Here is a 57,527-nt window from a genome sequence, read left to right as displayed (position 1 = left end):
CCGGTTCCAGATCATCAGGAGGATCAGCGTGATGAGGCCGATCATGAGGCCGATCAGCGCGACCGTCCCCAGTCCCCCGGGGAAGCGCGCGACCAGAACTCCCACCGCAAAGAGGGCGAGGAGGGTGAACAGGTCGAAGATCCTCTCGACGACGATGCTGGCCAGCGCCGCGCTGCGGCTGATCCCCGCCCGCGTCCCCACGACGTGCGCGCGGACGAGCTCGCCCAGCCGCGCAGGGAGGATGTTGTTCGCCAGAAAGCCGATCATCGTCGCGGAGTAGAGAGTCCCCTGCGGGATCGGCCCGACGGCGTGGAGGAGGAACCTCCACCGCAACGCGCGGATCCAGAAGGCCAGGAGCGTCAGCAGAGCGCATGGGATCATGTAGATGTACTGGGCATGCTTGAGGCTCTCGATCATTCGATCGAGCTTCGCCCCGCGCGCCGCCAGGTGGAGGAAGAGGGCGCTCAGGACGATCCCCAGGATCACGACCCAGCGGCGTTTCACGAGACCTCCATCCTCACGCCCAGCTCCGAGAGGAGAAGAGGCGCGATCTCGAGGATCGAGGTGGGGAACCGGTCCGGCGGCGGGTCGGCGAGAAGCGTCGTGTGGGAGTGGGGATCATCGGGATCGTATCCGTGCATCCCGAGCAGCGGGGAGGATCCCATGTGGCTCGGCAGGATCACGGCGCCCGGATCGCAGAGCCAGACCATTTCACCGTAAGAGCGATCCGGAAAATCGATCCCGTGCTCTCTCATCTCCTCATCGGAGAGGAAGCGCCCTCCTTCGCATGCGGAGAGGCGCTCCGCAAGAACCCTCCGCGCGGCGTCCGACTCGAACCAGAAGCGCGCCATCGTGCTGTCGAGGAAAGCCATCGTCCCGCGCCGCTCGCGAACGGGCGCCAGTTCCAGCAGGGACATCAGATCGACATGCCTTCGCACGGGGGCCATCCCATGGTCCCCGAAGACGCGCAGCCGGGTCCTGCGTCCCGCGACGCGCGCCGCGTCCACGATGGCCGTGATCTTCCCCTCGCAGGCCTCGAGCCATCTCCTCGCGGCGGCGGAAGCAGGACCGTGCGTGTGCATCGTCCCGTCCAGGCTGCCCGTGTAGAGAAAGAGGAAGTCCTCCTTCCCGGCCGCCGCGGCTTCCCGCATCTCATCGAAGGCCCGCTCTTCCGGGACCGTCCAGTCCCAGACTCTGTGCCGGATTTCCGCCTGGGCCAGATGATCGAAGAGGCTTCGGGCCCCATCGAACCCGCCCGGCAGGTAGTAGTTCCTCCGCGCGCAGAGATCGAACTCCGGGAGCATCCGCAGGGGAATCTCATAGAGAGAGAAGTAGCCGGTGACGCCGTCGCGACGGAGTCTGCGGGCGAGCCACCTGCGGGCGCGCCACTGCCCGCGCGGAAGCCGGCCCACGAGCCTCAGCAAGCGAGAGTACTTGCTGAAGACCGATTTGCCGGACGCGCGCCTGTACATGCTCCAGTGTCCATGCCGATTCGGCGGCAGGCCCGTGAAGAGACTCGGCAGCGCGCCCGAGGAGTAGCCGAGGATCGTCCTGACAACGGGGCGCTCCCCGCGGACCATCCCGTCCAGGAACCCTCCCTTGCCGACGATCTCGTGCCCCAGGGCGTCGATCAGGAAGACGAGGGACAGGTCCCTTCGCTCCGCGCCGCTCATCCATCGACCCCCTCTCTGTCCATGGCCCGCCCGATCCCTGAGATGAAGGTAGCCGATGCCAGGCGGGTCGTCGCGCGGGTTCCGAGGAGCCGGCCCATGACGGCGGCGGCATCCTCATCGCGCCCAAGGAGGAAGTGGAGGGTCGCTTCCCACAAGAGCACGCGCGGCGTCCGGCGCAGCGCGCCCGGCCGCAGGCCGAGAAGCGCCCGGGGGTGCAGCGCGAGCCATCTCTTCCAGGCGCGCCCCCAGGCGCGGCCCCTCGCGGGCGAACCGTTCAAGAAGCGCCCGGCCGAGTCGGACCCCGCAGCCTCCTGCATCGTCTTGCGCAGGGTCTCGACGAGATCCAGGCGGAGGGCCTCGGAGCCGGCGAGCTCATCGAGGCTCCCTCCCCCCGGGACGCCGGACCATGAGGGAAGAAGGCGCCAGCGCGTCCAGGCCTCGATCCGAGAGCGGAGACCGGCATCAAGATCGATCCCTCCGAGCGCGCGCGTCCTCGTGTCGTAGCCGCCGCCGGAGTAGATGCCGCGCGCGAGCAGGATCACGGCCGCGGCGTCGGCGTGAAGCTTGGCCGCGGCGTAGACGCCGGAGAGACGTCCCTTCTCGGGCCTTGAATCGGACAACCACTCGATCGCTCGATTGCAGAGCAGCCGCCTGCCCTCCCACGCGGGGATCTGTCGCGGGAGCGGCATCTCGAGCGCGGCGAACAGGCCCGGATCGCCTGAGAGGACGTAGCCGCAGCGCGCCGCCTCGACCAGGCCCAGAGTCGGAGACTGCTTGCCCCTGTCCTCGCGGCAGAAGTACCCGACGCGCGGCTGCGGCCCTTCGGCGCTCGAGCGGACGAGCCGTGCCGCGATCCTCTCGCGGAGATCCCTGGGAATCCTTCGCTCGGTGAGCAGCCCGACATCCAGATCGGAGAGAAAGCGCCTCGCGCCGGTCGGATCGACGATCCCGCAGAGCTCTCCGTGGACCCCGCTTCCCGCGAGGAAAACAAGCAGGGGATCGTGTCCCCGCGCTTCTTCCAGGAGGACCTGGGTGATGACCGGCAGCGCCTCGGCCGCCCGCTCGGCGACCCAGTCCTGGCGGCTCAAGACGGACGGCGCGGGGAATCCGATGCGAATCCGATCTGGCGCGGGCGTGGCCACCGGTTCCGGGATGGGTGGTCGGCCCCTAGAGCCGCCGGTAGATGAACTCTGGAATCGGGTAGCGCCTCTGGTTCAGGACGATGCCCAGGACGGGGCAGCGGGCCCCGCGCATGAGGAGCAGCGCCCTCTGCACGATCTCCCTCCGGGTACGGTTCGCGCGGACGACGAGCAGAACCCCGTCGGTCAGCCCCGCAAGGGCGGGCGAGTCCGGATGCTCGAGGATCGACGGGCAATCGACCAGGACGACCCGGTAGACCCTGCTCATGTCATCCAGGAAGTCGTTCATCGCCTCGATCGGGATCGTCGCCCTCTCCCTGCCCTGTCCCGCCGTCGAGAGGCCATCGCCCCCTGAGGGAAGGAAGTGGAGGTCCGGCTCGTCCGTCGAGAGCACGGCCTTGGAGAGCTCGACCGATCCAGCGAGGACATCGAGCAGCCCGGGGCGCCCCTCCGCCGCATGGATGGCGCCGGTCAGGGTGAGGGCCGCGCGATCGAGGTCGGCATCGATCAGGAGGACCTTCCCCTGTCCCTCAGTGCTCATGCTCCGGGCAAGCTGCAGGCAAACGGTCGATGCCCCCTCGCCCGCCACGGCCGCCGCCACGGCCAGAACGCGGCGGCGCGTCCTGGGGAGTTCGACATCGACCCGATCCCTGAGCCGCTGCAGCTCGCGGGAGATCCTGAAATTGAGGGGGGCGGCGGGCTCGACCTCTGCGCGGTCGACAGGATCGAGCGGGATCGCGCCCTCCGCGGGGGCGGCCTCCCTTCGTCTCTCTCTCCGCTTCAGCGCGTCGAAGATGTTGCTCATCGCGCCCCTAGGTCCCGATGCTTTCGATCGCCGCGGCGTGCGGGGCGAGATAGCCGTCTTCCAGACCGCGCACCGCCTCCTGGACATGCTCCCGTTCGATCCGATCGGCCCCGGATGCGTAGCCGACCATGAGGGAGCGATCGCACGCCTGATTGACCAGGCGGGGAATCCCCTTGGAGAAGCGGGCCACCTGCTCCAGCGCCTCCGGGCTGAAGAGGCCGCTGACACGCCCTCCGCCGGCGACGTTCAGACGGTGCTCGACGTACTCGGCGACGCTGTCGGGCGGAAGCGAGGATACGTCGCAGATGCCGGGAATCCGCTGCCTCAACTGGCGCAGGGAGTGAAGGCTCAGGGTCGCCTTCAGCTCCGGCTGCCCCACGAGGAGGATCTGGAACATCTTCTGCGTGCTCGTCTCCAGGTTCGAGAGGAGCCGGAACTCCTCGAGGCTCCTCGTCGACAGCGTCTGCGCCTCGTCCACGATCAAGAGGGCCGTGCCGTCCCTGCGGCCGAGGTTGAGGAGAAACTCCTGCAGCGCCAGGAGCAGCTCGACCTTGGTCCGCGCCCTGGGCTGGATCCCGAAGTCGAGCAGCGCCAGGTAGAGCAGGTGCTTGAAGCTCAGGCGCGCGTTCATGACGACCGCGGTCTCGACCCCCGGCGGGAGACGATCGATCAGGGTGCGGACCATCAGGGTCTTGCCGACGCCGACCTCTCCGGTCAGGACCAGGATCCCCTTGCGCTCCGCGATCCCGCGCGTGAGGTAGGCCAGCGCGTCTCGGTGCGATCGCGTCAGGAACAGGAAACGTGGATCGGGCGTGATCTGGAAGGGCGGCTCCCGGAATCCAAAGTGCGCTTCGTACATGGCGTGCCTCTAGCGGATCCTCGAGATCGACCCGAGGACCGGAAGGCCGAGGTGGTGCTCCGTCTCGGCCGGGTCCTTCAAGGAGTGATCGAGTCCGTCGATGATGAAGGCGAAGGCGAGCCCGATCAGGAGCCCGAAGAGGGGGATCAGCGTGAAGCGGACATAGTCGCGGGTCCGCTCCTTGGCCCCCTCGCTGGCCGATTGCAGAAGGATGACCTTCCACTCCGGTCTCCCCGTATTCTCGGCCTTCGCGGTGACCTGCCTCTCGACCATCGTCGAGTAGTCTTTCCGCAGGGCCTCGATGATCCGGTCGTACTGCGAGAGGCGCGCCTCCTTGTCGGGCAGGCCGTAGGTCTGCTCATCGAGCGCCCGAAGGGTGGCGACCAGGGAGTTGACGCGCGCCTGCGCCACGTCGATCCTGGCCTCCAGGAGGCGGGCGTAGTTGCTCATCTCGTGATCGAACTCCAGCTCGAGCTCCGTCACGACTTCCTTCGCCGCCTTGACCTCCGGATGCTCGTCGGTGAAGCTGCCGCGCTTCTCCAGGTACTCGGCCCGCCGCGTCGTCAGCTCCCGGCGCAGGTTGAGCAGCAGCTGGTCGTCGCTGTACTCGGCGTCTCCGATGCCGGAGATCTCTATGTCCGAGCCGGCCCGCCGGTCCTGAATCAAGGCGCGGATCGCCTCGAGTCGCGCGTTGAAGTCCGAGAGGCGCACCCTCGCTTGGGAGAGCTGGAAGGAGATGTCCTCCTTCTGGCGCAGCAGGCTCTCCCGCTCCCCCGAGATGTTGACGATCCCCTCTTCCGTCATGAAATCGGCGCGTCGCTGCTCCCACTCCGCGAGGCGGTCGCGGAGGCTCTCAAGCTCCTCCTGGAAGAAACCGTCGACGACAGGCAGGGACTTCTCCTCGGCGCGCCAGTCGATGTAGGCGCGCGTGAGGGCGCGAAGGGCCTCCCGCGCCTCGACCGGATCGACACCCCTGTAGCTGACGATCAGGACGCTCGATTTCCCCGTCGTCGTCGTGGAGACACGGGTCGCCTCGAACCGCACCGGCAGGCCGCGGGAGTCGACCGCCCCGGTCTGCTTGAGGATCTTCTGCGTCCGCTCGCCCAGGGCGGCGCTGCCGATCACTTCGATCTCGGAGTTGAGCTCCTCCTCCCACGAGAGGACCCTGTAGCGCGACGAGTAGACGCTCTCCGGCTCGCCGCGGCTGATGAGAAGACGCGCGGTCGAGAGGTAGGTCGACGGGGTCCTGGCGTTGACCCAGACGATCCCGGCCAGAGCCGCGAAGAGGATCGTCAGCAAGATCCCCTTGCGACGGAAGATGATCGCCGCGACGTCGCGCAGTGTCGTCTCCCTCTCCCGCCGGAGTCCCTCGCTCATGCCTCCTCCCCTACCTCGCGACGAACCTGATGTTCGTGTCGTCCGCGTGGAAGGAGTTCCATCCTTCCAGATACAGCGTGAAGGGCGGAGTCAGTCGCGCGAAGTACTGGTTGACGAGCACATCGAGGCTCGCGATGAAGGTCTTCGGCACGTAGACGATGTCGAAGGGGCGGAGCTTGATGTCCTGCGCGAGATCCTTCCCGTCGAGGATCGAGCGCGCGTCCAGGCGGAAGGCGGCCGCGTCTGCTGCCCCCGTCCGGCGCAGGACCACGACGCTGCTCCGCTTGGCCTGATCGTTGAATCCCCCCGCCTGGGCGATCGCCGCCATCGCCGTCATCTCGCGATGGAAGGCGTGATCGCCGGGGATCGTGACCTCTCCCATCACGAAGATCCGCCTCTCCCCGTAGTTGGTCACGCTGACGGTCGCCTGGGGGAAACGGACGAGGGTCGCGATCGCCTCGTTGACCTTCTCGGTCGCCTCCCCGACCGACAGGCCGAGGACGTAGAGGGAGCCGACCCCGGGAACCGTCATCGTTCCGTCCGGAAGGACCCTGGCCGGGCCGGAGAGCTCCGGGTGCCCGATCACGACAGTGGTCAGCTCGTCGTGGACGAGGATCTTGTAGGCATCGATCTCCGGCTCGATCGCGGAGGTCTCGGGCGCGGGGGAAGTATACGGAACAGGCGCCGGGGGCCTCGATCCGCCGCAGCCCGCAAGCAGAGGTGCCGCGGCCGCGACCGCGAGGACCATCGCGAGGAGATGTCGCAACTCCATCCCTTCCTTGGGAACTGACGCTCGAACGCGCACGTTCTCCTATCTTTGGGATCGCCGCCGGTCCCCCCACGCGCGCCGGCCGCTTCCATGCTGGAGCACTAGGCACCATAACACCCGCCGCTCCAAGCGTCAACGACGTCAGAGGCGTCGATCACCCTTGTCGCGGGTTCTATCGGCCGTTACAGTCTTGCCCTTCAAGGGTTTGTCTCTCGCCGGCCGGCGCGAACCGCTCGCGCGACCCGCGCCGGTCAGACAGGCATGGAAAAGCAGGGGCAAGAGTATTTCGTGATGTCCGACGAGATAATACCCGCGACCCACGCCCAGGGTCGGCCGCCGGACGACGTTCTCCATCGCCCGGTACTGCTTCATGAAATCGAAGGTCGCAGTGGTCATTCCCCTGGCCGAGCCGCCCAGGTTCCGAGCGACCGAGAAGGCCTTGAGAAAGACTTCCGGCAGCAGGACCGCCGAGCCGAGATTGAGCACCGTCCCGCCTGGGATCCTGAAGAGCTGCGCCGCCAGGATGCGGAAGTCCCTCGCCGAGGACTCGCCCGCCGCCGCGCCGTCGAAGGATGGATGCTGGTGCACGACATCGGTCCCGATGGCGACATGGACGGTCGCCGGCGCGCCCGCGGCGTAGGCCGCCGCCAGGACGCTCCGCCGCCTCGTGCCGCGATCGGCCGAGAGAAGCGCTCGCCCGAGCGCCTCGCCCATCCCTTCCCCCCGTTCGCATGCCTGCCGGGCGGCCGCGTTCACGAAGTCGGCGGTCTCCCGGACCATCCCGAATCGGCCTCGATGCAGCCCCTCGGCCACATCCTCCGAGGTCCGGCCCCAGAGGCCGAGCTCGGCGTCGTGGATCGCTCCCGCGCCATGGGTGGCCACGCCGGTCAGGATGCCGCGCTCGATCAGGCGGATCAGCCCCGGCCCCAGCCCGGTCTTCAGCACGTGCGCCCCGCACAGAGCGATGACGGGGCGCCCCTTCTCGCGGGAGGCGAGCATCGCGCGAGCGACTGCCTTGAGGTCGGCCGCGCCGAGGATCTCGGGCAGGGAGTCCCAGAAGGACCGGAAGCTCGACGATCCTGCGGGCGGACGGTAGAAGGCCGGCGCCGCGACAAGGCTCCGCCGCTCCTTCATCGAGTGAGAGCGCACGCGTCGCAGATCGAGCTCCGGATAGCGGCTCATCGGGGCCTCTCGTAGCTCGTGAGGACGACACTGATCGATCCGACGACCGGCACCTTGCTCTTCATGAGGATCGGCATCTTCCTCTCGTCGTCGGTCAGCCAGATCGTCAGCTTCCCCTCGTGCTTGAAGAGCCCCGGGGTGCGGAGCATCGGCTCGAGCTTGAGGCAATCGAACTCCCCGACGGGAGAGTCGATCCTCTCCCGGCCCATGACGAGCACCTTCAGGGGGTAGTTCTTCCGATCGGCGTGGCTCTCCAGCCAGATCTCCTGGCCGACTTCGAGGTCGAGCGTGCGAACGTAGTAGAAGCCGGAGAGGACATCGTGCGCGCCGCGGACCAGCTCGAACACCCGGCCATCCTGGTAGCGGGCGAATCCGTTCTCCTGGTCCATCTCCACATCCTGTGTGGCGCGGTAGCTCCCCTCGCGCAGCGACTTCCGAAACCGCCGGCTGAAGAGGCGCTCCCTGTCCATCCAGGTCTCGACCACGTCCCGCACCTTGTAGATCGTGTCGAAGACGCTGTTGCTGCGCGCCCGGGAGACGACGTGGTAGCAGGGATGGCCGAAGGCGCTCGTCGTGTCCGCGACCTCCATGGTCGCCTCTCCCGCCCTGATCATCCCGTAGCGAACCGAGAAGGTGAGCTTCTCGCCGATCCGGATCGCCTCGTGCCCGGCGGCTGCCTCCCGGGCGGACCGACGCGGGTCCCTCTGCGCGAGGTCTCTCAAGCCTGGCGAGCGCGGCTGGTCGCCGAGGAGGATGAGGAGGCTGTCGGTCGAGAGCTTCTCGCGAGGATCTCCCGCCGCGCCGGCATCCCCCGCGCCGGGGGCGGCGGCCAGGAGGATCATCCCCACGGACAGGGCCAGATGCGGGATCACGGGCTCTTCCGAGTCCCGCGCCCGATGCCGGTGTGCCCGAAACCGCCCGCCCCGCGATCGGTCTCATCCACCTGCCCGATCCATGCCAGACGAACGGGCGCCGTCTTCATGAAGACCAGCTGCGCGATGCGATCTCCGTGTTTGATCTCGAATCTCTCCGGGCCCCAGTTCATCAGGATCACGCAGATCTCCCCCCTGTAGTCGGAGTCGACCGTCCCGGGCGCGTTCAACAGGCCGATCCCGCAGCGGGCCGCCAGGCCGCTGCGCGCCCTCACCTGCGCCTCATATCCCATCGGCAGCCCGAGGGCAATCCCTGTTGGTACAACGGCCCAGCGTCCTGGTTCGAGACTCAGGGGGGATTCGAGGCAGGCGGAGAGATCCCACCCCGAGGCGCCGGCCGACATCCGCACCGGCAGCAGGGCCAGGGGGCGCAGGCGCTGCACGCCGATCGAGACGCCCTTCCCGGCGGCGCCCCGACCGCGACTCCCGCGGCCGTCAGAAGTCCCAGTCGCCTTCACCCGGGTAGTCCTTGCCCGCAGGCCCCAAGGTGATCAGACCGAACCGCCGCGGCCTGAGATATCGATCGAGCGCCGCCTCCACCTCGTCCCGATCGATCGCCTGCACGCGCTCGATCACGCTCTCGAGAGAGGACTGGCGCCCGTAGCAGATCTCATTGATGGCGATCCGGTTCATCCTCTCGTAGGTGGACTCGTAGCTCAGGAGGTGGGACATCAGGAGCTGGGCCTTGGCGCTCTCGAGCTCCCAGCGGCGGATCCCTCCCCTCTTGAGCTTGGCGATCTCCCGGCAGGCGAGCGCCAGAACGGTTCGCGCCTTCTCCGGCGCGACTCCCAGGTAGATGCCGAAGAGTCCTGTGTCGCGCAGGACATCCATGAAGGAATAGACGGTGTAGGCGAGCCCTTCGTCCTCCCTGATCTTCTGAAACAGGCGCGAGCTGACGCCCGCCCCCAGGATCATGTTGACGACCGCCAGCGCGTGCCGGTCCTCGTCGTGGTAGGAGGGGCCCCGCCCCGCGAGGCAGAGGGAGACCTGGCTCACGTCCTTCTCGTGGCGCACCGCGCGCGAACGAAAGCGAGTCAGGGGAAAGCGGCCGTTGGGGGCGGCGCCGGGGGGGAAGGCGAGATGCCTGCTCGCGAGCTCCATCACCCTGTCGAACGAGACGTGGCCCGAGGCGGCGACGACGACGTTCGGGGCCGTGTAGCGCTCCTGGTGGTAGCGACGCAGAGTCCGGCTTCCGAAGCGGGAGATCGTCTGGCGGCTACCCAGGATGGGCCGTCCCAGAGGGTGATTCGGCCAGATCTCCGCCGAGATGAGATCGTGGACCTGCTCCTCCGGGTTGTTGTCGTAGCTCTCGATCTCTTCGGCGATCACGCCTTGCTCGCGATCCACCAGATCCCTGCTGAAGAGGGGATTCAGGAGCAGATCGCCCATCGTCTCCATGGCGATGTCGAGGTGTTCGTCGAACACGCGGGCGTAGTAGCAGGTCTGCTCGCGCGACGTGAAGGCGTCGAGCTGGCCGCCCACCGCCTCCATCTTCTTGGCGATCTGGAGCGCGCTCCGGCTGCGCGTTCCCTTGAAGACCATGTGCTCGATGAAGTGGGAGATCCCGGACAGATCGGCCGGCTCGTCGCGCGACCCCGTCCGGATCCACACCCCGAGGGTGAGGCTGTGGACCTGGGGCACTTCCTCGACGAGGATCGTGAGCCCGCCGGGTAGAATCGCCTTGCGGACCGTCTCGTTTGGGCGTATTCGATCCAGCTTGCGTATGAACCGCACGCGGCTTCTCCGGTGGACCGCTGTCCCGCTTGTCCCGCGCGGGACTATGCCTTCCCGGCCACGGCGGGGAGGGCCGCCCTGCGCGAGAGGCGGATCTTCCCTTCCTCGTCGACTCCGATCACCTTCACGAGAACGAGATCGCCTTCCTTGACGACGTCCTCGACGCGCGCGACCCGGTGGTTCTCGAGCTCGGATATGTGGATCAAGCCGTCGCGGCCCGGGAGGATCTCCACGAAGGCGCCGAAGTTGACGATCCTCTTCACCTTTCCCCTGTAGATCCGGCCGATCTCCGGATCCTCGGTGAGACTGCGGATGATGTCGACCGCGCGTTGCGCCTCGGCCGCGTCGATGCAAGCGATCTTGATCTGGCCGGTGTCCTCGATATCGATCGTCGCGCCCGTGTCTTCGGTGATCTTCTTGATCATCTTCCCGCCCGGCCCGATCACGTCGCGGATCTTGTCGGGATCGATCTGGATGACCAGGATGCGCGGCGCGTACTGCGAGATCTCCTCCCGCGACTTGGGCAGCGTCTGGTTCATGATCTCGAGTATGTGGAGCCGTCCCTTGCGGGCTTGCTCGAGCGCTTGCTCCAGCACCGCCAGCGTGAGCCCCCCGACCTTGTTGTCCATCTGGATCGCCGTGATGCCGTCCGCCGTGCCGGTGACCTTGAAGTCCATGTCGCCCAGGTGATCCTCGATGCCGAGGATATCGGAGAGGACGACCGCCCTGGACCCGTCGGAGACGAGACCCATCGCGATTCCGGCCACCGGACCCTTGACCGGGACGCCTGCGTCCATCAAGGCGAGGCTTCCGCCGCAGACAGATGCCATCGAGGAGGACCCGTTCGATTCGAGGATGTCGGAGACGACGCGGATCGTGTAGGGGAACGACTCGTTGGAAGGAACGATCGCCGTCAGACCGCGTTCGGCCAGCGCCCCGTGCCCGACCTCGCGCCTGCCGGGCCCGCGGTTCGGCCGGACCTCCCCCACGCTGAAGGGCGGGAAGTTGTAGTGCAGGATGAAGGTCTTCCAGGACTGCCCCATCAGCTCCTCGATCTTCTGCTCGTCGGTGGAGGTCCCCAGGGTCGTGACCACGAGGGCCTGCGTCTGGCCCCGGGTGAAGAGCGCCGAGCCGTGCGTGCGGGGCAGCACTCCCACCTCGCAACGGATCGGGCGGATCTCGTCGGGCCTCCTACCGTCGGCGCGCTTTCCCTCATCGAGGATCATGCTGCGCAGATGATCGCGCTCGATCGACTCCAGGAAGCCGCGGATCCGCTTCTCCGCTCCCGGATAGTCGGGGGCGAAGCGCTCGATGGCTCCGGCCTTCAGCTCCGCCATCGCTTCCTCCCGCTGCTCCTTGCCGGGAATCGAAACGACCTCGCGCACCCGCGCGCCGTAGGCCTCGGCCAGCGCCTCCCGAAGGGGGGCCGGGATCTCCGGCCTGACATACGGCCTCTTGGGCCGGCCGACGGCCTCGATCATCTTCTTCTGCAGCTCGATGATCGAGCGGATCCCCTCGTGGGCGAACGCGAAGAGCTCGACCAGCTCGGCCTCGGAGATCTCCGACGCCCGACCCTCGACCATGAGGAGGCTCTCCTCGCTCCCCGCCACGACGACGTCGAGAGCGCTCTCGTCGATCTGGCTCGACAGGGGGTTGAGCACGAGCTCCCCGTTGACCTTCGCCACGCGCACGGCCGCCACCGGTCCCGCCCAGGGGATGTTCGAGATGGCCAGGGCGCAGGAGGTGGCGTTCAGGGCCAGGACGTCGGCGTCGTTCTCCTGGTCCGAGGAAAGGACATCGGCCTGCACCTGGACCTCGAAGCGAAACCCCTTGTCGAAGAGGGGCCGGATGCTCCTGTCGATCAGGCGCGAAGAGAGGATCTCCTTCTCCGTCGGCCGTCCTTCCCGCTTGAAGAACCCGCCCGGGATCCTCCCCGCGGCATATTGCTTCTCTCTGTAGTCGACGACCAGCGGGAAGAAGTCCTTCTCAAGGATTTCCTCGCGGGAAGAAACGACCGCGCTCAGGACGACCGTGTCCCCGTACTGGAGCCAGACGGCGCCGGAGGCCTGCCGGGCCACCCGGCCGGTCTCGAACGACATCTTGCGCCCGCCTATCTCAACGGCGAAGTGCTGCACCATCATCTTCTCCTCTTCTTCCAGGGGCTTTCCGGACAGGCCAGGGCGGGGCCGGAACGAGCGACGCACCTCTCGAAGGGGGGCGCGCCTCGTTCCTAGCGGCGCAGGCCGAGTTCCTTGACGAGACTCTTGTAGCTGTCCTGCTTGTTGTCCCGAAGGTAGTCGAGGAGCTTGCGACGGCGCCCGACCATCTTGAGAAGACCGCGGCGAGAATGGTGATCCGTCGTGTGGCGCTTGAAATGCTCCGTGAGCTGACGGATCCGCTCCGTTAGGAGGGCGATCTGGACCTCCGGCGAGCCGGAGTCGAGATCGTGAAGCTTGTAGCGGCCGATGATTTCCTGCTTCTGTTCCTTCTTGAGCGACATCAAGATCCTCCGCTGACGCCGGTCCCTCCGGCGATGCTCCGGGTTTCGGAGCGCGACTTATCCTTCAAGGACCAACTCGACAACACTAGCAATCCGGCGGCCTGCCGACAAGGCCCGTTTGTTCTTCTTCCCAGCCCATCGACATCCTGCGGGCCTCCGCCAAATCCGACCCAACCTGATCGCGTAACTCATTCAATGATCTGAAACTACGCTCTTCTCTCAGCTTTCCACGCATCCGGAAGAGGAGCTTCCTGCCAAGAAGATCCCCATCGAAATCGAGGACGTGGACCTCCGGGACGACAAGGGAGCCGTCAGTCAGCGTAGGTCTTCGGCCCAGGTTCAGCACCGCGGGACGGCCCTTGCCATCCCACTCCGCTTCCCCAACGTAGACGCCCAGCGCCGGCAGGCTCTGCGCTGCGGGGAGGAGAAGGTTGGCAGTAGGAACGAGGACGCGCCGCCCCTGTCCACGCCCCCGGACGACCACTCCCTCCAGGTCGGGCCATCGGCCGAGGAGCCTTCGCGCGGACTCCAGATCGCCCTGCCGCAGAAGGCGCCTGATGCGTGTCGAGCTGACCGGTTCTCCATCCGAGCGGATCGCGTCGACTCGATGCGCTCGGTAGCCGAAGCGGCCCGACATCTCTTGCAGCATCCGCCAATCGCCGCGCCGCCCGCGTCCGAAGCGGAAGTCGTAGCCGATCCAGATTCCCTTGAGCCCCGCTCCCGCCCCGAGCACCGCCGTGAGAAAAGTCTCTGCTTCCATCTCGGCGAAGGAGCGCGAGAAGTGCAGCACGCAGAGACGATCGATCCCCGACTCCGCGAGCAGACGGAGCTTCCGGGGCAGGGGCGTCAGCTCGTCCGGAGGGGTCTCGGGAGCGAAGACGGTCACTGGGCGGGGCTGGAACGTGTAGAGGACCGTAGGGAGCGCGGCGGAGCGCGCGGAGGCGAGCAGCGACCTGAGAATCGCCTGATGTCCCAGATGCAGGCCGTCGAAGACGCCGATGGTCGCGAAGTACTCGCCGGGCCAGAGTCGATCGCTAGAGGACACGGGCTAGCTTCAGCTCCCACGAGTCCCGCCACGATCGATCGGCGAGCCCGGGCACGGCCGAGACCGACGCGATGGCGATGAGATCCCCCTCCGTCCCGATGAGGCAGACCCGCTCCCCGGCAGGCAACTCCGTCGCCTCCACACCCCGCCAGGGCGGCTGGCCTCCCTGGCGGACCTTCCGCACCCATTCGGGGCGCAGCCTCAGCGAAGGCATATGGGCGAGAGCGCGCGCCAGCGGAATCGCCGCCGCGAGCGCGCGGGCGCGCTGATCCTCCATGGAGCCGGTCAGGGCCACGGCATCGTTCTCCGTGAAGGTCCCGATGGCCGTGCGCCTAAGCTCCTCGACGCAGGCCCCGGGCCCGAGGCGTTCTCCGAAGTCCCGCGCGAGGGCCCGGACATAGGTGCCGCGGCCGCAGCGGATCCGGAACTCGACGAGATCGCCCGCGATCGAGAGGACATCGAAGGAGTGAACCTCCACCCTCCGCGGCTTGCGCTCCACCTCGATCCCCCGGCGCGCGAGGTCATAGAGCCGGGTCCCACGCTGCTTGATCGCCGACACCATCGGAGGGACCTGCTCCAGGACTCCCGTCAACTCCCCCGCCGCCTCGCGGGCACGCTCGATGCCGATCTCTCCCACGCCCCGCTCCTCGAGGATCGCGCCGGTTCGGTCGCCGGTGTCGGTGATCCTTCCGAGCCTGATCGTGCCGGCGTACTCCTTGGGAAGGTCCATGAGAAGTGCGATGATCTTCGTTCCCCTCCCGACACCGCAGACCAGGACGCCCGTCGCGAAGGGGTCGAGGCTCCCCGCGTGCCCGATCTCCTGCACGCCGAGCACGGAGCGCAGTCTCTGGACTGCGTCGTGGCTGGTCCACTCGGCTTCCTTGAGGATCGGGACGACGAAGCCGTTCAGGGTTCATCCTCCGCCGAGGGAGGCGGCTCGTCTCCGGCGAAGCCGAGCTCGCGCAGCAGGGCGAGCACCCTCACGCTGTACTGGATCGAGTGATCCGCCCGAAAGAGGATCTCCGGGATCCGCCGGAGCCTCAGCCTCCGGGCCAGCTCGCTCCGGACAGCTCCCGCCGCCCTCGAGAGAACCCGCAGACTCTCCTGTTGCGCCTCGTCGCTGCCCAGCACGGAGATGTAGATCTTCGCGTGGCGCAGGTCGGGACTGAGGTCGACACGGGCGACGCTCACCCAGGATAGGCGCGGATCGCTCAGGTGATTCTGCAGAATGTCGCTGACCTGCTGGAGGATCTCCTCCCGCAGGCGCGCCACCCGTATCTGGGTCATGACTCGCCCTCCCCCGGTGCGTCGTCCAGGCTGCCGATCCGGGTGTCGTAGGAGAGGACGACTACCCGGTCGTCGTCTTCCGCCAGGCGGAGGATCGAGGACAGAAGCGCCCGGACCTGCGACTCCTCCCTCGCGACGAGGCAGAGACCGAGCGCGCCCCTCTGCCAGAAGTCCTGGGACCCGCAGTCGATCACAGCCACGCGCGAGCGCTCCACGATGCGTCCCTTGAGGCTGCTCAGGACGGCACGCCTGTCTTTCAGGGAGCGGCTCAGTGGTATGTGGAGCTCGAGCCTCGCCACCCCATAGAAGAACCTGCTCTCTTCCAAGGCTTGCCCGCGCCGGAGCCGCGCCCGGCTACTCGAGCTTGCGGGCGACCTCCTCGATGGTGAAGGCCTCGATGAGATCCCCCTCCACGATGTCGTCGTGCCCTTCGAGCTGGATTCCGCACTCGAAACCGCTCTGGACCTCACGGGCATCGTCCTTGACCCGCTTCAGCGAGGCGATCTTCCCCTGCCAGACCTTCTGGCCCTCGCGGACGAGCCGGACCGAGTCGACCCTGTGAACGGTTCCATCGACGATCATGCAGCCCGCGATGACCCCGACGCGCGAGACGCGGAAGATCTTGCGCACCTCCGCGGTCCCCTGCGGTCTCTCGACCAGATCCGGCGCCAGCAAGCCGCTCATCGCGGCCCGGACCTCGTCGACGACGTCGTAGATGACGGTGTGCAACCGCACGTCGACGCTCTCCGACTGGACGATCGCCTGCGCCTTCGCGTCCGGCTTCACATGGAAGCCGATGATGATCGCCTCCGAGGCGGCCGCAAGAAGGACATCCCCCTCGGTGATCGCGCCCACCCCTTGGTGGATGACGCGGACTTGCACCTCCGGCGTCGAGAGCTTCTCGAGGCTGTCGCGGAGGACCTCCACCGAGCCGGCGACATCTCCCTTGATCACCAGGTTCAGCCCGAGGACCTCCCCCTCCTTGATCCTGCGGCTGATGTCCAGGAGCGTGCGTCGCCTGCTCAGGCGGAGCTCGTGCTCCCGATGAATCGCCGCTCGCTTGCTGCCGATGTCGCGCGCCTCCTGCTCCGACGGGGTGACGTGGAACGAGTCGCCCGCCTGCGGGAGCCCCGACCATCCCCAGACCTCCACGGGAGTGGAGGGGCCGGCCTCGGTCACGCGCGCCCCGGTGTCGTCCACCATGACGCGCACCTTGCCGTGCTGCATGCCGCAGACGAACGGATCCCCGACGCGCAGCGTCCCGTTCTGGACGAGCACGGTTGCGAGGACCCCCTTGCCCGGATCGAGCTTCGATTCGATGACGGCGCCCTTGGCCGGCCTGTCCGGCTCCGCCTTGAGCTCCAGCATCTCGGCCTGCAGGAGGATCATCTCGAGCAGATGGTCGATCCCCTGACCGGACTTGGAGGAGACCTCGACGCATACGGTCTTGCCGCCGTACTGCTCGACGAGGACGCCCGTTTCCGCAAGCTCGGCCTTGATCCGCTCCGGGTTTGCCCCCGGGAGGTCGATCTTCGTGACGGCGACGATGATCGGCACTCCGGCGGCCCGGGCGTGGTTGATCGCCTCGTGGGTCTGCGGCATCACGCGGTCTTCACCGGCGACGACCAGGACCACGATGTCTGTCACCTGGGCGCCGCGGGCGCGCATCGCCGTGAACGCCTCGTGTCCGGGGGTGTCGAGGAAGCTCAGCCTCCCGTGCGGGACCACGACATTGTAGGCCCCGATGTGCTGGGTGATCCCGCCCGATTCTCCCGCGACGACCTTCGTCTTCCGGATGTAGTCGAGGAGGCTCGTCTTCCCGTGATCGACGTGGCCCATGACCGTGACGACCGGAGACCTGTGCGCCGACTCGAAGGTCCCCTCGGTCGCGGCGGTCGCCTCCTCGAGCGCCTTTTCTCCGTACTCGCTCACGAACTCGAGCTCGCACTCGTATTCATCCGCGATCGCCATCATCTCGTCCCGGTCGAGCCGGCGGTTGACGTTGGCGATGATCCCGAGCTGAAGGCAGGTCGCCACGACCTCGGTCGGATTCACCTCGAGGACGGAGGCGAACTCGGAGACGGTCATGTACTCGGTCACCTTCACCGGTGCCGCCTCGCCCACCGTCTCCTGCCCCTGCTCGCCCCGGCGCCGTCTTCGCTTGCGGCGCCCGACGTCCAGGGTCGCGAGCGTCTTGCGCACGCTCTCGCGAACGAGCTTCTCGTCGACGAGCGTCCGGCCCTTCTTCCGCTTACGGCCGTCCCGCCTTCCGGCGGCCGCCGGGAGCTGGGGTCGCCACGTGGAGGGGGCCGGGGCGGGCGCCTGGGGCGCGCGGGTCGCCGCGGGGGCAACGCCCGGGACGGGGGCGATCGGACGCGGCGGGGGCGCGGGCTGCATGATCGGTTCCGGAGGAACGACGGGCGCGGCGGCCGTAGGCTTGCGCCGCTCCGCCTCCTCCTTCTGCTTGTGGATCTCCTGGATCTGGGCCTTCCGCTCGTCCTCGCGACGCGTGACCTCCCGCTCCTGAGCGATCTTGGCGCGGATCTGGACGACCACGTCGTCCTCCACGGCGCTCATGTGGCTCTTCACCTCGACGCCCAGGGCGGTGATCATGTTGACCAGGGCATCGCTGGATATCCTGAGATCCCTGGCAAGCTGGTAGATCCGAACCTTCATGCGCCGGCCTCTCTGGTCTCCTCCTCACCCGCAACCACGTCACTCGCCGCACTCTCATCCGCCGCGGAACCGCTCTCGTCCTCCGCGGGAACCGCCTCTGCTACCGCCTCGCTCGCCTGCTCTTCCGACTGCCCGTCCTCGGCAACCGCATCCTCCTCGGCCATCAGGGGCTGCGTCTCCTCGATCTCCCCGTCAGCGGTCTCGGCGCCCGACTTCTTCAGATCCAGCGCGCGATCCTCGAGGATCTGCGCCCCGGTGGCCAGCAGGCGCGAAGCCGTCTTCTCGCCGACGCCGGGAATCTCCATCAGCTCTTCGATCGACGTCTTCATGACGTCCTGGAGCGTCTCCTTCCCCGCCTTCATCAGCTTCTCGACCAGCTTCGGTCCCAGCTCCTTGGTCAGCGACTCCAGGTCGATGTTCGGAAGCCCCGCCTCCCCCTCCTTCTGGGCCTCGACCTGCGAGAGGCTGACCAGGACGATCTGCAGTCCAGTCAGCTTGGCCGCGAGCCGCGCGTTCTGCCCTCCGCGGCCGATGGCGAGGGGGACCTGGTCGTCCGCGACGACGACGGTCGCCTTCTTCGCGGCGTCGTCGTAGATGACATCGAGCACTCGCGCCGGGGAGAGGGCGCGGCTGGCGAGGATCTTCGGATCGGCGCTATAGGAGACGATGTCGATTCTCTCGCCCCCCAGCTCCTTGACGATGTTCTGGACGCGCGAGCCCTTCATGCCGACGCAGGCGCCGACGGGATCGACGCGGTCATCATGGCTCACCACGCAGATCTTGGTCCTGGAACCCGGCTCGCGCGAGATCGCCTTGATCTCGACCACCCGCTCGAAGATCTCGGGCACCTCTTGCTCGAAGAGCTTGCGGACGAACTCGGGGTGCGTCCTTGAGAGAAGGATCTGCGGACCCTTCTGCTCCTTGTCCACGTCGAGAACGTAGGCGCGAAGAGGATCTCCGATCTTGAACCGATCGCGGTTGATCTGCTCCCTGTGCGGGATGACCCCTTCGGTCTTGCCGACCTTCACGATCACATTGCCTCGATCGATCTGCTGGACGGTCCCCGACAGGATCGTCCCCTTGCGGTCGATGTACTCGTTGAAGACGTTCTCGCGCTCCGCCTCCCGAACGCGCTGGACGAGAACCTGCTTGGCTGTCTGGATCGCGTTGCGGCCGAACTCCTCGATCGGAACCTCGACGCCGACCACATCCCCCGCCCTCGCCCTGGGGCTGATCTTGCGCGCCTCCTCGAGGTCGATCTCCCCCCCCAGATCGATGGCGACCGCGGCGACCTTCTTCTGCACGATGACGTGGATCTGCCCGGTGACCTCATCGAAGTTGACCTGGACATCCACGGCCGTCGCGTAGCGCCGCTTCGCCGCGCTCAGCAGACCCGTCGTGAGGGTCTCCACGAGCAGGCGGCGGTCGACCGCCTTCTCCCGGGCGATCCCCTTCAGCGCTTCCAGGATCTCTTCATTCGACATTCTTGCAGACTCCTCGAATCCGGGCTCTCAGGCAACCGGGCGTTGCGGAGGACGCCGGGGGTCCAGTCGAAGCTCCGCGCGCTCGATCTCGTTCAGGGCGAAGGACGTCGCGCCCAACCCCTCCACATCGACTTCCACGATCCCGCTCTCGCAGCCGAGGATCGCGCCTTCGAAGTTTCGCCGTCCCTCCCGCATGTCGGCCAACCGTATGTGGACCCGCTCCCCCACGAACCGGCGGAAGTGCCCCTCGCGGAACACGACCCTGTTCATGCCCGGGGAGGAGACCTCCATCTCATAGCGACCGGCCAGAGAGGGATCCCCGTCCAGCCGCAGGGCGATCTTTCGGCTCAACCGGGCAAGGTCATCCACCGCCAACCCTGCCTCCCGATCAATGAAAAAGCGCAGTCTCAATGAGTTACGCCCCCTGGAGACTTGCGCCTCCAGAAGCTCCGCTCCTTCCTCCTCGAGGAGAGGCCGAAGCCTTTCCTCCCACTCCCTGTTCACGATCTGCATGGAAACAAAAAGCGGGTCGCAACCCGCCCCACCAACCCTAAGCCGAAACCCCCTTGCGCCACAAGGGGTTTACCTCAGGCACCGATCCTACTGCAGGTAGCCTCCATAAACAAGATCGGTCAATAGCCTCCCGACCTGCCCAAGGCTCTCCCGCGAGCATGCGCCAGGCAAGTCCTCGAGAGTGTGCCACTGCCGGTAGCGGGTGTCAATGAGATCGACGGCGGGAATCCCCACTTCGAGGAAGGGGACATGGTCGTCCAGAACCGCGCTCGAGACCTCGTCCCGGAACGCGGGGAGCCCGAGCGCCGCGGCCCGAGCGAAGATCAGGTCATTCAGCTGGCGGGCATGAAGATCAGAGACCTCCTCCCGGCAGATTTCCATGTCCCGGGCCCCGACCATGTCGACGATGACGACCGCCCGCGGGAGGGGCGGGACCCGCCCCCGGACATGGGCCCTGGAGCCCAGAATGTACCCCCCGCCATCGCTCCCTTCCCTCGCCTGATCCTCGCCGTCGAAGAGGGCGATTTCCACAGGCAGGGGCGGGGGATGCGTCCGCAGGATCGTTGCCAGGGCCAGCAGGACAGCGACGCCGCTGGCTCCGTCATTGGCCCCGAGGATCGGTTTCTTGCGGTTGCCGGGGTCGCGGTCGCGGTCGGCCCAGGGCCTCGTGTCCCAGTGCGCGCCCAGCAGCAGGGGCGCGCCGGGCGGCCCGTAGCGGGCCGTGAGGTTCGTCAGGGTCAGCGTGTCTCGCGAGGCGTCGGTCGCCGTCCGGAAGTCCTGGCGAATCGCCGCCGCGCCGGTCGAGGCCAGCGTCGCTTCCAGATAGTCGAGGCACTTCCGATGCCCCGCCGTGCCCGGGACCCGCGGGCCGAAGGCGCATTGGGCCACGAGGAACTCCCACGCGGCGGCTTCCGGAAAGTCCGGGATCCCCTCGTCTGCGCGGACCGCACCGAAGACGAGCAGCAGCGGTAGGATCGCTCGAAGGATCGTCATGCCGCTTCAGAAAGTGAAAGCGGCCGAGAGCGTGACGCTCACATACCGCGAGGTGTTGGTCCGGTTCTTTCGATCGCTGTCCTGTCCGACAGTGAGGCCCGCGTTGCCGGTGATGTTGCTCGTGAAGTTGTAGCCCGCGGTCGTCGAAATCGCCATCTTGGCGCGGTCCTCGATCACGATCAACCTGCCTCGAGGGCCGCTCTCCCTCTTGCTGTCCTGGATATCCGTCGCGAGCGAGAGATCGATCTTCGTCGTCGCTTTGGTCTTCTTCTTGGTGATCGGGTTCGTGACCATCCTCGATAGGTTGAAGCTGCGCCGGAGAGAGAGACCCGCCTGCCGGCTCCGCGAACGGGAGAGGTTCCTGAGCAGGCCGAACTGCTCGGAGTTCGAAGTGCTGTAGGAGGAGGTCAGCTTGGCCGAGAATCCGTTGTTGAGGGTCGCGTCGAGGTTGAGCAGGGGGCGGAAGGAGACCGTCGACTCCGTCCTGTCCTTGGGATTGGTGCTGGTGCCGGTCTCCCTGAGCTCGCGGCTGTACCGCGTCGTGGCGCGCACGTCCTTCGCCCAGCGGTCGAGCTTGACGCGCTTGTAGAACCTCCCCCAGTTGATGTCGAGGTCCGGGTACTTCCAGGTTCGGATCGTCGAGCTCGTCCGGTTCACCGTGTTGTCGCTTCTCGATTGCGCGTAGGACGTGCGCACGGTCACCTCGCCCAGCAGCTTGAAGTCGGTCGAGAAGCTCGTGTCCTTTCGATCCCCGGTCGCGTCGGAGGCCCCTGTGAGCCTGCGGACCCCGCTGCCGGGGTCGGAAGAGAGGCCGAGCTGGAAGGGGATCGATGGCTCTCCTGCGAATCGATCGAGGCTGCGCGTCTTGCCGATCGAGTGGGTCGCGCTGACGGCCGAGATCGAGAACCATCCCCCCGAGGAACCGCTCGATGTCGCGCGGCCCGCCGAGCGGCCCCGGCTCGCTCCCGCGGCCGAATCCCCCGGGGCCGGGGCAGCTCCCCCTCCGCGCCCGAAGCGGGGGAGCATCTGGAACAGCCGGTCGATCGGCAGCGTGCCCGTGAAGGTCAGCGTGTTTCCGGTGTCGAAGTTGTTGCTGCGCTCGCGAACCCCCCCGCTTGCCTGGATCGCGTTGAACTTGTTGTCCGAGTTCCCCGCCCAGGTCACCTTCGGGACAAGCGCCCGCTTGAAGAGAGAGATCTGATGCGAGGCGTTGAGCTGGTGGCGGCGGCCGGTCTCCGTCCCGAGATTGACCCCCCCGACCCGCCGCGGGGCCGTGGCGAGCAGGAGATCCCTCGTCTGGTCGAATCCGTAGGTGACCTGCTCGACCGGGCGCAGTCCCGTCGACCAGCTCATCGAGGCGGTCCTCGTCCTCAGGTCCAGGCTCGGCTCGTAGAGGTCCTGCGTGAGGTCGGCGTTCTTGCGCCTGTAGCTGATGCTGCGCTGTCGGGAACCGCTCAGACCCAAGGTGAGGCTGTTGGGAAGGAGACGGAGCTCCTTGTCCTTGTAGTACTTGATCGGCGGTCCGCCCTGCAGCGGCAGGGAGAACTGCAGGTTGCCGCTCGAGCTGACCGTCGTGTCTCTCGCGTCGGGGCTGTTCTGGATCGACTGCCCGGTCCGGCCCGAGAGGCTGACCGCGTCGAGGGTGTAGCGGAGCCAGGGGTTCGTCGACCGGTTGCGGGATAGACTGAACGAGAAGTCCTTGTTGATCGATTCGGTGATGTCGCTGGGCCTCGGCTTCTCGAGGACGAGGTCCCCGTTCGTCCGGAACTTGGGGACCGTGCGGCCGCGCGAGACGTTGAAGCTCAAGGGCAGGCGCAACCCCGACCTCTCCGCGAACTTCTCCGCGTTGAGGCGTCCGCCGACGGTGTAGTCGGTCCGGGTCGTTCCACTTCCCCGCTCGCTGCCGACGCGGAGAAAGTCGGCGTCCATCCTCTGGAAGCTGACGTTCGCGGACGCGAGATCGGACATCGCCATGTTGAAGGAGACCCGGTTCGCCATCCCGGTGTCGCGTTTGACCGATCCGAGCCTGAGCTCGTCGACCCAGACGCTGCCGTTCTCGACGGTCGTGACCCCCACGTTGATGACGCCGAAGCTGATCCTCTGGATGCTCGTGAAGCTGGGCGATCCCTTCCTCGTGAGCGTCGCCCCGTTCTCGAGCCGTTCGACGACGATCCCCGTGGCGGAGTCGGCCCGCTCGAGCTGGAGGCGGGAAAGCTCCCCCATGCTCACCGTGTGCAGGACCCAGTCGCGGGGTACGGGAACCCTGTATTCGTAGTAGTTCTCTTCTTCGGTCGCAGCGTTGCGCGAGAGGCGAACGAAGAACTCGAGATTGGGATCCGGAGGACCCTCCCGGATCCTGCGATTGAGATAGAACTCCAGGGTGCGGTAGAGGCTGACGAAGTCCTGCGCCTGCGGGAAGGTCCGGTAGACCGAAGAGCGATGCCCCGGCGGGAAGTTCCTGAGCTCCAGGGCGAGCGACTGTTCCCGCTCCTCCACATTCTGCCTCTCCTTCGGTTTGAAGGGGGGCGTGTACTCGGAGGTCGAGTTGTCCTTGTTGTTGAGTACCGCCGGGAAGAAGTCCTCACCCCGCTGCTCGAGCTCCTCCGCGGAAACCTCCGCGCCTCGGGCGTCACGGATCGCTCCCTTCAGCCAGCGGTTTCCGGTGATGTCGATCCCGCCTACTTGCAGGACGGTCTGCTTGCTGAAGCCATCCAGCCAGATCCTCACGTGGCGAACCTGCTCCCAGCTCGGGTTGCCGACCTTCGTGTAGAACTGAGGCGCAAGCGGAATCCGGATTCGCCTCCACCCGCGCGTATAGCCCGAGTAGGCCTGATCCTGGTCGGGGGCTTGCGACGACTCGAACTCGATCAGCGACGGGTCGGCCAGGTCGAGCTCGAAAGCGAAGTACGCCTCCGTCTGGTCAAGGATCTGGTTGCCGTTTAGGTCCTCCGTGTCGAGGCGACCATTCGCCTGGGTCCCATTGATCCGGGCGAACTTGGCGAATCGCTCCTCGGAGAGGAGATACCTGCCCGCCGGCAGGTCGTTCGGGTTCGCGAAGGGAAGGTCGCGATTGCTATCGTCCTCGCCCTCGTCGAAGTCCCAGTTGTCGTACGCGGGATCTTCCCCCGCCCCCTCCTCTGGATCGGTCTTGAAGTCGATCCCGATGTCCTCGCCCCCGCCCCCTCCCGGGTCGTCGAGCTGGCCGTCTCGGGTGCTGTCCTCGGTGTCGAACTCCCTGAATCCGAGCTGCGCGTCGGGGAACGATCCCAGTTCGAGAAGCCCCTCCGTCCCGACGCGCCTCCGCGTCCAGACCGCGTCCTCGGAGACGACTCCGATGTCGATGTGGAGCTTCCCCTCCCTCGGCGAGACCGCGTCGCCTGGACGACGGAAGTCGTTCACCCAGATATCCAGGAACTGCGCCCTCGAGAGGTCCGTGCCCCGCTGCGCGATCGGCTGCACGAGCGAGAACCAGGACTTCCTCCGGTCCTGCTCCTGGCTTCCCGCGGGAATGAAGTGGATTTCGAGGACCTGTCGATTGTTGTCCTTCTCCGTCTTGTCGAGACCGCCGCTTCCTTCGTGCGTGGGTTGGAGGTCCCCTTCCTTCACCGCCGCCCGTGGCGTGTACCACCAGGCCTCGCCGCGGTACTCACAGGTCTCGACCGCGCCCGCCCCCTTCGCCGCCGCTTCCGGAACGCCGGCGGGACGCCAGCTCACGCGGTTGGTCGAGATCGAGAAGACATCCTTCGCTCCCTCGAAGTCGTCGACATAGAGGAGGCCGCGCGTGTTGGGGTTGGGGAAGGACAGGCCCGTCCCCGTGTCGAGGGAGATCGCGCTCCTGGCGCTGGCGCGAACAAACGGAAGCCCGTCCGCGAGAGCGGTCAGAAGCCACGGCTCCGCCTTGTAGGAGGCGGCGACCTCCCCGACAACGGTGCGCGTCGGCTCCTGACCCAAGCGCGGCCGCCGGCCCTCGATCCCCGGGGCGCCCTTGCTCTCGTAGACCCAGGCTGTGGACAGATCGAGCTTCGCCGCCTGGGGCCTGTAGCGCAGGGCCGTGCCGATCAGCGTCTTCTGGCCTCCGCCGCCGAAGGGGAGGTAGCTGTAGCTCACCCGGATCTCGTCGGTGTCGCGCACGTCGGCCGCGTCCAGGATCTGAATCTCCCCCGCGTCGTAGTCGATCGTGTAGTCGCGGTCCCTGGCCAGGGTCCTCCCGCCGGCCGTGACGACCTCGGAGCCCTGCAGAATGTTGAAGGCGTTCAGGCTGATGCGGGAGACCGATGTCCTCGCCGTGACTTCGAACTGAAACTGGGAGATCGTGTTGGCGTCGACGCCGGAAGACCAGTCGTTTCGCAGGTAGAGGCCGGGGACGAGGTGGTCGTCGGGCAGCTCCGCGCGGGTCGGCTCGCACCCGAGCGCCGCCTGGACATCGACGGGGGCGAACGGCTGCAGGTTGCAGAGCATCACGTACCCCGAATCGTAGTTGATCTTGCCCCGGTCGATCTTCCCGTCGGGTCCCGGCGTCTGGTTCTCGCCGGCATCGGTGTAGAGGTCGAGCCCGAGGATCTCGAGAAACGTGACCTCTCCAATGCGGTCCGGGTTCGTGATCCCCCCCACGGTCCTCTTGCGGCGGACCCGCACGGTCAGCCCGTCGGAGGAGAGGTTGCTCCCCAGGTCGTAGACGTTGCGCATCTCCCAGCGCCGCTTGTCGGCGAAGATCCCCTGCGTGAGATCGAGCGGGTTGGTTTCCCCCATCTCCGCGGCCGGCCTGAGGATCATGAGGACCAGCGAGTCGGGGTTGCCTCCCGTCGTCCCGCCGACCTCGAGGCCGCTCAGCGTCCGGTAGCTGACCCCCATCGCCTTCGTCATCCTGTCATCGAGAATCTGGTAGTCATCGAGGATCAGCACGGGATAGCCGGGGTAGACATCCATCTGAACGATGAAGTCCTGGCTGGGAGTGAGGCGGTTGAACGCCCCCGTCGCCCATACCGAATCCCGCCCCTCCCCGCGCCCCGGGGGATTCCCCGAGAGGGTCACATAGGCGGGGACCGTGAGCTGCTCGTTGTTGTTGCTTCCGTTGCGGTCGTCGATCCAGACCTCCAGATCGACGACCTGGTCACCCTCGGGAAGCCGCGGGCCGTCCGGGTCGATCAGGAAGAAGAACTTGCCGCGCCGGTACTGCCAGTCCTCGATCTCGAAGGTGCGGACCTCCGCCCCGCGCGTGAGGCTTCGCGTGTCGTTCTTCCCTTCCTGCTTGCTCAGGATCCCCGTCACCTCGACGCTGCCGACCAAGGCCCTCGTGTTGATTCCGAAGAGCCCCTCGTGACGTCCCTGGTAGGAGACATACTGCGTGCTCGGAAGCTGCAGGCTCGTGTTGCCGAGATCCACCTGCTGGATGATCTCGTCCTCGTATCCCTTGTAGCGGATCTTGATCCTGTTCTCGAGAGGGGTCGCCGCCTGGCTGGACTGGTCGACATCGACGGACACCTTGTCTCCGATGTTCCCTGTCAGGGTCAGGTTCAGTTCCTGCTTCATGTCGAGCTGCGGGAACTTCGACGCCTTGCGCTGGAACTCGTTGATCGGGCGGTCCGGGTACCACCGGCTCGTTCCGCTGAAGGAGATCCGCTCGCTCCCCCGCACGGTGAGGCTGGGCCGGCCCGCCCCGATGATGCTCCGGACCGGCCCGGGCATCTCCACGGGAAGGGCGAGCTTCGGCACGAGTCCGGCCTTCTGCCCGGAGCGATCCTCGATCGTCTGCAGGCCCTCGACGGCCTTCTCCGCCCACAGCGACCTGTAGTTGCGACGGGTCAGCTCCTCGAGGTAGCCGCCCATCTCCCGCCGGACCGCGGGCAGGATCGGATCTCCCTCGAGCAGAAGCCCCTCCTCCACCACCAGGGAGTCGAGATCGATCGAGACCTGCTTGGACGTGAAGTCCTTGCCCCCCTTGAGACGGCCCCACGCGGGCGGAAGCCACCCCATCCCCAGGCTGTCCTGCAGGAGGACGAAGTCCTCGAATCGATCGGAGCGCAGGCCGAGGGAGTCCTCGCTCGCCCTGAACGGCTCGGGCAGGATTCCGGTGGAGCGGAGCGCCGCGCGGGAGTTGAAGCGCATCGCCAGCCGATAGAGGAACAGGTCCCCCTCCAGGGCCCCGGTCCCGGCCGTCTCCCACAAGCCGAGATAAGGCTCCTCCTCGCCCAGGAGAGGGCTGACGACGGCCGCGCAGAGCGCGAGAACCGTCAGGCCTAGCCGGGGGAGGGTCTTGCGGAGAGACACGAATCGCTCATGATGGTGGCGTCCGACGGTCCGAGGTCGGGGATCCTCCTTGCTATGTGACGGCGGTATATACTCCAACCTTGGCCTTCAAGATCCCCGGGATCTTCGGGATCCGGTATGCGGCGATTACACACGGAGGTCCGGTTGACGTCAAGACGGCTGGTGCCACTCGGGATCCTCTCCCGCTATGTCGCGCGCCAGCTGTGGAGGCCTTTTCTCCTTGGATTCGCGGTCGTCACGTTTCTCCTCACGCTCGAGCTGCTGCTCGACTACCTCGACCTGTTCCTCGGCAAGGGGATCTCCCTCTTGATCGTCGGGAAGCTGTTCCTGCTCGGCCTGGGCTGGATGATTGCCCTGTCCGTGCCCTGCGGCGTGCTGGTGGCAGTCCTGATGGCCTACGGCCAGATGAGCCAGGATAACGAGATCACCGCCATGCGCGCGAGCGGGATCAACCTGGTCGCGACGATGCTTCCGACCCTCTTCCTCGCCTCGCTGGTCGCGATCCTTCTCGCGCTCTTCAACAACTTCATTCTACCCGACACGAACCATGCCTTCGCGAACATCGTCGGGGAGATCCAGCGCACCCGCCCGTCGGCGGAGATCCAGGAGGGGATCTTCATCGACGACTTCGAGGGATACGACCTGTTCGTGGGCAAGCTCGACGACCGGAGCGGCGAGATGAGCGACGTCCTGATCGTCGACACGTCCGACTCCGGCGCGGGGCCGCGCACGATCAGGGCCCGGCACGGCCTCCTCAGCTTCGTCGCCGAGCGCAACGAGGTGGTGCTCAGTCTCAGGGACGGAGAGATCCACGAGGCCGATCCGCACGCGAAGGACGGCCGGTACCGCCGCCTCGTCTTTGGGGAGCAGACGATGCACCTTGCGGGCGCGACCGAGGCCCTCGCGCGCGCCGTCCGCCGAAGCCGCGGCCAGAGGGAGATGTCGGTCGGCGACATGAAGCGCGAGATCGAGACGCTCGAGAAGGACTACCGTCGCTCGCGGGCGGATGTCGACTCCTCGCTCGCGCGCCTGGGAGTCGCGAGCCCCGAGGAGCTGCCCCCTATCGACGAGGCGGAGATGCGGCCGCGCGGAGCGAGGAGAATCCTCGCGGGCGCGCTGGCTTTGATCGCCGGCAGGGGCAAGACGGACGCGCCGCCCGAGATCTCCGCGGCCAAGAGACGGCAGATCGAGGAGCTCAAGATCAAGCTGCTGCAGGCGAAGGGGATCAGGAAGCAGATCGACTCGTTCCGGGTCGAGATCCAGAAGAAGTTCTCGATCCCCGTCGCCTGCGTCGTCTTCGTCTTGATCGGCGCTCCCCTGGGAATGCGGGCGCGGCGCGGGGGGCTGGCCGCCGGCTTCCTCTCCGTCGTCTTCTTCCTCTTCTACTGGGCCTGCCTCATCGGGGGCGAGCAGCTGGCCGATCGAGGCCTCGCTCCACCCTGGCTCGCGATGTGGTTCGCGAATCTCCTCTTGGGGCCGCTCGGGATCTACTTGACGCTCAGGATCGCGACGACCGGCCCGCCTCAGCCCGCGGCGCGAAGGAGGAGAGCTTGAGGCGTCTCGACCGCTACGTCCTCGGGGACTTCCTTCTCTACACCCTGATGGGCGTCACCCTCTTCGTCGGAATCTTCGTCATCGTCGACGCGATCGAGAAGATCGATGTCTTCGTCGACCACAAGGCCTCCACGACCCTCATCCTCCGCTACTACCTCTGGAGCCTCCCCGTGATCCTCGTCCAGGTGATCCCCCTCGCCGCGCTGCTGGGATCGATCCTCTCCCTCGGACAGCTCCGCCGGTTCAACGAGGTGACCGCCATGCAGGGGGCGGGGATCTCGCCCGTCCGGATCGCCGGGCCGATGCTCCTGGCCGCCCTCGCGATCGCGGGGGCCACCTATGCCGTCGCCGAAACGATCGTGCCCGAGGCCTACCGCGCCCAGAGGCGAATCCTCAAGGTCGAGATCAAGCAGCAGATCCCGGAGGAGATGACCGGTCGCATGAACGTCCGCTACCTCGGGCAGGGAGGGATCTTCTACCTGGTCGAGTTCTACGACGGCTCGACCGGGAGCCTCCGGAACGTCTCGGTTCAGACGTTGAGCAGCCACGGCATCGAGAGGCGGATCGACGCCGAGAAGGCGGCCATGAAGGACCGGCTCTGGCGCTTCGAGAAGGGGTTCCTCCGGACCTTCCGCGACTCGATCGAGACGAGCGTCCGCTTCGAAGCTTATGGAACCTCGGAACTGAAGGAGACATCGGCCGATTTCGCGCGGCCCAACGAGAACCCGTTTCAGATGAACATGGCGGAGCTGCGGAGGTACGCCGCGAAGGTCCGCGCGAGCGGCGGTCGCGATGTGAAGATCCGCACCGACTACCATCTGCGGGTCTCCTTCCCCCTGGCAAGCCTCATCATGGTCCTGATCGGCGCGAGCCTCTCGCTCCGGATCGTCCGGGGCGGCAGCATCGCCCTCGGCTTCGGCGCGACGATCTTCCTCGGCTTCGCCTACTACGCCCTTTTGCGCGCCGGACAGGTGCTCGGATACAATGGCGCGGTGGCGCCGATGATGGCCGCGTGGATGGGCAACCTTCTCTTCGCCATCCTCGGGACGGTCCTCTTCTGGAAGGTCACGAGGTAGACGATATGCGACGAAGCCTCCTCGTCCTTCTCATCACGATCCTCGCGAGCCCTGTCGCGGCCGGAGTCGCCCCCCGGACGGGCCAGCGCCCCGTCGACCCGATCGGGATCCCCGCGCGAGCCGATGACGATCACTGGTGGCCGGGGTTCGGCACGCTCCCGATCGGCGGCGAGGTCCGCGCCATCGCCGTCTTCGGCGGCGACCTCTACGTCGGCGGCGATTTCACCCAGCCGGGGGGGAGCGCGGCCACAGGAATCGCTCGCTGGACAGGCTCCTCCTGGGCTCCGCTCGGCCCGGGGCTCAACGACGCCGTCCTCGCCCTCGCCGTGCACGACGGGAAGCTCATCGCGGGCGGCGAGTTCACCTTCGCCGGGGCCACGTCCGTGGGACACATCGCCGCGTGGGACGGTTCGGAGTGGTCGCGCCTCGGCGAGGGGCTGAACGACGACGTTCTCGCCCTCGCGGTCCACGAGGGGAAGCTGATCGCCGGCGGGAGTTTCGATCGATCCGGCGCATCGCCGATGGGCCATGTCGCGGCGTTCGACGACTCGGGATGGTCGCCGCTCCATCACGGAGTGAACGGCGACGTGGCGGCCCTCGCGGTGCTGGACGGCTCGCTCTACGCGGCCGGCAGCTTCACCGAGGCCGACAGCGCCGCCGCCCTCAGGGCCGCGCGTTGGAATGGCGCGACCTGGACTCCGCTCGGGGGGGGACTGAGCGGGGACGTTCACGCGCTCGCGCCGTACGGCCGGGAACTCTTCGCCGGGGGGGCCTTCACGAACGCCGGAGGACTGAGATCCGAATACATCGCTCGCTGGGATCCCGACTCGGCGTCGTGGAGCGCGCTGGGCTCTCAGCCCGACGGCGAGGTCACGGCCCTGACGGCCTACGATGGCCGACTCGCCGCCTCCGGCCACTTCACGCTCGTGGGCGCGGACACCGCGCGATCGATCGCCCTCTGGGACGGGGCCGAGTGGAGCCCTCTGGGAGAGGGTCTCGATCGAGCGGGTCGCGCTCTGCTCGCCCAGGGGAGCAGCTTGATCGTCGGAGGAGCCTTCGCCAGGGCGGGCGAGAGGACCGCGGGGCAGCTCGCCCGCTGGGACGGATCCTCCTGGCGCGACTACCTGGGGAAGGGAGTGGACGGAGAAGTCCTGGCCCTCTGCCCTCATGACGGGGCCCTCTACGCCGGAGGCTCGTTCACGAGCGCGGGGCAGGTCGCCGCAGGACGCGTCGCCGTCTGGTCGGGAGGGGAGTGGGACTCGCTCGCCGGCGGGCTCGACGGCCCGGTCTACGCTCTGGCGGGGACCGACTCGAGCCTGGTCGCGGGAGGGTACTTCTCTTCCGCGGGCGGCGCGGCGGCTCTGAACATCGCCCTCTGGAACGACGGCGCCTGGCAGGCGCTCGGCCCGGGCCTCGACGGGCCCGTTCTCGCCGTCTGCCTCTTCGAGGGCGAGATCTTCGCGGGAGGCGACTTCCTCCTCTCCGGTACGACGGCCGTCGATCGCGTGGCGCGGTGGACCGGATCGGAGTGGCTCCCCGTTGGAGGCGGAACGGACGGCAAGGTCAATACGCTCATCGTCCACGACGGGGCTCTCCTCGCCGGGGGGGACTTCGGCAGAGCCGGTGACGTCGGCGCCGACCGCGTCGCGCGGTGGGACGGCGCGTCGTGGTCCCCCCTCGGCTCAGGGATGAACAAGTGGGTCTTCGCCCTGGCTTCCCTCGGGGGAACGCTCTATGCGGGAGGCACCTTCTCCCACGCGGGCGGCGCGGCCGCGAGCAATGTCGCGCGGTGGGACGGCGCGTCCTGGTCTTCCGTCGGCGCGGGACTCAACGATTGGGTCTCCGCCCTGTCGGTCTTCGACGGCAGGCTGATCGCCGGCGGCGGTTTCAATCGCTCCGATGGCACCGTCCTCAACTTCGTGGCGCGCTGGGACGGCTTCGCATGGTCGCCGCTCGGCTCCGGCGCCGCCGGATGGGTCGGCGCGCTCGCCGCCCATGAGGGGGATCTCTACGTCGGAGGGAGCTTCCAGCAGGCCGGACAGAAGCCCTCGCGCAACATCGCCCGCTGGCAGGAGATGATCGTCCCCGTCACGTTGCGCTCCCTCACGGCCGATTGGCTGGGGTCGCAGGCCCGCATCGAGGGCTGTCTTCATCTGGACACCGCCGCGGCGATCGAGATCCACCGCGCGGCGGCGGGAGGCGAGAGATCGCCGCTTGCGGGAGATCCGATTCCAGTCGGATCCGACGGCCGCTTTGTCGCCGTCGATCCGGCCCCGCCGAGGGAGGGTTGCGACTACTGGATCCGCCTGGTGGAGGGAGGGCGCCCCCTCGACTGGCTCGGTCCCGCGCGTCTCGCGCCGTCCGGGACGCGGGCGGGCGTTCCCGCGATCCTCTCGATTCGGCCGAACCCGATCCGGGACGGAGTGCGGCTCTGCTACTGGATTCCCCAACAGGGACGCGTTCGCGTCACCCTCCACGATCTCGTCGGACGGCGCCTGCTCCTCCTCGAGGAGGGCGTCGCGGCTCGTGGAGCGCAGGAGCGATTCTGGAGTCTCGACTCGCCGGAGGGCCGGGCTCTCCCGTCCGGGGTTTATGTTCTGAGGATCGAAACCGCCGGCGTGAGCCTCCAGAGCAAGATCGTGCGCATCCGGTAGCTCGCGCTGCGCATCAATGAGAGGGAGCGGTTGCCCCTTCTTCCTCCGCCTTCGCCTGGATACGATCCAGGAAGCTCGTGTCGTAGCGCCCCGCGCGGAAGTCGGGGTGGGCCAGCACCTGGCGGTGGAACGGCACGGTCGTGTGAACGCCTTCGATCCTCGCCTCGGCCAGGGCGCGCTCCATCCGGGCCAGGGCCTCGTCGCGATCCGCGCCGAAGGCGATTAGCTTCGCGACGAGCGAGTCGTAGTGGGGCGAGACGATCGCGCCCGCCACCATGTGGCTGTCGATTCTGATGCCGGGTCCCCCCGAAAGGTGGAACTGCGCGACCTCCCCGGGCGAAGGCCTGAAGTCGTGGTCGGGGTCCTCCGCGTTGATCCGGCACTCGATCGCGTGGCCTTCCATCCGCACATCCTCCTGCCTCAAGCCGATCGCCTCGCCGGCCGCGACCCGGATCTGGAGTTTCACCAGGTCGAGCCCGGTGACCATCTCGGTGATGGGATGCTCCACCTGGAGCCGCGTGTTCATCTCCATGAAGAAGAAGCGCCCCGTCGCCTCCTCAAAGAGGAACTCCATGGTCCCGAGGCTCGAGTAGCCGATCCTCCGCGCTCCGGACACGGCGGTCCTACCCATCTCCTCGCGGATGCTCCTGGTGAGGGCTGGGCTCGGCGCTTCCTCGATCAGTTTCTGGTGGCGGCGCTGGATCGAGCAGTCCCGCTCCCCCAGATGGACCACGTTTCCCTGGTGGTCGCCGATGACCTGGATCTCGATGTGCCTCGGCCGCTCCACGAACTTCTCCAAGTAGAGGGCGTCGCCGCCGAAAGCGGCCTGCGCCTCGGCCTTCGCCATCGAGAAGAGGCGCTCCATCTCGTCGGCGCCGCGGACGATGCGCATCCCCTTGCCGCCCCCGCCGTCCTTCGCCTTGACGATCACCGGATAGCCGAGCTCCTGGGCAAGTGCGGCGGCCTCCGCGGCGGTCGGGACGATCCCGTCGCTCCCCGGCACGACCGGCACGCCGGCCTCCCGCATGAGGGACTTCGCGACCGCCTTGTCCCCCATGCCGCGGATCGCCTCCGCGCCGGGACCGATGAAGATCACGCCGCTCGACTCGCATGCCTCCGCGAATTGCGCGTTCTCGGCGAGAAACCCGTAGCCGGGATGGATCGCTTCGGCCTTGGTGATCTGCGCGGCCGAGAGGATCTGGGGAATGTTGAGATAGCTCTCCCTGCTCCTGGGCGGGCCGATGCAAACCGACTCGTCGGCCGCCCGGACATGGAGCGAGTCGGCGTCGGCCTCCGAGTAGACGGCCACCGTCCGGATTCCGAGCTCCCGACAAGCCCGGGCGACACGCAAGGCGATCTCACCCCTGTTGGCGATCAGTATCTTTCCGATCATCGCGCCTCGGGTCCGTCGCCTCGCATCGCCCCGCCCCTAACGCCCCGCGCTCGCGCGGCGTTCCTTCCCCTCCGCCGTCTCTCCCGTGCCCTCGAACAAGGCCCACTTCGCGTCGCTCGAGGACTGGATCCCCCTGATGCGGAGCTCGAACTCGGTCGGGCTCGTGGATGCGTGAATCGCCTCCTCGAGCGTGACAAGGCTCTCGCGGTAGAGCCTCATCAAGGACTGATCGAAGGTCTGCATCCCGTACTGGTTGACCCCCTCGTGGATCGCCTGCTTGATCTGGATCGTCTTCTCTGGATCTAGGAGGTACTCCTGGATCGTCGGGGTGTTGATCATCACCTCGACTGCGGGAACTCTTCCCTTGCCGTTCGCCCTCGGGATCAGCCTCTGGCTGATGACCGCCTGCAGCGTGTTGGCGAGAAGGAAGCGAACCTCGTCGTGCTGATGCGGCGGATAGAAGGAGATGATCCTGTTGACTGTCTGGCCGGCATCGACCGTGTGGAGCGTCGAGAGGACCAGGTGTCCCGTATCGGCCGCCATGAGGGCGATCGACATGGTCTCCTTGTCGCGGATCTCCCCGAGCAGGATCACGTCCGGGTCCTGGCGCAGGATGTGCCGCAGCGCTTCCGCGAAACTCGCGGTGTCGAGCGAGACCTCGCGCTGGCTGATCAGGCTCTTGTCGTCGCGATGGAGGAACTCGACGGGATCCTCGATCGTGATGACGTTCCTCGCCAAGCTGCGGTTGATCGAATCGATCATCGCGGCAAGGGTCGTGCTCTTCCCGCTTCCCACCGTGCCCGTCACGAGGACGAGCCCCCTGGGACGAAGGGCGAGCTGCTCGACGATCGGCGGGAGGTTCAGCTCCTCGATGGCCGGCACCCCGAGGGGCACGTGACGGATCGCCATCGCGATCGTGCCTCTCTGGTAGTAGAAGTTGGAGCGGAACCGGGCGAGACCGGCGATCCCGAAGGCGAAGTCGATCTCCCTGTGCTCCTCGAAGTGGGTCCGTTGCTCGGGCGTGAGGATCTGCTCGATCACACCCTCGAGCTCTCTCTGCGTGGTCGGCTCCCCTTCCGTCGGGTAGAGGGTGCCGTCGATCCGAAGCGTGGGGCGGCTGCCGACCTTCAAGTGGAGGTCCGAGGCGCCCCGTTCGATCATCTCTTCCAGGATTCTGCGGAGGTCCATCACGTGCGCATCCTTTGCCGGGTTCAGGTCCAGAGTGCGGGCCCTATCAGGCGGAGAAGGCGACCCGCGGGTCAGGTCGGCTTCACGAGGAAGAGCGGCTGGTTGAACTCGACCGGCTGCGCGTCCTCGACGAGGACCCGCTCGATGGTCCCCCCGACATCGGCCTCGATCTCGTTCATCAGCTTCATCGCCTCAATGATGCAGACGACCTGCCCCGTCTCAACCCTCTGGCCCGGCTCCACATAGTGCGCGGAGTCGGGCGAGGCCGCCCGATAGAACGTCCCCACCATGGGAGATCGGATGGTGGCACGGCCGGCTTCATCGATCCCTTCGCCGGTCGGGGACAAGGCCTGCGGCGCGGCCGGCGAGGCGGTTCCGGCGGTCGCTTCGGCAGCGGGCGGGGCGGGAGGTGGGGAATTCGCCACAGCCGGGGAGACGACGATCGGCGTGATCGGAGCGGCGACCTCCCTGTGGTTGTCCGACTTCCTCTGGATCCTCACGCGCGTCCACCACTTGCGGACTTCGAGCTCATCGATCTGGCTTTCCTCAACCAGCTTGATGAGCCTTCGGATTTCCTCGACCCGCATTTCCCCTCCTGAGGCCCGCGCTGTCCCGCTACCGCTCCCGTGCGATGGCGAAGAGGGCGCGAAGGCCCAGTCGGTATCCATGGACACCGAGCCCGGCAATCGTCCCGCGGCAGGCCGCGGCTATGAGGTCCCTGTGGCGGAACTCCTCCCGGCGCTGCGGATTCGAGAGGTGGACCTCGATGACCGGGAAGTCCACCGCCGCGATGGCGTCCCTCAGGGCGACGCTCGTGTGGGTCAGCCCCCCCGGGTTGAGCAGGGCGCCCAAGACCTTGCCGCGCGCTTCGTGCAGCCGATCGATCAGAACCCCCTCATGGTTGCTTTGAAAGAACTCCAGCGACAACCCAAGGGACTGAGCCTCCTCCCTGACCTCCCTCTCGAGATCGCCCAGGGTGGCCGTCCCATAGACCTCAGGCTCGCGAAGCCCAAGGAGATTGAGGTTCGGGCCGTTCAGAACCAGGATCGGTTTCATCGATCAAGCAAGCACAAAGGCCGCCGCTTCCTGCACGGAGGCCTCCGGAACTCGTTCATGGACGCTAGCAACGCCGACTCCTCCTGTCAATACGCAGGCCCGCCCCGCCGCGGTCCCCTTCTTGTCGATTGCGATGTGTGGCTTGAGATCGTTCCAACTTGTTTCTGGACAACGGATTGGAAGATTATATCGTTGGAGCAGACGCGTCACGCGATCTCGATGCGCGGCGTCACTAACCCCAAGCATAGTAGAGAGATGGCACGCAGCGACCAGGCCGATCGCCACGGCCTCGCCGTGGCGGTGCCGCCTGTATCCTCCCGCAGCCTCGATGGCGTGGCCGATCGTGTGGCCGAGGTTGAGGAGGCGCCGGTCGCCGCGCTCGTCGGGATCCCGCTCCACGATGCGGGCCTTCACCCTCACGCCCCTCTCGATGATCTCTTCCAGGAGACTCCGTTCTCTGGCCCGGATGCGATCCGCTCTCTCCTCCAGGATCGCGAAGAGATCTGGATCCCCGAGGAGCGCGACCTTCACGACTTCGGCCATGCCGTTCGCGAATTCGACATCGGGAAGAGTGTCCAGAAAGCCTACTGCGCACAGAACCAGACTGGGATGATGAAAGGCGCCGATCAGGTTCTTCTCGCCGGCGCAGTCGAGCCCGACCTTCCCGCCAACGCCGGAGTCGGCCATGGAGAGAAGCGTCGTCGGGAGCGAGATCCAATCCACGCCTCTCATGTACGTGGCCGCTGCGAATCCGGCCAGGTCTCCGACGACCCCCCCGCCCAGGGCCAACACCAGGCCGTCCCGCAGGAGACCTGCGTCGCGGGTCTCGCGGACCACCCGTTCGTACGTCTCGAGCGCCTTCGATGGCTCCCCGGGAGGAATGGAGATGACGCGCGGTTCGATCCCGCGTCTACCGAGCGCTCGGAGGACTTCCGCGGACCAGAGATCCCTTACGGTGTGGTCCGTAACCAGCACGGCTCCCCGGCCCCGGCCTTCGAGCTCCGGGCAAGGAAGGTCCGCCCATCCGTCGAGGCCGGCGAGCAGGTATCGATAGGCCGAACTCTTGAGCGCGATCCGGATCTCTCGCACGGCTCGCAGATCCCCCTTGCGGGGTGACACTACCAACCGACTCCCGCGCTGTCTAGCTGCCCCCTATCTCGAGGAGACGATGCGGTGTCGAAGCAGCTCGAGCTGTTGGTGAAGGCCCTCGATCTGATACCGGAGCATCTTCTCGCGGTTATCCGCGAGCCGTCGCTGCTTCTCCCTCCAGATCATGTGGCTGCGGTCGCCGAGCCGCACGCGCATCGCCGTCTCGGCTCCCGCTCTCCGGAGATCGATCCGAACGAAGCGCCCGGGATCGAGCAGGGCCACGCGGCGCGTGAGGTCGTCCCAACTCGTCACGGGGACGCCGTCGAAACCCACGAGCCGGTCTCCCGGACGCAGTCCCGCCTCCTCGGCGGGGCTTCCGGGCAGGACGCCGGCCACAGTGACACCGGCCGACCCGCCGGACGGAGCGCCGCCGGCAGGCAGATCGACGCGGACGCCGAGGAAGCCTTGGGGACGAGCCTCGGGCGCCGCCAGCGAGGCCACGGCATCCTCGATCTGTCGAACCGGGACGACCCAGCCTGACTCGACCGATCCCCCCACATGCATGCAGTACTCGACGGGGGAGTCGTTTCTAGCGCTGGACCTGAGCAACACGCTCTCCGAACCCTCGCCCAGGACGAGGCCCAGCAGGCGGCCATCGCCATCGAGCACGCCCGCTCCCCCGAGACCGGAATCGATCGGACCCTCGAGGCGCGCCCGCGGAGAGCCATCGCGCATCAACCCTCCTCGAAGCCTCGCGACCCTCAGTTGCTCCGAGGAGCTGGTCGCGGAGTAGCCGAGGATCAGCGCCCACGCCCAGTCGGACGAGAGGGATGCTTCGCTCCGCGGGAGCGGTCTCATGTCTCTGGGAAGGGCGCACCGTATGAGGCTGATCCCCGCCTCCGGGATCTGGCCTACGTACTCGGCCGGATGGATGCCGCCGTCGCCGTCGAGCACGCGCAGGGTGTCGCCCGGCTGCGCCAGGTCGGAGTCCGTGACGATGTGGCCCCGGGCGTCCCAGACGACCCCATTCCCCTGAAGTCGCAGGACCGCCGGCGCGCCGCGCGCCGGGCGGACGGCCTCGCGGGGAAGATTCAAGTTCAGGGGGCGGCGGACATCGACCTGCACCACGCCCGGTCTCGACTCCCGCAGGATTCGATCGAGGCTCTCCTCGAGCGCCCCGCCTCCCGAGCCTTCCGCGAGCAGGAGCCAGGGGAGTCCCAGGGCGAGGAGCGCGAGGAGGCGCGGCCGGGGACGATCAGAAGATGATGTATCCCGATCCGTCACCACCTCTGTCCCTTCTCGAACGCGGTCCGAATCCGACCTGCTGGCCATGGACGGACGGGTCCCAGCCTGCGCCCCACTCGGGAAGCTGCGGGCCGGCGGTGTCGGCCGCCCCTGCGGCGGCGCTCTCCGCGCGCTTCATCATCACCTGGACCAGATCCTCGAAGGGGCCGGAGGGCAACGGGGCCTCCGCCCCCGGCGTCTCCACGCCGGAATCGACCAAGGGGGCCGACGGGGCCGTGGCGGGGGTCGTCTGCGCGACCTGCGGGGACGGAGAGTCGCCGAAGAAGAAGACAGATCCGGAGACGCCCACGATCAGGCCCAGAGCGAGGGCTGCCGCAGCCAGCCGCGGCGATGGCTCGAAGGCAAGGGCCGATGCGAATCCCCGCAGCCGTTCCCAGAGGCTCGGTTCGGCGGGCCTCGCCGTTGCCGTGGGTCGGAGCCCGCGCGCCGCGCGGAGGACATCCTGGACGAACCCCTCCGGGGCTTGGACCTCGGACAGGCCCCTGACCAGGCCGACCGTCCTCTCGACGCCCAGGAACTCCGCCTTGCAGCCCGGGCAGGCATCCAGGTGTTCCGCAAGCTCGCGCTGCTCCGCGTAGCTCAGTCCATCATCGAGCCGCAGCGAGAATAGGCTGCGGGCTGTCTTACATTTCATGGATTTTGCCCTCGATTGCCGGATCCAAGAGTTCCTTCAGGGCCAGACGGGCCCGGTTGATGCGTGAGCGCACGGTGCCACCCGGAATGCGCAAGACCTCGCCGATCTCCTCGTACGAAAGCTGCTGTATGTCGCGCAGGACGACCACTTCGCGGAACTTCCTGGGCAGGCGCTCCACGGCGGCCGCCACCTTCGTCTCCACCTCGCGACGCCTGAAGAGACGGTCCGGCCCCGGAGAGGGATCGGCAACGAATCCGCCCGAATCCCCTGCCACCTCGAGAAGCTTGTCGAGAGACACCGAGCCGCGGGCGCGGACGCGGCGGCGAATCTCGTTCTTCCCGAGGTTCATCGCGATCGTGTAGAGCCATGTGCTGAACTTCCCGCTCGGCCTGTACCGTTCTCGATGAATGAACACGCGCAGAAACGTCTCCTGCGCGATCTCCCGCGCGCGGTCGCGATCTCCGATCAGCCGGGCCACCACGTTGATGATCCGACTCTGATATCGGGCCACCAGCGCCGCGAACGCAGCCTCGGACCCTCGAACGATCTCCTCCATCAGCCCTTCGTCCGAGAGTCGATCCAGATCGAGGGCCGAATGGTGATCGTCCCCTGTCGCCATTCACTCTCCTGTCCGCACGGGGTGCTACCCCGCTGGGCCGCCTAAGGTTCCCGTCGCGCCCCGGAGAGCGCCCTGCCGGCTCATTCAACCCATAATTGTAGCAGCTCGCGCGCCCGCCGCTCGTTCGGCTCCCTGGCCAGTATCTGGTCGAGGATCTTCCGCGCCTCCCCCACCCGCCCGCTTTCCCTGTAGGCCTTGGCCAGGTGGATCCCGATCTCCGTCTCCCCGGGGGCGAGCCGCGCCGCTTCCTCCAGGTGCGGGATCGCATCTGCGTTCCGGCCGCTGCGGAAAAGCGCCCACCCGTAGCTGTCCAGGAAGGCGGGGTTCTTCCCGTCCAGGCTGACCGCCCGGGAAGTGTAGGCGACGGCCTTCTCCAGATCGAGTCCCCGGTCGGCGAGGAGATACCCCAAGTAGTTGAGGGCGAGAGCGTCATCCGGGTAGGCCCGCAGAAGCTGCTCGAACCACCCGATCGAGCCGGCGATGTCGCCTGACCTCTCGTCCAGGACTCCCAGGCGGAAGAGGACCTCCCGATCGGACGGGGCGAGCCGCGCGAGGCGTTCGAGGTGGAGGCGCGCCTCGGGCGTCCTGTCCAGATCCTCGAGGAGGGCCGCGGCCATCAGGCGCGCCTCGCGCTCATCCGGGCTCCTCTCTAGGACTTGATCCAGGGAAGCGAGCGCCTCGAGAGGCCTGTTGAGCCGGGCGAGGGAGAGGGCCCGGAGCCAGTGGTGGCCCGCGACCTCGGGGGAGGCCGAGATCAGCGTATCCGCCAGCGCGAGCGCCGCGTTCAGGCTGTCCGCCCTGTTGAGAGAGCGCCAGAGCCACTCCGCCGACTCCCGCAGATCCGGGTCGATCGCGCGGGCGCCGCGAAAGAGGCGGATCGCTTCGGCGAGCCGCTCCCTTCCGAAGTAGAGGATCCCGAGCTGCATCTGCGCGCTCCCGTCCGCAGCGCCCGCGGCCATCAGCGTCTCCAGATGAGTCATGGCTTCATCGGGGCGGTTCAACGAGAGATAGACTCGCGCCAGCTCGCGCCTGATGTCTGCCCGGTTCGGCGCCACGGCCAGGACCCTCTCCAGGGCCGACACCGTCGCCTCGGATGGGCCGAGTCGCCAGCAGAGCGCAAGCAGGTGGTCAACGAGCCCGGGATAGGTCGGGGACAGCGAGACGGCGCTCGCCAGATCGCCAAGCCCTTCGACCTGGCGGCCGAGACGACCCAACAGGCCCGCCCTCCGTGCGAACAGATACGGATCGTCCGGGTCGACGCCGCCCTTCGTGGGAGTCAGCAGGTCGAGGGCGTCCTGGAGCCTTCCCTCCGATTCGAAGACAGAGATGAGAGCGGTAAGGTAGGTGCGGTTGCGTCGATCGCGCTGCCACGCCGCGAGCAGCGACGGTATCGCCTCGGCGTTCTGCCCCGAGCGGCTAAGGGCCCAGCCGAGGAGCCAGCTCGACTCCGGATCGTCGGGGGCGAGATGGATCGCGCGGCGGGCGGGGTCGACCGCCTCTCGCGGCCGGCCCGCGTCGATGAGGAACCTGGCCAGCTCCCGCGGGATCTCCACGGCGGAGGTGTCGGCCCGCCAGGCCGCCTGCATGTGCGACACGGCAGCGTCGAGGTCGCCGCTGTGGGCGGCCTCGATCGCCAGGATGTAGTGGTTCATCGCATCCTCGGATGCCGATAGAAGGACCGGCGCCCAGAGGGGCGAGAGCGCGACAACGAGCAGGAGAGGACGGATGATGGTCAAGGGCAAGACCCCTTTCGCCTAGGCGCCATCCTAGCACAGGCCGGGCCGCCGGCCTTTGACGGGGGGGGAAACCCCTCCTATACTGCGGGGTAGTAACCACAAGGAAAGGAGCCTGTTCCCATGACGCGCATCCGACCGGTCGTCTGGCTGCTTCTCCTGGCCGTTTTGGCCGGCGCGGGATGCTACACCGTGTTGCGCCATCCCGAGCCAATGGAGCTCACCGAGGAAGACGGAAGCTCGAAGGCCTGCTCGGATTGCCACGCGGACGCCGACCTCTACCATTACGCGCACGAGTACGACGTCGGCTGGTACCAGTACTACCCGGCCCCGTGGGCGGTCTACTACTCGTCGCCCTGGTGGTACGACAGCTACTGGTACTACCCGCCGCACGACCCCGATCCGGGCCTTCCGCAAGAGACCGGAGGACGGAGCCTCTGGTCGAGAGGATCCACGAGCGACTCGAATCCCCTCCCGATCCAGGGAGGCACGGGGGCTCTTCCGCCCGCCGGCCTGACATCCCCGGACAAGCCGAAACCGGGCGAGACCACGCAACCACCCAAGGAAGAGAAGAAGGACAAGGAAAAGCGGCGTCTCTGGGGACGGTAGAGGTCCATACGAGCGGAAGCCGGCTCTCCGATCCTCAGCTGGAGGGAAACGTGAACCGAAGATCCGTACGAACGGCCGTCGCATCCGCTCTCGGCCTGCTCGCCATCGCGCTCCTTGTCTGCGGACTCGCGCCGGGCGCCCAAGCGCAAGGCGGGAGCGTTCCCGAGATACCTCTCACGTTCCGTTCCCCGTTCGCCGCGCGCTACGCCGGAATGGGCGGAGCGTCGATCGCCTTCGCGGACGACCACGTCGCCGTCCTGTCCAATCCAGCGACGCTCGGCTTGGTCCGCTCGATCGAGGTCTCCATCGGCTTCAACCGCCAGGACGGCAGCAGGGACGTCACGTACAAAGGGAGAGAGGTCGGAAGGGAGTTCGGCAAGACAAGGCTGAGCCACCTCGGATTCGCCTATCCGTTCCCAACCTACCGCGGAAGCCTGGTCGTCGGGCTCGCCTACGGCCGGGCGAGCGGTCTCGACTCCGACTACCTCATGGACTGGGACTCCGGCTCCGGGATCGCGGAGAGGGAGACGATCTACGAAGACGGCGGCCTTGGCTCCTACTCGGCGGCTCTCGCCACGCAGGTGAGCCGCGACCTGACGCTGGGGATCACGGGCACGATCCTGGGGGGAAACGACTACAGGCTCTGGACCTACGACTTCTCTGATCAGAGCTTCGCGGAGTTCGATTACTCGGAGACAGACTCGGACTTCAGCGGCGTGACGGGAAGCGTCGGCGCCCTGCTAGACGCCGGCAGCGGCGTGAGGCTCGGAGTCGTCCTCCACTTCCCGGAGTGGATCGATGTGCAAACGACGGGCGAGGACGCCTACATCAACGATGATGCTGACTACGGAGGCCCTTTCACCGCCTCCGAGAGTATCGACCTCCCTTTCAGGCTCGGAGCCGGAGCGGCCTTCGCGAGGAAGAACCTGATCCTCGCCCTCGACGCGATCTATGCCGACTGGACGCAGATCGACTACGGCGGACCGATGAGGACGGAGAGCGGGCTGCCCGCCTACGACGAGACCCTGGGCATCCGCGCGGGCGGGGAACTTCTGCTCCCCACATCCGTGCCGACGCGCTTGCGGATCGGCTACATGTACGATCCGTCGCCTTACAGGCTCGTCGTGACGACGCCGAAGATCGAGGTTGATCAGAACAACGATCGCTACGTCGTGCGCAACACCGAGGAGGCGTCATTCGAGAAGAACCGCCAGTACCTGACGCTCGGCGCCGGGGTCCTACTGCGCGAGTCGATGACGATCGACCTGGCCTACATGCACGGAGGTTTCACGCGCGCGTCGGGACGAAGCGGGATCTTCAAGGAAGAGGAGTCAGACCGGCGCCTGCTCGCCTCTCTCTCCTTCCGCCTGCGCTGAGGAGGGCCTGCCCTCCCCACCCTGGATGCGGCGGAGCGCATCCCCGGCCGCATCCTGCTCGGCCTCCTTCTTGGTTCTCCCCTGTCCCCTGCCGAGCAGGCCTCCGCGGACGGAGACCTCGACCGTGAAGAGCTTCATGTGGTCGGGGCCGACCTCGGTCACGACGCGGTAGCGGGGATGGGTCTTGAACTGGGCCTGGACATGCTCCTGTAGCAGGCTCTTGTAGTTGAGATTCGCCTGGTCCTCCAGGATCGCAGGGGCCGTCAGCAGGAGCTGGTCGTGGATGAATCGACGGACCGTGGCGAGGCCGCGGTCCACGTAGATCGCCCCCACGACCGCCTCGAACGCGTCGGCGAGAATCGAGGTCCGCTCGGCGCCGCCCGACTCGCGCTCGCTCTCGCTCAGCAGGATGAAGTCCCCCAGCCCCATCTCCTCGGCGCGATGGGCCAGGACGCCCTTGCTGACCAGAAGCGACTTCTTCTTGGTGAGCTCGCCCTCGCGGTCCACGGGGTAGTGCTCGTAGAGGTGCTCGATGACGACCAACTCGAGGACCGCGTCTCCGAGGAACTCCAGTCGTTCGTTGGAGCGGGCGGGGTCGCCGCTGTTGTTGCCGAGAAAGGAACGGTGGGTCAGCGCCTGCCCCAGCGTGTCCCGGTCGCGGAATCGGACTCCGGCCTTGCGCTCGAAGGCGGCGATGGCCCCGGCGACATCGCCCTCTCGCCTCTCGGGCGATCCCTTTCGCCACCAGACCAGGGAGAACCGCATGATGCGTCCTCGTCCCGCCGCGGGCTTCACGCCCGCCCCCCTTGCCCTACGCCGGAGATTCCTCGAACCGGCGGACCACCAGGCTCACATTGTGACCGCCGAACCCAAGCGAGTTCGAGAGGGCGCAGCGAACCTGGGCGCGACGCATCTGATTCGGCACATAGTCGAGGTCGCACTCCGGGTCGGGATTGTCGTAGTTGATCGTCGGAGGAATGGCCCCGGTTCTCACCGTCTGGACGCATGCGATCAGCTCGACGCCGCCGGCCGCGCCCAGGAGATGCCCCGTCATCGACTTCGTCGAGGAGACGCCGATCTCCTTCGCCCGGTCTCCGAAGACCGTGTGGATGGCCATCGTCTCGAACTTGTCGTTCAGGGGCGTTGAAGTCCCGTGGGCGTTGATGTAGTCCACATCCTCCGGTCGCAGGCCCGCCGAGCGGAGGGCCAGATCCATCGCCCTGGCGGCGCCGTCGCCCCCCGGGGCGGGAGCCGTGATGTGATAGGCGTCCGCGGTCGAGCCGTAGCCGACCATCTCCGCCAGGATCTCCGCTCCGCGGGCCTTCGCGTGTCGATGGCTCTCGAGGACCAGAACGCCCGCCCCCTCCGCCATGACGAAGCCGTCGCGGTCGCGATCGAAGGGACGGCTCGCCCGCTGGGGATCCTCGTTTCGCGCGGAGATCGCCTTCATGGAGGCGAATCCCGCCATCGACAGCGGGGTGATCGGCGCTTCCGATCCTCCCGTGATGATCACGTCGAGCTCCCCGTCGCGGATCAGCCGGAACGACTCCCCGATGGCGTGGGCGCCCGACGCGCAGGCCGAGACGCTGGCGAAGTTCGAGCCCTTCGCCCCGAACTCCATGGAGATTCGCCCGCTCGCCATGTCGATGATCATCATCGGGACGAAGAAGGGGCTCACCCTCGAAGGGCCCTTCTCCATCAGGATCGTATGCTGGGCCTCGAGTGTCGAGATCCCCCCGATCCCAGAACCGATGATCACTCCGTACCGATGGGGATCGACCTTGCCGTCCACGCCGGCTTGGGCGACCGCTTGCCTCGAGGCGGCCATCGCGAACTGGACGAACAGATCGGTCCGCTTGACCTCCTTGGGCTCCATGTACTCGCTCGCGGCGAATCCCTTTACCTCGGCGGCGAATCGGACGTCGAGCTTGGAGGCGTCGAATCGGGTGATCGGACCCATCCCTCCTCGACCCGCGACGAGCGAATCCCAAAACTCGGCCACGCTCAGGCCGATGGGGGTGATGGCCCCCATCCCGGTGATGACGACTCGATTGGACATGGAAGGTCCGCTCCGGGGCCTAGCCCTTGGTCTCGAGGTGGTCCTTGATGTACTGGATGGCGTCCTTCACCCGCTCCATCTTCTCAGCCGCCTCATCAGGGATCTCGAGTTCGAAGGCCTCCTCGATCGCCATGACGAGTTCGACCGTATCGAGGGAGTCGGCTCCCAGATCGTCGATGAAGGAAGCATCGGGCGTTACCTTCTCGGGTGGGACGCCGAGCTGCTCGACGATGATGTCCCGGATCTTCTGTTCGTAGTTCTCCATCACTCCATCCTCCCGGGGCTGTCCCGCCCCATCACGACATGAACATCCCGCCGTCCACGGATAAAACCTGCCCCGTCACGTACCGCGCTTCCTCGGACACCAGGAAGGCGACAGCGCCGGCGACATCCTCCGGCCTTCCGAAGGCGCGCATCGGAATCCGCTGCAGGAGTGCGTTCGCCGCCTCCTCCTTGAGCGCTCCTGTCATTGCCGTCTCGATGAACCCGGGGGCAACCGCGTTGACCGTGATGCCGCGTTCCGCAAGCTCCTTCGCGACCGACTTGGTGAAGCCGACGATTCCCGCCTTGGAAGCCGCGTAGTTCGCCTGGCCCTTGTTGCCCGTCAAACCGACGACCGATGTGACGTTCACGATCCTGCCCCACCGATCCTTCATCATCCCCCTTGCGAAGACCTTCGAGCAGAGGAAGGTCCCGCGCAGGTTGATCGCCAGGACATCGTCCCAGTCCCCGGCCTGCATCCGGATGAACAGGTTGTCCCTGGTGATGCCGGCGTTGTTGACGAGAATCGCGACCTTTCCCATCTCGGTCGCGACCCGCTCCGCCATCGCCTCCACCTGCCCCGGATCGGAGACATCGCACGAGACATGCAGGCAGCGGCGTCCCAGGGCGCGGATCTCCTGCACGGCGGGGCCGTCGTCCGCCCCCGTGCGATCCACCAGGACGACATCCGCTCCGTCGCGCGCGAGCCTCACGGAGACGGCGCGGCCTATGCCGCGGCTTCCGCCCGTGACCAGCGCGACCCGACTCGCGCCCGCAGATGCCGTGCTCAAGAGCCACCCCCGCCAATCTTCAGGTTCGCGATCTCCTCCGCGCCGCCGGCGGCCAGAGCGGTCGCCGAGCGATCGATGCTGCGCATCAGGCCGCAAAGGACCCGGCCCGGGCCGATCTCGACGAAGCGGCCGCACCCGGCCGAGAGCATGGCCCGAATGCCGGTCTCCCACTTGACCGGGGAGAGGAGCTGCGCCGCCAGGCTGGCCCTGATCTCCTCCGGCTCCACGACAGGCGCCGCCGACGCGTTGGCGTAGACCGGCACCCTCGCTGGCGAGATCCTGACTTGCGCCAAAGCCTCGCGCAAGCCCCTGGCGGCCCCTTCCATGAGAGGGGAGTGAAACGCCCCGCTCACCTCCAGGGGAATCACGCGCTTGGCGCCCGCGCTCTTGCAGCGCTCCATTCCCTCCTGGACGGCCGCGACTTCCCCCGAGATCACGACTTGACCCGGACCATTCTCGTTCGCCGGGACGACGATCCCCGTCACCCCCTCGAGGAGCCCGCGGATCCTCTCCGGCTCCATCCCCAGGATGGCGGCCATCGTCCCCGGGCGGTCGATCCCCGCCTGGTACATCAGCTCCCCCCTGCGGCGGACCAGACGAAGCGCGTCGTCGTACGCGAGGGATCCCGCCGCGACGTAGGCGGAGTACTCCCCGAGGCTGTGGCCGGCGGCCGCATGGAAGTCGGTCCCCGGCTCGAACCCGAGCGACGCGAGGGCAGCGAGGCTGTGGACGAAGATCGCCGGCTGCGTGTTGCGCGTTTCGCGGAGTTGAGCTTCCGGCCCCTCGAAACAGAGGCGGGAGAGGGGGAATCCGAGGATCTCGTCGGCGCGATCGAAAAGGGCGCGCGCCTCGGGATACGCATGGGCCAGATCCCGGCCCATCCCGACAGACTGCGACCCCTGGCCCGGGAAAAGAAGCGCCGTCCTGCCGCCCGCGTCCATCGCTCCTACCAGCGCACCAGGGCCGCGCCCCAGGTCAGGCCGCCGCCGAATACGACCATCAGAGCCAGATCCCCTGACTTGAGGCGCCCCGTCTTGCGGGCCTCGTCGAGAGCCAAGGGAACCGAGGCCGCGGACGTGTTGCCGTATCTCTGGATGTTGGTCATCACCCGCTCCATGGGGATCTCGAGGCGCTTCGCCGTCGCCTCCAGGATGCGGAGGTTCGCCTGGTGCGGGATCAGGAGGGCGACATCCGAGGTCCTGTATCCCCCCTCGTCGAGGACCTTCAGGCAGGCGTCGGTCATGCCGCGCACTCCCATCTTGAAGACCTCGTTCCCCTTCATGTGGATCGTATGGAGCCTGTTGCGGGCGGTCTCCTCCGTCGCGGGCATCCGGCTGCCCCCCGCGGGCATCTCGATCAGCGAGCCGTAGCTTCCGTCGGCCCCCAGCGTGAGGGCGAGGATCCTGTGCTCCTCGTCACCCGGGCGCAGGATCGCGGCGCCGGCTCCATCGGCGAGCAGGATGCACGTCGTCCTGTCGGTCCAGTTGGTGACCCGCGAGAGGACCTCCGCCCCGACGACCAGGACGGTGTCGGCCTGTCGCGAGGCGACCATCGCCTGGCCGACGGCGAGCGAATAGAGGAAGCCTGAGCAGGCGGCGCTGACATCGAAGGCGAAGGCGCGCGAGGCCCCGAGCCGGGCCTGGAGCGTGCACGCGAGGCAGGGAAAGACCTGATCCGGCGTGACCGTGGCGCAGATGATGGCGTCGAGGTCCCCGGGCTCGATTCCCGCCTCCTCGAGAGCCTGCTTCGAGGCGGGAAGCCCGAGGTCGGAAGCGGCGATCTCAGGCGGCGCGATCCGCCGCTCGCGGATTCCTGTGCGCGTGACGATCCACTCGTCCGATGTCTCGACCATCTTCTCGAGATCGGCGTTCGTCAGCACGCCATCGGGCACGCAGGAGCCGGTGCTGACCATTCTGACAGGCCTAACCGATAGCTTGCTGTCTGGCGTGCTCACGATCGAGCTCCTCTTTGATCAGATCGCCGATGCGATTGCGTGCCGATTGCGCCGCGACTCGGATGGCGTTCTTGATAGCCAGGGGAGTGGAGCTCCCGTGGCTGATGACGCAGACCCCGTTGAGCCCCATCAGAGGGGCGCCGCCGTACTCCTCGTAGTTGAATCGGGCGCGCAGGCGCCGGAAGACCGGCCTCAGGAGGTAGGCGCCGAGTCGGATCCGCAGGTCCTTCGGCACTTCGCGCTTGACCGTCTGCATCAGCATCCCGACGACGCTCTCGGCGAACTTGAGGATCACGTTCCCCGTGAAGCCGTCGCAGACGACGACATCGGCGGTCCCCTTCAGCACGTCCCGTCCCTCGACATTGCCGATGAAGTTGATCTGGGGACGCGCTTCCTTGAGCAGCTTGTAGGCCTGGACGGCGACCTCGCTGCCCTTCGAGTGCTCCTCTCCGATGTTCAGCAGCCCGACCTTGGGATCGGATACGCCGTAGACCCCCTTCGCATAGACCTTCCCCATGAGGGCAAACTGGAAGAGGTGGGCCGGCCTGCAGTCCGAGTTCGCACCCGCATCGAGGAGAATCGTGTGTCCCGTGGGCGTCGGGATCAGGACTCCGATGGCCGGCCGGTCGATCCCGGGGATCCTCCCGAGGGAGAGCAGAGCGGATGTGACCACCGCCCCGGTGTTGCCCGAACTGACGAGCGCATCGATCCGCCCCTCCTTGAGAAGGCGCGCCGCGACGACGATGCTCGAGTCCTGCTTTCGCCGGAAGGAGAAGGCGGCGGCATCCTCCATCGAGACCCAGTCCGACGTGTGGTGGACCTGGATGCCCAGGGCCCGAGCCTCCTGGCGATCGAGGTGCCTGTAGATCTTGTCCTCGTCCCCGACGAGGACGATCTCCACCGCGCTGTTCAGATCCTTCGCCGCCTGGATGGCTCCGGCCACCTCGACAGCGGGGGCGGCATCGCCGCCCATGGCGTCCACGCCGACGCGGACTCTCTCTGGAACTGGCTGCAGCGTCAAGACAGGAGGATCGCCCGGGCTCAGGAGCCCAGCACCTTTTCCTTGCGGTAGTGGCCGCAGTCGGGATTCGGACAGACCCGGTGAGGTCTGCGCGCCGCCCCACACTCAGGGCATCGGTTGATCGTCGGAGGGGACATCTTCCAGTTGGCGCGTCGCTTGTCCCGCCTCGTCTTCGAATGCCGTCGCTTCGGCAGTGCCATTACTCTTCACTCCTCTTCTTCTTGCCCGGGACTGGAGGGCTCGCCCCGCCGTCCTCGACCATCACACGCAACTTGTCCCAGGGACCCCTTCCGGTCCTGGGCGGGCACCCGCACTCCCCTTCGTTCCTGTTGCTGCCGCAGCTCGGGCAGAGCCCCCTGCAATCGGGTCTGCAGAGGGGATGCCACGGCACCTCGAGCAGAATCGCCTGGCGGACCTCGTCCCGCAAGTCCAGCGTCCGCCCGTCATGGTACAACAGACCGACCTCCTCCGCACCGCTCTGTTCGCCCGACCGCCGGTCCCGATCCCCCCTCTTCTCGCAGAGGAGCCGGAAGGGAGCCTCGATCGCCCGGTGGATCGGCTCCAGGCAGAGATCGCAGGAGAGGACGGCCGGAGCCCGAACGTGCCCCTGGATCTCCACCTGCCGATCCGCCCGATAGAACTCCCCCTCCAGAACCACTCCCCCGTCGAGGGCGAGCTCGTCCCCGGAGATGCCCAGATCCTCGGCCGTCCCCTCCAGGCGCAAGCGGTTGCGCCCCTCCTCGATGCTCGCCAGAGAGACGGCGAATGGTTCAGCCGGATGGCGCACGGGCCCGATCCTACCTCAGGGAGAGATCGAACCCGAAGAAGCGGATCTCGGCCCGGGCCGTCTCCGGGGCGTCCGACCGGTGGACCGAGTTCTTCTCGATGCCGAGGCCGAAGTCGCGCCGGATCGTCCCGGGGGCGGCCTTCGCGGGGTCGGTCGAGCCGACGATCTCGGCAAGCCGCTGGATCGCGCCATCGCCTTCGACCCGGACCGCGACGATCGGCCCGCTGGACATGAAGGCGACCAGGCTCTCGAGAAACGGCTTCCCCTGATGGACGGCATAGAACTCGCGCGCCTGCTCGGCGGTCAGGCGGACCATCCTGAGCCCCGCGATCGCGAGCCCCCCTTGCTCCACGCGGCAGAGGATCTCGCCGACCAGGTTGCGCTGCACGGCATCGGGCTTGATCATCATCAAGGTCTCTTCCATCGCATCTCCCCTAGAATCCAGCCGCCTTCTTCATGAGCGGCCCGATCTCCGACGGAACCCGCGCGACCGGGATTCCCGCCTCGCCAAGCGCCTTGATCTTCTCCGCCGCCGTCCCGCTTCCTCCCGAGATGATCGCGCCGGCGTGCCCCATCCTCTTCCCCGGGGGTGCGGTGAGACCGGCGATGAAGGCGACGACCGGCTTCGTCATCTTGGCCGAGACGAAGCGCGCCGCCTCCTCCTCCGCCGTGCCGCCGATCTCCCCGATGAGGAGGACCGCCCGGGTCTCCGGATCCGCCTCGAAGAGGGAGAGGCAGTCGATGAAGCTCGTCCCGGGGATCGGATCTCCGCCGATCCCGATGCAGGTCGACTGGCCAATCCCCGCCTGCGTGAGCTGGTGGACCATCTCGTAGGTCAGAGTCCCGCTGCGCGAGACGACACCGACTCTCCCCATCAAGTGGATGTCCCCCGGCATGATCCCTACCTTGCACTTCCCCGGCGAGATCAGGCCGGGGCAGTTGGGGCCCACGAGCCGGGTCCCGAGCCTTCCAAGGACCTGCAGGACGTTGATCATCTGGAGCGTTGGGATCCCCTCGGTGATCGCGACGACGAGGCGGATGCCGGAGTGGGCGGCCTCGAGGATCGCGTCGGCCGCGAAGGCTGTGGGAACGTAGACGACCGAGCAGTCGGCCCCGGTCTCGCGAACGGCCGCCGCGACGGTGTGGAAGACCGGAATGTCGTCGAGCTTCTCGCCCCCCTTGCCCGGCGTCACTCCCGCGACCACCTTCGTTCCGTACGCCTTCATCGCGCGGGCGTGAAAGGCGCCGTCGTGCCCCGTGATCCCCTGCACGAGAACGCGCGTCTCCTGATTGACCAGGATGCTCATGACGCCATCCTTCCCGAGTCGCCGGCGAGGGCGACGGCCTTCTGGACCGCCTCCTCCATGGAGGGCAGCGAGAGGACTCCGGCGGCGCCCTTCAAGATCTCGCGCCCTCGCTCCTCGTTCGTGCCGGTCAAGCGCACGACGATCGGGAGGTCGACCTTCGTGGCCTCGAGGGCGCGGACGATGCCGCTGGCGACGTCGTCGCACCGCGTGATCCCGCCGAAGATGTTGAAGAGGATGACGCGGACGCTCGGATCCTCGGTGATGATCCGGATCGCGGTGACCACCTTCTCCGCGTTCGAGGAGCCGCCGATGTCGAGGAAGTTGGCCGGACTGCCACCGAAGTGCTTGACGAGGTCCATCGTCGCCATCGCGAGCCCCGCCCCGTTGACGACGCAGCCGATCGAGCCGTCCAGCTTGATGTAGGAGAGCCCCATCGCGCGGGCCGCCTCCTCGTTCGGCGACTCCGCGGATCGATCGCGGAGATCCTCGAGGCCGGCATGGAGGAAGAGGGCGTTGTCATCGAGGTTGACCTTCGCGTCGAGGGCGAGGAGCCGGCCGTCGGGGGTCCGGACGAGCGGATTGATCTCGGCCAGCGAGGCGTCGATCCGGACGAAGCAGGCCGCCAGCTTGCGGAGGATCTCGGCGATCGGGCGGGCGGCCTTCGGGTCGGGCTCGATCGCGTAGGCGAGGCCGGTCGCCTGGAAGGGATGCAGGCCCGGCAGGGGATCGAAGTGCTCCTTCACGATCGCGCCGGGATTCGTCCGCGCGACCTCCTCGATGTCGATCCCCCCTTCTCGGGAGACCATCACGAGGGGCTTGCCGGCGGCCCGATCGACGACGATGCCGAGGTAGTACTCGTGGGCGATCTCGGCGGCGGGCGTGACGAGGACGCGCCGGACGGGAAGCCCCTTGATCTCCATCCCCAGGATCCGGGCGGCGTGCTCGCGCGCCTCATCGGCCGTCGCCGCGATCTTGATCCCGCCGGCCTTCCCGCGCCCTCCGGCGTGGACCTGGGCCTTCACGACGACCGGCGCGCCCAGCCTCGTCGCGATCGCCCGCGCCTCCTCCGGAGTCGCGGCCACGTCCCCCTCCGGGACCGGGATGCCGGCGCCGCGGAAGATCTCCTTCGCCTGGTACTCGTGGATGTTCATCGATCTGGCTCCCTCCGACCCGGGCGGCTAGCGCCGGCGGAAGAACTCCGCCAGCACCTCGCTCAGGGTGGGGCGGCCGATCTCCTGCAGCTCGTAGGTCACGCGGACCGACGGCCGCTCGAGCTTGAGAATCCTGCGGATGTCGATCGGCGTGCCGATGACGACGAGGTCGCAGGGCGTCTTGTTGATCGTCGCCTGCAGGTCGGCGACCTGCCGCTCGCCGTACCCCATCGCCGGCAGCAGCGGACCGATCATCGGGTAGGAGCGGAACGTGTCGGCGATCTCCCCCACCAGGTAGGGACGCGGGTCGACGATCTCGGCGGCGCCGTAGCGCGTGGCCGCGACGATCCCCGCGCCGAAGGCCATTCCCCCGTGCGTGAGGGTCGGCCCATCCTCCACGACGAGGACCCGCCGCCCGCGGATCTTCTCGCCGTCCTCCACGGTGATCGGGCTGGCCGCGTCGATCACGACGGCCTTCGGGTTGGCGCGGGCGATGTTGGCGCGGACCGTCTCGATCGCCTCTCGCGAGGCCGACTCGATCTTGTTGATGACGACCGCGTCGGCCCCGAGGAGGTTCGCGTGCCCCGGATGGAAGCGGGTCTCGTGGCCGGGCCGGAGAGGGTCGACGACGGCGATCTGCAGGTCGGGACGATAGAACGACATGTCGTTGTTCCCACCATCCCAGATCAGGACGTCGGCCTCCTTCTCGGCCTCCCGCAGGATCTTCTCGTAGTCGACGCCGGCGTAGACGATCGTCCCGTTCACGATGTGGGGCTCGTACTCCTCCATCTCCTCGATCGTGCACTTGTGCCGGGCCAAGTCCTCGATCTTCTCGAAGCGCTGCACGCCCTGCTTCACCAGATCGCCGTAGGGCATCGGGTGGCGGATCGCGACGACCTTCTTCCCCATCTCCCGGAGGATTCGCGAGACGCGGCGGGTGGTCTGGCTCTTCCCCGCACCGGTCCTCGCGGCGACGACGGCGATGACCGGCTTGGACGATTCGAGCATGGTCGTCCGCGGGCCCATGAGGCGGAAGTCGGCCCCCTGGGCGAGCACGATCGAGGCCAGTCCCATCACGGTCTCGTGGGAGAGGTCGCTGTAGGCGAGAATGACCTCGTCGACCTTCCGCTCGCGGATCAGCTGGACCAGGTTCTCCTCGGGGACGATCGGGATCCCCTTCGGGTAGAGGGGTCCGGCGAGGGCCCCGGGGTATGTCCGGTCACTGATGTGGGGGATCTGGGTCGCGGTGAAGGCGACGACCTCGGTATCCTGCCGGTTCCTGAGATGGACGTTGAAGTTGTGGAAGTCCCTCCCGCCCGCGCCGAGGATCAGGACTCTCTTGCGATCGCCCGCTGCCATTCCTACCTCCCGCCCCGGGTTGCCGGGATCCACCCCTCCACCCCGGACAGCATGACCAAGCCAGGCTAGGGGGCGTGGCCCCCTCCTGTCAAGCCGAAAGTGGCTTATCTCCCTTGAGGTTACGGATTCTGAACACAAGATCCGATGTCGAGTAGCCGGCTCGGAATGGAAGGATGCGAAGTTCGCCGCCCCACTCCAAGATCTCCCGAGCCCCGACCACCGCGTCCGGGGCATAGTCGCCCCCCTTGACGAGAAAGGCCGGTCGGATGAGCCGGATCAGAGACAGGGGGGTCTCCTCGTGGAAGAGGATCACGCCGTCGACGGAGCGGAGGGAGCGGAGGAGAAGCGCCCTTCCGTCCTCCGGGACGAGGGGCCGGCCGGGGCCTTTTAGCAGCCGGACCGACCGATCGGTGTTCAAGCCGACGAGGAGGAGGTCGCCCAAGGCGCGGGCTTCCTCCAGGTAGGCCGCGTGACCGGGGTGGATCAGGTCGAAGCAGCCGTTGGTGAAGACGACGCGGGCGCCCCTGAGGCGCGCCTGGGTCAGGAACCTCTCGAGGGATTCGCCCGACAGAAGAGGGGCGAGACTTGGCGATGCGCCTTCAGGCATCCGCGCCCCGCGCGAAAGAAGCCTGGATCTCGGCAGGGGTCGCGGTCGCGGTCCCGATCTCACGGACGACGATCCCCGCGGCGTGGTTCGCGAGGAGGGCCGCCTGCTTGAGGGATCCTCCGGCCGCGGCGACCATCGCGAAGGTCGAGACGACCGTGTCCCCCGCGCCGGTCACGTCGAAGACTTCCGTGGCGACGGCCGGATAGTGCGTCTCGCTGCCGTCGGCCTCGAAGAGGGTCATCCCTGCTTCGCCTTGGGTGATCAGGAGGCTCTGCGCATCGAGCCTGCTCCTCAGCGTGTGACCCGCTTCCCTCAGGGCCGCCCGGTCGCCGATCTTGCGGCCGAAGGCGATGCCGGCCTCCATCAGATTCGGCGTCAGGACGGTCGCCCCCCTGTAGGAAAAGAAGTGGGTCTCCTTGGGATCGACGCAGACCGGAACGGCCCTCGCCCGCGCGGCGGCCAGGAGATCGTCGAGGATCTCCTTCACGATCACTCCCTTGCCGTAGTCGGAGATCACGATTCCCGCCGCGCCGCGCGCCGCCGCCAGGACGGCCCCGCGGACGCGCTCCGCGGCGATCTCCCCGATCTCGCGCGCGTCCTCGCGGTCGACGCGGACCACCTGCTGGTGGCGGGCGATGATGCGCGTCTTCGTCGTCGTGCGCCTCGTGGGATCGGTGAAGATCCGGTCGGCCGCGATCCCGTTGGCGCCGATCTCGCGCCGGAGGTCCTGTCCGAAGGGATCGTCCCCGACGACCCCGACCAGCCACGGGCGCCCTCCGAGGGATCGGATGTTGCGGGCCACGTTGGCCGCCCCTCCCAGTCGCAGGGTCTCGTCGCGGGCCTCGACGACCGGCACCGGGGCCTCCGGAGAGATCCGCGCGGTGTCGCCCCAGATGTAGCGGTCGAGCATCAGGTCGCCCAGGACGAGGATCGGAAGCCCTTCCATCCGGGCGAAGAGGTCCTGGTTGGGTAGATGTGGATCGTGTGGCTGCATGCGCGGGATTGTAGGGGAGCCGAGAAGCCGTGTCGACAGGGCGGCCCCTGTCGCCTTGCGGCCGTCCTCGGCTTCTCCCTGCGCCGGCCGCAGCCCCGAGCGACGGGCCGGATGTCGCGTCGCGCCCCCGCCCCCGGCCGATGAAGGCGTCCCAGGCGAGCCTCCCCCCGCCTACGGGCAACGACGAGGGCTCGCCCTACTTCAACAGTTTCGATCCCCTGAACGAGTAGTAGGTGCTCTCCCCAAGGACCACATGGTCGGTCAGCGGGATGCCGACGAGCTCGCCGACCTCGGCGAGGCGCATCGTGATCCTGATGTCGTCGTCGCTCGGCGTCGGGTCCCCCGACGGGTGGTTGTGAACGAGGATCAGCGACGCCGCGCTCTCCAGGATCGCGCTGCGAAAGACCTCCCGCGGGTGGACGATGCTCGCGTTCAAGCTCCCGACCGAGACCAGCTCCTCGCGCACGACGATCTGGCGCGTGTTGAGGTGAAGGGCGAGGAAATGCTCCTTGCGCGCCGCGGCGTATCCCCTGCAGCGCTCCTGCACGTCCTCCGGTCCACGGACCGGGCGCTCGGCCGGCCCCGCGCGGACCCAGACGCGGCGCCCCAGCTCGACAGCGGCCAGGACTCTGCATGCCTGGGCCGGCCCGACGGAAGGGATCTCGAGCAGGGCCTGCGGCGAGGTGTGCCCCAGCAAGTGGAGTCCGCCGTCCTCGAGCAGCCGCGCCGACATGTCGTGAACGCGCCGGCTCGCTGAGCCGGAGCCGAGGATCGCGGCGAGCAGATCGGCGTCGCTCGCCTGGCGAGGCCCCTCAGACAGGATCTGTTCGCGCGGATCGGGGCCCCTTGCGGCCCCCTTCGCCGGGCCGTAGCGGTGTCGATCGGATGCCATAGGCCGGGACAAGAGCGAGCGGCGTGCCGTCGACCGTCGCTCCCGCCGCGGCCCGAGATCTCCTACTCGTCCCCCTCCACCGGAATCAGCGCTCGCGCGAAGGCGCGGGGGTCGAAGTCCTCGAGATCCTCGAGCCCCTCCCCGACGCCGACATAGCGGACCGGCAGGGAGGTCTCGCGCGCGATCGCGAGGACGACGCCTCCCCGCGCCGTCCCGTCGAGCTTGGCGAGGACGAGGCCCGTGACCGCCGTCGAGGCGAGGAACTCGCGCGCCTGCGCGAGGCCGTTCTGGCCGATCGTCGCGTCGAGGACGAGGAGGACCTCGTGCGGGGCCCCATCGAGCGCCTTGCCCGCGACGCGATGGATCTTCTTGAGCTCCTCCATGAGGTTCGTCTTGGCATGGAGGCGGCCGGCGGTGTCGACGATCACGACGCCCATCCCCCTGGCGACGCCGGCTCTCACGCCGTCGAAGGCGACCGCCGCGGGATCGGCTCCCGTCGCTGAAGGGATGAACTCCGCCCCGGCCCTCTTCGCCCAGATCGCGAGCTGCTCGGAAGCGGCCGCGCGGAAGGTGTCGGCGGCCACGACGAGGACCGACTTCCCGGCGACGGCGTAGCGGCGCGCGAGCTTGGCGATCGTCGTCGTCTTGCCGACGCCGTTGACGCCGCAGACGAGGATCACGTGGGGCCGTGCGGCCCCCGATGTGGTCGCGCCTCGGGCCTCAGGCAGTCCCGCCGCCGCAGGGGCAGATGGCGCGGCCGCCCCTTCCAGGATCTCGGCGGCGATTCCCCTCAGGAGGGCCGGGATCTCCGCGGGATTCTCAA

General features: G+C 67.5%; 52 protein-coding genes and 1 pseudogene (1 of these 53 running past the window's edge). 5 read left to right on the top strand and 48 right to left on the bottom strand.

The window, feature by feature from the left end:
* From FJY88_01420 to sprA, 22 genes and pseudogenes are all read right to left on the bottom strand, one after another.
* Positions 1 to 504, bottom strand: the 5' portion of a protein-coding gene (locus FJY88_01420; protein ID MBM3286003.1) for a flippase-like domain-containing protein. The gene continues 519 nt to the left of window position 1, outside the view; 504 of the gene's 1,023 nt are visible here — the first part of the coding sequence; the start codon lies at positions 502 to 504; the stop codon falls past the left edge of the window.
* On the bottom strand, positions 501 to 1,673 hold the full coding sequence (locus tag FJY88_01415) for an alkaline phosphatase family protein (GenBank protein ID MBM3286002.1): 1,173 nt from the start codon (positions 1,671 to 1,673) through the stop codon (positions 501 to 503). Before FJY88_01415 ends, FJY88_01420 begins: the two co-directional genes overlap by 4 nt.
* Positions 1,670 to 2,815 carry a hypothetical protein gene (locus FJY88_01410; GenBank protein ID MBM3286001.1) on the bottom strand — a complete coding sequence of 382 codons (1,146 nt, stop codon included), beginning with the start codon at positions 2,813 to 2,815 and terminating at the stop codon, positions 1,670 to 1,672. Before FJY88_01410 ends, FJY88_01415 begins: the two co-directional genes overlap by 4 nt.
* 25 nt (positions 2,816 to 2,840) lie before the next feature.
* Positions 2,841 to 3,704 carry a CpsD/CapB family tyrosine-protein kinase gene (locus FJY88_01405; protein ID MBM3286000.1) on the bottom strand — a complete coding sequence of 288 codons (864 nt, stop codon included), beginning with the start codon at positions 3,702 to 3,704 and terminating at the stop codon, positions 2,841 to 2,843.
* Positions 3,625 to 4,476: an ATPase gene (locus tag FJY88_01400; GenBank protein ID MBM3285999.1), complete on the bottom strand. Its 852-nt coding sequence runs from the start codon at positions 4,474 to 4,476 to the stop codon at positions 3,625 to 3,627. Before FJY88_01400 ends, FJY88_01405 begins: the two co-directional genes overlap by 80 nt.
* Positions 4,477 to 4,485: 9 nt before the next feature.
* Positions 4,486 to 5,853 (bottom strand): hypothetical protein, encoded by a 1,368-nt coding sequence (locus FJY88_01395; GenBank protein ID MBM3285998.1) that lies wholly within the window; start codon positions 5,851 to 5,853, stop codon positions 4,486 to 4,488.
* A gap of 10 nt (positions 5,854 to 5,863) precedes the next feature.
* Positions 5,864 to 6,658 (bottom strand): polysaccharide export protein, encoded by a 795-nt coding sequence (locus FJY88_01390; GenBank protein MBM3285997.1) that lies wholly within the window; start codon positions 6,656 to 6,658, stop codon positions 5,864 to 5,866.
* 231 nt (positions 6,659 to 6,889) lie between these two features.
* Positions 6,890 to 7,804 (bottom strand): annotated as a pseudogene (locus tag FJY88_01385) (hypothetical protein).
* Positions 7,801 to 8,676: a DUF3108 domain-containing protein gene (locus tag FJY88_01380; GenBank protein MBM3285996.1), complete on the bottom strand. Its 876-nt coding sequence runs from the start codon at positions 8,674 to 8,676 to the stop codon at positions 7,801 to 7,803. Before FJY88_01380 ends, FJY88_01385 begins: the two are co-directional and overlap by 4 nt.
* On the bottom strand, positions 8,673 to 9,125 hold the full coding sequence (locus FJY88_01375; GenBank protein MBM3285995.1) for a dUTP diphosphatase: 453 nt from the start codon (positions 9,123 to 9,125) through the stop codon (positions 8,673 to 8,675). The genes FJY88_01380 and FJY88_01375 overlap by 4 nt, the downstream gene beginning before the upstream one ends.
* A gap of 46 nt (positions 9,126 to 9,171) precedes the next feature.
* Positions 9,172 to 10,824, bottom strand: coding sequence for an insulinase family protein (locus FJY88_01370; protein MBM3285994.1), 1,653 nt, complete (start codon positions 10,822 to 10,824; stop codon positions 9,172 to 9,174).
* Entirely contained in the window at positions 10,515 to 12,608 is a 2,094-nt protein-coding gene (gene pnp, locus FJY88_01365) for a polyribonucleotide nucleotidyltransferase (GenBank protein MBM3285993.1), read from the bottom strand. Before pnp ends, FJY88_01370 begins: the two co-directional genes overlap by 310 nt.
* A 92-nt stretch (positions 12,609 to 12,700) precedes the next feature.
* Entirely contained in the window at positions 12,701 to 12,970 is a 270-nt protein-coding gene (gene rpsO / locus FJY88_01360) for a 30S ribosomal protein S15 (protein MBM3285992.1), read from the bottom strand.
* Between the two features lie 85 nt (positions 12,971 to 13,055).
* A complete protein-coding gene (gene ribF / locus FJY88_01355; GenBank protein MBM3285991.1) occupies positions 13,056 to 14,015 on the bottom strand; it encodes a riboflavin biosynthesis protein RibF in 960 nt (319 codons plus the stop codon).
* Positions 14,005 to 14,925: a tRNA pseudouridine(55) synthase TruB gene (gene truB / locus FJY88_01350; GenBank protein ID MBM3285990.1), complete on the bottom strand. Its 921-nt coding sequence runs from the start codon at positions 14,923 to 14,925 to the stop codon at positions 14,005 to 14,007. Before truB ends, ribF begins: the two co-directional genes overlap by 11 nt.
* Positions 14,922 to 15,302: a 30S ribosome-binding factor RbfA gene (rbfA, locus tag FJY88_01345; protein ID MBM3285989.1), complete on the bottom strand. Its 381-nt coding sequence runs from the start codon at positions 15,300 to 15,302 to the stop codon at positions 14,922 to 14,924. The genes truB and rbfA overlap by 4 nt, the downstream gene beginning before the upstream one ends.
* Complete coding sequence (locus FJY88_01340) at positions 15,299 to 15,778, bottom strand: DUF503 domain-containing protein (GenBank protein ID MBM3285988.1); 480 nt, start codon at positions 15,776 to 15,778, stop codon at positions 15,299 to 15,301. The genes rbfA and FJY88_01340 overlap by 4 nt, the downstream gene beginning before the upstream one ends.
* On the bottom strand, positions 15,657 to 17,978 hold the full coding sequence (gene infB / locus FJY88_01335) for a translation initiation factor IF-2 (protein ID MBM3285987.1): 2,322 nt from the start codon (positions 17,976 to 17,978) through the stop codon (positions 15,657 to 15,659). Before infB ends, FJY88_01340 begins: the two co-directional genes overlap by 122 nt.
* Positions 17,975 to 19,462, bottom strand: a complete 1,488-nt coding sequence (gene nusA, locus FJY88_01330; protein ID MBM3285986.1) for a transcription termination/antitermination protein NusA — start codon at positions 19,460 to 19,462, stop codon at positions 17,975 to 17,977. The genes infB and nusA overlap by 4 nt, the downstream gene beginning before the upstream one ends.
* Positions 19,463 to 19,489: 27 nt before the next feature.
* Complete coding sequence (locus FJY88_01325) at positions 19,490 to 19,975, bottom strand: ribosome maturation factor RimP (protein ID MBM3285985.1); 486 nt, start codon at positions 19,973 to 19,975, stop codon at positions 19,490 to 19,492.
* Between the two features lie 87 nt (positions 19,976 to 20,062).
* Positions 20,063 to 20,968: a M28 family peptidase gene (locus FJY88_01320; protein ID MBM3285984.1), complete on the bottom strand. Its 906-nt coding sequence runs from the start codon at positions 20,966 to 20,968 to the stop codon at positions 20,063 to 20,065.
* 6 nt (positions 20,969 to 20,974) lie between these two features.
* Positions 20,975 to 27,235, bottom strand: a complete 6,261-nt coding sequence (gene sprA, locus FJY88_01315) for a cell surface protein SprA (protein ID MBM3285983.1) — start codon at positions 27,233 to 27,235, stop codon at positions 20,975 to 20,977.
* A 117-nt stretch (positions 27,236 to 27,352) separates the two neighbouring features.
* Between sprA and FJY88_01310 the strand changes: the two genes are divergently transcribed.
* Genes FJY88_01310 through FJY88_01300 form a run of 3 tightly spaced genes read left to right on the top strand, consistent with a single transcriptional unit; the run spans position 27,353 to position 32,519 of the window.
* Positions 27,353 to 28,789, top strand: coding sequence for a YjgP/YjgQ family permease (locus tag FJY88_01310; GenBank protein MBM3285982.1), 1,437 nt, complete (start codon positions 27,353 to 27,355; stop codon positions 28,787 to 28,789).
* Positions 28,786 to 29,865: a YjgP/YjgQ family permease gene (locus FJY88_01305; protein ID MBM3285981.1), complete on the top strand. Its 1,080-nt coding sequence runs from the start codon at positions 28,786 to 28,788 to the stop codon at positions 29,863 to 29,865. Before FJY88_01310 ends, FJY88_01305 begins: the two co-directional genes overlap by 4 nt.
* A gap of 5 nt (positions 29,866 to 29,870) precedes the next feature.
* Positions 29,871 to 32,519: a T9SS type A sorting domain-containing protein gene (locus FJY88_01300; protein MBM3285980.1), complete on the top strand. Its 2,649-nt coding sequence runs from the start codon at positions 29,871 to 29,873 to the stop codon at positions 32,517 to 32,519.
* A 13-nt stretch (positions 32,520 to 32,532) separates the two neighbouring features.
* On the opposite strand, the gene accC is transcribed toward FJY88_01300, so the two are convergent.
* The 9 genes from accC to FJY88_01255 form a co-directional block, all read right to left on the bottom strand.
* Positions 32,533 to 33,912: an acetyl-CoA carboxylase biotin carboxylase subunit gene (gene accC / locus FJY88_01295; protein ID MBM3285979.1), complete on the bottom strand. Its 1,380-nt coding sequence runs from the start codon at positions 33,910 to 33,912 to the stop codon at positions 32,533 to 32,535.
* A 36-nt stretch (positions 33,913 to 33,948) separates the two neighbouring features.
* Positions 33,949 to 35,100, bottom strand: coding sequence for a type IV pilus twitching motility protein PilT (locus FJY88_01290; GenBank protein ID MBM3285978.1), 1,152 nt, complete (start codon positions 35,098 to 35,100; stop codon positions 33,949 to 33,951).
* Positions 35,101 to 35,171: 71 nt separating this feature from the next.
* On the bottom strand, positions 35,172 to 35,687 hold the full coding sequence (locus tag FJY88_01285; protein MBM3285977.1) for an acetyl-CoA carboxylase biotin carboxyl carrier protein: 516 nt from the start codon (positions 35,685 to 35,687) through the stop codon (positions 35,172 to 35,174).
* 28 nt (positions 35,688 to 35,715) lie between these two features.
* Positions 35,716 to 36,156 carry a type II 3-dehydroquinate dehydratase gene (aroQ, locus tag FJY88_01280; GenBank protein ID MBM3285976.1) on the bottom strand — a complete coding sequence of 147 codons (441 nt, stop codon included), beginning with the start codon at positions 36,154 to 36,156 and terminating at the stop codon, positions 35,716 to 35,718.
* Positions 36,157 to 36,159: 3 nt separating this feature from the next.
* Positions 36,160 to 37,281 (bottom strand): 3-dehydroquinate synthase, encoded by a 1,122-nt coding sequence (aroB, locus tag FJY88_01275; protein MBM3285975.1) that lies wholly within the window; start codon positions 37,279 to 37,281, stop codon positions 36,160 to 36,162.
* Positions 37,282 to 37,308: 27 nt separating this feature from the next.
* Positions 37,309 to 38,577, bottom strand: coding sequence for a serine protease (locus tag FJY88_01270; GenBank protein ID MBM3285974.1), 1,269 nt, complete (start codon positions 38,575 to 38,577; stop codon positions 37,309 to 37,311).
* A complete protein-coding gene (locus FJY88_01265) occupies positions 38,501 to 39,184 on the bottom strand; it encodes a hypothetical protein (protein MBM3285973.1) in 684 nt (227 codons plus the stop codon). Before FJY88_01265 ends, FJY88_01270 begins: the two co-directional genes overlap by 77 nt.
* Entirely contained in the window at positions 39,174 to 39,803 is a 630-nt protein-coding gene (locus tag FJY88_01260; protein ID MBM3285972.1) for a sigma-70 family RNA polymerase sigma factor, read from the bottom strand. The genes FJY88_01265 and FJY88_01260 overlap by 11 nt, the downstream gene beginning before the upstream one ends.
* Before the next feature lie 80 nt (positions 39,804 to 39,883).
* Positions 39,884 to 41,539, bottom strand: coding sequence for a tetratricopeptide repeat protein (locus tag FJY88_01255; protein MBM3285971.1), 1,656 nt, complete (start codon positions 41,537 to 41,539; stop codon positions 39,884 to 39,886).
* A 120-nt stretch (positions 41,540 to 41,659) separates the two neighbouring features.
* Between FJY88_01255 and FJY88_01250 the strand changes: the two genes are divergently transcribed.
* Both FJY88_01250 and FJY88_01245 read left to right on the top strand, forming a co-directional pair.
* Positions 41,660 to 42,145: a hypothetical protein gene (locus tag FJY88_01250; GenBank protein ID MBM3285970.1), complete on the top strand. Its 486-nt coding sequence runs from the start codon at positions 41,660 to 41,662 to the stop codon at positions 42,143 to 42,145.
* Between the two features lie 50 nt (positions 42,146 to 42,195).
* Positions 42,196 to 43,521, top strand: a complete 1,326-nt coding sequence (locus FJY88_01245) for a hypothetical protein (protein ID MBM3285969.1) — start codon at positions 42,196 to 42,198, stop codon at positions 43,519 to 43,521.
* Here the strand turns inward: FJY88_01245 and rnc are convergent.
* The 17 genes from rnc to ftsY form a co-directional block, all read right to left on the bottom strand.
* Positions 43,477 to 44,286: a ribonuclease III gene (gene rnc, locus FJY88_01240; GenBank protein MBM3285968.1), complete on the bottom strand. Its 810-nt coding sequence runs from the start codon at positions 44,284 to 44,286 to the stop codon at positions 43,477 to 43,479. The genes FJY88_01245 and rnc overlap by 45 nt on opposite strands.
* A 46-nt stretch (positions 44,287 to 44,332) precedes the next feature.
* Positions 44,333 to 45,580 carry a beta-ketoacyl-ACP synthase II gene (gene fabF, locus FJY88_01235; GenBank protein ID MBM3285967.1) on the bottom strand — a complete coding sequence of 416 codons (1,248 nt, stop codon included), beginning with the start codon at positions 45,578 to 45,580 and terminating at the stop codon, positions 44,333 to 44,335.
* A 19-nt stretch (positions 45,581 to 45,599) separates the two neighbouring features.
* Positions 45,600 to 45,845 carry an acyl carrier protein gene (acpP, locus tag FJY88_01230; protein MBM3285966.1) on the bottom strand — a complete coding sequence of 82 codons (246 nt, stop codon included), beginning with the start codon at positions 45,843 to 45,845 and terminating at the stop codon, positions 45,600 to 45,602.
* Between the two features lie 31 nt (positions 45,846 to 45,876).
* Positions 45,877 to 46,632: a 3-oxoacyl-[acyl-carrier-protein] reductase gene (gene fabG, locus FJY88_01225; GenBank protein ID MBM3285965.1), complete on the bottom strand. Its 756-nt coding sequence runs from the start codon at positions 46,630 to 46,632 to the stop codon at positions 45,877 to 45,879.
* Entirely contained in the window at positions 46,629 to 47,573 is a 945-nt protein-coding gene (fabD, locus tag FJY88_01220) for an ACP S-malonyltransferase (protein MBM3285964.1), read from the bottom strand. Before fabD ends, fabG begins: the two co-directional genes overlap by 4 nt.
* Positions 47,574 to 47,578: 5 nt before the next feature.
* Complete coding sequence (locus FJY88_01215; GenBank protein MBM3285963.1) at positions 47,579 to 48,544, bottom strand: ketoacyl-ACP synthase III; 966 nt, start codon at positions 48,542 to 48,544, stop codon at positions 47,579 to 47,581.
* Positions 48,545 to 48,554: 10 nt separating this feature from the next.
* Complete coding sequence (plsX, locus tag FJY88_01210; protein ID MBM3285962.1) at positions 48,555 to 49,559, bottom strand: phosphate acyltransferase PlsX; 1,005 nt, start codon at positions 49,557 to 49,559, stop codon at positions 48,555 to 48,557.
* A gap of 68 nt (positions 49,560 to 49,627) precedes the next feature.
* Positions 49,628 to 49,807, bottom strand: coding sequence for a 50S ribosomal protein L32 (locus tag FJY88_01205; GenBank protein ID MBM3285961.1), 180 nt, complete (start codon positions 49,805 to 49,807; stop codon positions 49,628 to 49,630).
* Positions 49,807 to 50,403 (bottom strand): DUF177 domain-containing protein, encoded by a 597-nt coding sequence (locus FJY88_01200; GenBank protein ID MBM3285960.1) that lies wholly within the window; start codon positions 50,401 to 50,403, stop codon positions 49,807 to 49,809. The genes FJY88_01205 and FJY88_01200 overlap by 1 nt, the downstream gene beginning before the upstream one ends.
* Position 50,404: 1 nt before the next feature.
* Positions 50,405 to 50,818: a nucleoside-diphosphate kinase gene (locus tag FJY88_01195; GenBank protein MBM3285959.1), complete on the bottom strand. Its 414-nt coding sequence runs from the start codon at positions 50,816 to 50,818 to the stop codon at positions 50,405 to 50,407.
* A gap of 10 nt (positions 50,819 to 50,828) precedes the next feature.
* A complete protein-coding gene (gene sucD / locus FJY88_01190; protein ID MBM3285958.1) occupies positions 50,829 to 51,701 on the bottom strand; it encodes a succinate--CoA ligase subunit alpha in 873 nt (290 codons plus the stop codon).
* On the bottom strand, positions 51,698 to 52,852 hold the full coding sequence (gene sucC / locus FJY88_01185) for an ADP-forming succinate--CoA ligase subunit beta (GenBank protein MBM3285957.1): 1,155 nt from the start codon (positions 52,850 to 52,852) through the stop codon (positions 51,698 to 51,700). The genes sucD and sucC overlap by 4 nt, the downstream gene beginning before the upstream one ends.
* 27 nt (positions 52,853 to 52,879) lie before the next feature.
* Positions 52,880 to 54,211, bottom strand: a complete 1,332-nt coding sequence (locus tag FJY88_01180) for a GTPase (protein ID MBM3285956.1) — start codon at positions 54,209 to 54,211, stop codon at positions 52,880 to 52,882.
* 88 nt (positions 54,212 to 54,299) lie between these two features.
* Complete coding sequence (gene rfaE2 / locus FJY88_01175) at positions 54,300 to 54,818, bottom strand: D-glycero-beta-D-manno-heptose 1-phosphate adenylyltransferase (protein ID MBM3285955.1); 519 nt, start codon at positions 54,816 to 54,818, stop codon at positions 54,300 to 54,302.
* Positions 54,811 to 55,812, bottom strand: a complete 1,002-nt coding sequence (rfaE1, locus tag FJY88_01170; GenBank protein ID MBM3285954.1) for a D-glycero-beta-D-manno-heptose-7-phosphate kinase — start codon at positions 55,810 to 55,812, stop codon at positions 54,811 to 54,813. Before rfaE1 ends, rfaE2 begins: the two co-directional genes overlap by 8 nt.
* Positions 55,813 to 56,008: 196 nt before the next feature.
* Positions 56,009 to 56,704, bottom strand: coding sequence for a DNA repair protein RadC (gene radC, locus FJY88_01165; protein MBM3285953.1), 696 nt, complete (start codon positions 56,702 to 56,704; stop codon positions 56,009 to 56,011).
* A 62-nt stretch (positions 56,705 to 56,766) separates the two neighbouring features.
* Positions 56,767 to 57,527: signal recognition particle-docking protein FtsY (gene ftsY / locus FJY88_01160; protein MBM3285952.1), on the bottom strand; the 761-nt coding region annotated here is incomplete at its 5' end.

It is taken from the genome of Candidatus Eisenbacteria bacterium (genome assembly GCA_016867495.1).
Classification (GTDB): Bacteria; Eisenbacteria; RBG-16-71-46; order CAIMUX01; family VGJL01; genus VGJL01.
This window is presented reverse-complemented; position numbering and strand designations above follow the sequence as displayed.

Excerpts from the sequence above, each read along its gene's own strand:
- FJY88_01415 (MBM3286002.1), bottom strand. The coding sequence starts at position 1,673 with ATGAGCGGCGCGGAGCGAAGGGACCTGTCCCTCGTCTTCCTGATCGAC.
- FJY88_01405 (MBM3286000.1), bottom strand. The coding sequence starts at position 3,704 with ATGTCCAGGAGGCGGTGCGCGGTCTGGAAGACGGCTATCTCGCCCCGC.
- FJY88_01400 (MBM3285999.1), bottom strand. The coding sequence starts at position 4,476 with ATGTACGAAGCGCACTTTGGATTCCGGGAGCCGCCCTTCCAGATCACG.
- FJY88_01395 (MBM3285998.1), bottom strand. The coding sequence starts at position 5,853 with ATGAGCGAGGGACTCCGGCGGGAGAGGGAGACGACACTGCGCGACGTC.
- pnp (MBM3285993.1), bottom strand. The coding sequence starts at position 12,608 with ATGGTGCAGCACTTCGCCGTTGAGATAGGCGGGCGCAAGATGTCGTTC.
- rpsO (MBM3285992.1), bottom strand. The coding sequence starts at position 12,970 with ATGTCGCTCAAGAAGGAACAGAAGCAGGAAATCATCGGCCGCTACAAG.
- rbfA (MBM3285989.1), bottom strand. The coding sequence starts at position 15,302 with ATGACCCAGATACGGGTGGCGCGCCTGCGGGAGGAGATCCTCCAGCAG.
- FJY88_01340 (MBM3285988.1), bottom strand. The coding sequence starts at position 15,778 with ATGCCCGTGAGGTCCAGAGCGGTTTCGAGTGCGGAATCCAGCTCGAAG.
- infB (MBM3285987.1), bottom strand. The coding sequence starts at position 17,978 with ATGAAGGTTCGGATCTACCAGCTTGCCAGGGATCTCAGGATATCCAGC.
- nusA (MBM3285986.1), bottom strand. The coding sequence starts at position 19,462 with ATGTCGAATGAAGAGATCCTGGAAGCGCTGAAGGGGATCGCCCGGGAG.
- FJY88_01325 (MBM3285985.1), bottom strand. The coding sequence starts at position 19,975 with ATGCAGATCGTGAACAGGGAGTGGGAGGAAAGGCTTCGGCCTCTCCTC.
- FJY88_01320 (MBM3285984.1), bottom strand. The coding sequence starts at position 20,968 with ATGACGATCCTTCGAGCGATCCTACCGCTGCTGCTCGTCTTCGGTGCG.
- FJY88_01310 (MBM3285982.1), top strand. The coding sequence starts at position 27,353 with ATGCGGCGATTACACACGGAGGTCCGGTTGACGTCAAGACGGCTGGTG.
- FJY88_01300 (MBM3285980.1), top strand. The coding sequence starts at position 29,871 with ATGCGACGAAGCCTCCTCGTCCTTCTCATCACGATCCTCGCGAGCCCT.
- accC (MBM3285979.1), bottom strand. The coding sequence starts at position 33,912 with ATGATCGGAAAGATACTGATCGCCAACAGGGGTGAGATCGCCTTGCGT.
- FJY88_01290 (MBM3285978.1), bottom strand. The coding sequence starts at position 35,100 with ATGGACCTCCGCAGAATCCTGGAAGAGATGATCGAACGGGGCGCCTCG.
- FJY88_01285 (MBM3285977.1), bottom strand. The coding sequence starts at position 35,687 with ATGCGGGTCGAGGAAATCCGAAGGCTCATCAAGCTGGTTGAGGAAAGC.
- aroQ (MBM3285976.1), bottom strand. The coding sequence starts at position 36,156 with ATGAAACCGATCCTGGTTCTGAACGGCCCGAACCTCAATCTCCTTGGG.
- FJY88_01270 (MBM3285974.1), bottom strand. The coding sequence starts at position 38,577 with ATGGCCAGCAGGTCGGATTCGGACCGCGTTCGAGAAGGGACAGAGGTG.
- FJY88_01265 (MBM3285973.1), bottom strand. The coding sequence starts at position 39,184 with ATGAAATGTAAGACAGCCCGCAGCCTATTCTCGCTGCGGCTCGATGAT.
- FJY88_01260 (MBM3285972.1), bottom strand. The coding sequence starts at position 39,803 with ATGGCGACAGGGGACGATCACCATTCGGCCCTCGATCTGGATCGACTC.
- FJY88_01250 (MBM3285970.1), top strand. The coding sequence starts at position 41,660 with ATGACGCGCATCCGACCGGTCGTCTGGCTGCTTCTCCTGGCCGTTTTG.
- rnc (MBM3285968.1), bottom strand. The coding sequence starts at position 44,286 with ATGCGGTTCTCCCTGGTCTGGTGGCGAAAGGGATCGCCCGAGAGGCGA.
- fabF (MBM3285967.1), bottom strand. The coding sequence starts at position 45,580 with ATGTCCAATCGAGTCGTCATCACCGGGATGGGGGCCATCACCCCCATC.
- acpP (MBM3285966.1), bottom strand. The coding sequence starts at position 45,845 with ATGGAGAACTACGAACAGAAGATCCGGGACATCATCGTCGAGCAGCTC.
- fabD (MBM3285964.1), bottom strand. The coding sequence starts at position 47,573 with ATGGACGCGGGCGGCAGGACGGCGCTTCTTTTCCCGGGCCAGGGGTCG.
- FJY88_01215 (MBM3285963.1), bottom strand. The coding sequence starts at position 48,544 with ATGGTCAGCACCGGCTCCTGCGTGCCCGATGGCGTGCTGACGAACGCC.
- plsX (MBM3285962.1), bottom strand. The coding sequence starts at position 49,559 with ATGGGCGGCGATGCCGCCCCCGCTGTCGAGGTGGCCGGAGCCATCCAG.
- FJY88_01205 (MBM3285961.1), bottom strand. The coding sequence starts at position 49,807 with ATGGCACTGCCGAAGCGACGGCATTCGAAGACGAGGCGGGACAAGCGA.
- FJY88_01195 (MBM3285959.1), bottom strand. The coding sequence starts at position 50,818 with ATGGAAGAGACCTTGATGATGATCAAGCCCGATGCCGTGCAGCGCAAC.
- sucD (MBM3285958.1), bottom strand. The coding sequence starts at position 51,701 with ATGAGCATCCTGGTCAATCAGGAGACGCGCGTTCTCGTGCAGGGGATC.
- sucC (MBM3285957.1), bottom strand. The coding sequence starts at position 52,852 with ATGAACATCCACGAGTACCAGGCGAAGGAGATCTTCCGCGGCGCCGGC.
- FJY88_01180 (MBM3285956.1), bottom strand. The coding sequence starts at position 54,211 with ATGGCAGCGGGCGATCGCAAGAGAGTCCTGATCCTCGGCGCGGGCGGG.
- rfaE2 (MBM3285955.1), bottom strand. The coding sequence starts at position 54,818 with ATGCCTGAAGGCGCATCGCCAAGTCTCGCCCCTCTTCTGTCGGGCGAA.
- rfaE1 (MBM3285954.1), bottom strand. The coding sequence starts at position 55,812 with ATGCAGCCACACGATCCACATCTACCCAACCAGGACCTCTTCGCCCGG.
- radC (MBM3285953.1), bottom strand. The coding sequence starts at position 56,704 with ATGGCATCCGATCGACACCGCTACGGCCCGGCGAAGGGGGCCGCAAGG.